A 54,643-nucleotide genomic window follows, 5' to 3' on the forward strand; every position below is an offset into this window, starting at 1 on the left:
CCCGGTTACATTCCGAACCCGGAAGCTAAGCCTCATAGCGCCGATGGTACTGCAGGGGGGACCCTGTGGGAGAGTAGGACGCCGCCGAACTAATTGTAGAGAAAACCCCCGCACCCTTCGGTGCGGGGGTTTTCTGCGTTCAGCGGGGATTTTCTGTCTTCACATGCGTTTACGCCGGGTTCACCAATTTCGTGTCGTACGCGAGAATCACCGCCTGCACCCTGTCCCTCGCCCCCGTCTTCGCGAGGATGCGGCCCACGTGGGTTTTCACCGTGGATTCCGCGAGGTGCAGGCGGGCCGCGATCTCCGCGTTCGTCCAGCCCTGGCCGATGACCGTCAGGATTTCCCGTTCCCGGTCCGTGAGGGAGGCGAGGCGCGGATGGTCCGCCGGGTCGGCGGGAGTGGAGCCGGCCGACGGGAGATGGTCCGCGTAGGCGTCGAGGAGACGGCGGGTCAGGCTCGGGGCCACCACCGCGTCGCCCGAGGCGACCGCGCGGATGCCGGAGAGGAGTTCCTCGGGGAGGGCGTCCTTGATGAGGAAGCCGGAGGCGCCGGCGCGCAGACCGTCGTACGCGTACTCGTCGAGGTCGAACGTCGTGAGGATGAGGACGCGGGTGCGGGCGCCCGACGCGACGATGCGGCGGGTGGCCTCGATGCCGTCCAGGCCCGGCATGCGGATGTCCATGAGGACCACGTCCGGGTGGAGCTCGGCGGTCATGCGGATGGCCTCGCTGCCGTTGCCGGCCTCGCCGGCCACTGCCATGTCGTCCTGGCTCTCCAGGAGCATGCGGAAGCCGAAGCGCTGCATGGGCTGGTCGTCGACGATGAGCACGGTCGTCACAGAGTTTTGTCGTCCTTCGGGAGGTGGAGGTGGACCCGCCAGCCACCCGGCGGATCGGGGAGCGGCCCTGCCTCAAGTGTGCCGTCGTACAGGGAAGTTCGCTCGCGCATTCCCGTCAGACCACGACCCTTGACGGAGGCAGGGGTGCCACCCGAGCCGGAGCCCGAGCCGGAGCCCGAGCCCGCACCCGCGCCCGTGTCTGTGATCTCCACCGTGACGCCCCGCTCGGAGTAGGAGACGTCGACGGTGGCGGTCGCGTGCGGACCGCCGTGCTTGAGGGTGTTGGTGAGGGCTTCCTGCACGACGCGGTAGACGGTGAGTTGGCGGCCCGCGGGGACCGACTCGGGGCGGCCGCGCACGGTGCTGCGTACGGGAAGGCCCGCGGCCCGTACGCCGTCGATGAGTTGGTCCAGGTCGGTCAGGGCGGGCTGCGGGGAGCGTTCGGCCGTGGCGGGGGCGTCGTCGCGCAGGACGTCCAGGAGGCGGCGGAGTTCGGAAAGGGCCTGCCGACTCGTCGTGCCGATGGCTTCGAGGGCCTGGGCGGCGCGCTCGGGGGACTTGGCGGCGGCGTACGAACCGCCGTCCGCGAGACCGGTGATGACGGAGAGGTTGTGGCCGATGATGTCGTGCATCTCGCGGGCGATGCGGGTGCGTTCGGCGGCCGTGGCGAGCTGGGCCTGCTGGTCGCGCTCGACCTCCAGTCGGCGGGCGCGGTCCACGAGGGCCTGGGTGTGGTCCTGGCGGGAGCGGACGGCTATGCCCGCGAGCGCGACGACCACGAAGGACCAGATCTGGGGGACGATCAGCTCGTCCCAGCTGTTCTCGGGGTAGGCGACGACGCAGACCGTCATGGGGGCGACGGTCATCGCGGCGGCCTTGCCCAGGGTTCTCAGGGGCAGCCGCAGCGCGATGTTGAAGACCACGATGAACTGGATCAGGGCGGCCTGGAGCCAGGCGCCCGTCCAGTTGCTGACCGCGGTCGTCGCCGTCATCACCGCGAGGACCGCCAGCGGGTGACGGCGGCGCCACAGCAACGGGGCGGAGAGGGCCACGCTCATCAGGAGGACCTGCCCCTGCGGCACCTCGGAGTTGGCCGCGGTGCCGCGCCAGCCGCCGCCGGTGCCGTCCGTGAGGGCGGCGATGACGAAGAACGCCGTCATGTGCACGTCCCAGACCAGCGGGTGGCGTCTGTCGAAGGCGCGCACCCGCTGGGCCGAGCGCTGGAGGTACTGGGTGAGGGGGTGCGGCTCGGTCACGGCCTCATCCTCGGTCACGGCGCTGCCGTGGGAACAGGGGCCCGATGCCCGTCATACGTCCCGCCGCTTGAGCAGCACGGACGCCGCGGCGATGATCGCGGCCGACCAGAGGGCGAGCGTGAGCAGGGCGGCGGCGGGGGCGATGGTGTTCTCCACCCGGGCCACCGAGCCGAGCGAGCTCGCCGCCTGGGCGGGGAAGTAGCGGATGGCGCTCTCCACGGCGCTGAAGGGCAGCATCGACAGGACCTCGGGCAGGATCAGCACGCAGCCGACGAACGCGCCGATGGCGCCGGGCACGGAGCGCAGCAGGGCGCCGAGGCCGAGCGCGATGAGGCTGAGCAGGGTGATGGCGGCGGCGCTGGTGGTGAGGGCGCCGAGGACGCCGGTCTCGGTGAGGGAGAGTTCCTTGTCGGTGCCGGAGAGCCAGACCTGGGCGGTGAGGAACGTGACGACGTTCGTCACGAGGCACACCGTGAAGGCGACGGCCGTGAAGATGGCGGCCTTGGACCACAGGACGGGCAGGCGGTGCGGTACGGCGGCGAGCGACGCCCGGATCATGCCCGTCGAGTACTCGCCCGCGGTGACGAGGATGCCGAGGACGGCGAGGCAGATCTGGGAGAGCTGGGTGCCGAAGAGGGTGAAGACGACCGTGTCGATTTCGGCGTCGTCCCCGTCGTAGGTGGAGCCCATCGTGATGCCGACGGCGATGACCAGGGCGGACGCCGTGAGGAGCGTGATCCATGTCGAGCGGAGCGTCCACAGCTTGTGCCACTCGGAGCGCAGGACGCCCTTGGTGCTCAGGCGGTACGTGGACGTGGCGGCGGGCCTGGCCGGGGTGAGAGTGCCGGTGCTCATGCCGTGGCTCCTTCCGGGTGAGGAGCGGTCGTCGAGGCGACGTACTCGACGGAGTCGCGGGTGAGGTCCATGAACGCCTGCTCCAACGACGCGGCGTGCGGGGTGAGTTCGTAGAGCGGGATGCCGTGGGCGGCGGCGGTGCGGCCGATGTGCTCGGCGTCGGTGCCGCGTACGTCGAGGACGCCGGGGGCGCTGCCGGTGATCTGGATGCCGGGTCCGGCGAGCCGTTCGGTCAGGTGGCCTGCCTCGGGGGTGACGACCTTGACGGCGCCGGTGCCCGACTCGCGTACGAAGCGTTCGACGGTGGTGTCGGCGAGAAGCTTGCCGCGGCCGATGATGATCAGGTGCTCGGCGGTCAGCGCCATCTCGCTCATGAGGTGCGAGGAGACGAGGACCGTACGGCCTTCGGCGGCGAGGGACTTGAGGAGGTTGCGGATCCACAGGACGCCCTCGGGGTCGAGGCCGTTGACCGGTTCGTCGAGGATGACCGTGGCGGGGTCGCCGAGCAGGGCGGCCGCGATGCCGAGGCGCTGGCCCATGCCGAGGGAGAAACCCTTGACGCGTCTGCGGGCGACCTCGTCGATGCCGGCGAGCCGGAGGACCGCTTCGACGCGGCTCTTCGGGATGGAGTGGGTGTGGGCGAGCGCCATCAGGTGGTGGAAGGCGGTGCGGCCCGGGTGGACGGAGCGGGCTTCGAGGAGCGCGCCCACTTCGTGCAGGGGCGCGGGGTGCTCCGCGTAGGTGCGGTCGCCGATGGTGGCGCGGCCGCGGGTGGGGGCGTCGAGGCCGAGGAGCATCCGCATGGTGGTGGATTTGCCCGCGCCGTTGGGGCCGAGGAAGCCGGTGACGGTGCCGGGGAGGACCTCGAAGCCGAGGTCGTCGACGACGGTCTTGTCTCCGTAGCGTTTGGTCAGTCCGTATGCCCTTATCGTCATGCCTTCGATGCTGGCGTGCGTGGGGGCGCGGATCGTCGGACCGGGGGCGGGACGTGGGGGCCGGGGGTAGTACCGGGGTACGACGGTGCCCCTGAGACCGGGGGCGCCCTTCCCGGGCCGGTGCCCTCTCTCGGGGTGCTCAGCGGTAGGCGTGGACCAAGGCCAAGGCCAAGGCCAAGGCCAAGGCGTGGGCTGAGGCGTCGGCTAAGGAGTGGGGTGGAGTGTGGGGTCGGTGCGGGCTATCAGGTAGCCGAGTTGGGCGCGGGAGCGGGAGCCCAAGGCGTCGGAGATCGCGGCCACATGACCCGCGACCGTACGCCGTGACACCCCGAGGCGCCGCGCGATCGCGTCGTCCGTGAGGCCCGAGACGAGCAGCTGCATCACCGCGCGGCGGACCTCGTCGACGATCTGGTGTGTCCGGGCCGCGCTGCCGTACATGCCGAGCGGAACGGGGTCGGTCACGCTCGTCTCGGGGTATCGCGCCGGGCCCGACCGATACGCACGCGCATCTCATGAGCCCCGAGGAGCACCGCGCCTACCGGGAGGAGGCCGCGGGGCGGCTACCGGTGGGGCGGCCCGGGACGGCGGAGGAGGTCGCGCACGCGGCGGCTTACCTGATGGAGAACTCGTTCACCACCGGGACGACGCTGGATGTGGATGGGGGTAAGCGTTGAGTGTGGGTGTGTGGGGCGGTTCTCGGCCGTACAGGTCGGTGAGGTCGGTGGGTGAGGTCGGTGGGTGAGATCGGTCGGTCAGAACGGTCGGTCAGACCGGTAGCTCGCTGTTCGGCCAGCGGGATCTGCCCTGTTCGCGTGAGCGGAGCAGGGCCAGGGTGGGCAGGCCAAGGTCGGTGCCCGTCGCGAGCAGGCCGGGGAGCTGGGGCAGGGGCGCCACCGCGGCGGCGTCGTCCAGGACGAGCGTCATTGGTGGGTCGAGCCGACCGGAGGATGACCGTTCGGCCATGCGCCGGCCGTGCTCGACCACGCTGGAGGCGAGCGCCGTCAGCAGAGGCATGGCACCCGGGCCTTGGCGGGACTTGGGATCCTCGATCGCCTCACCCACCACAAAAAGCGTGCCCCCTTCATGCACAAAGGAATCCAGGGTCAGCGCATCAGTTCGGTTTGGTGTGCAGGACTCACGGACGTGCACCGTGAAGAGCGCGGAGAGGGCGCGGGCCGTCAACTCCTGGGCCACGTCGCGTCGCTCCGCGTACGCGGTCAGGGCCGCCTCCAGCTCGCCGGCGGCGCCGGACGCGGCCTTGGGGTGCGTACGGAGGATGCGTACCGCCTCCTGGACCTGGGTGCCCTGGGACCAGCGGTGGACGTTCTTCATCGGCTTGTCGGCCACCGCGGCGGCGTGCAGGAAGCTGCGCATCAGGAGCTCCGCCGTGTCGGCCACGGCGGCGTCCAGCCGGGCGCTCGGCCGTATCGGGGCGAGGAGCGCGGCGGCGCGCTGGGCGGCCGTCGCCTTGTCCTGGCAGCCGGAGGTGGGGGACCAGTGCAGGCGGGCGGGGGTGTCGCAGAGGTGGAGGGGGTCGTAGAGGAGGACCGGGCCCAGCTTGGCGCGGGCGTCCTTCGTCTCTTCCCACAGGGTGGGGTCGGAGGTCAGGACCAGGGCGGCGCCCTCGGCGTCCTGGACGGCCTTCAGGGCGTGGGGTCTTCTGGTCTCCGGGGTGCCGAGGATCAGGGGGGTGCGTGGGGTGGGGAGGGGGTACGAGGGGTTCACCGTGGGTCCCTCGGGGGGCGGGGGCGGGGTGTCCGTGCCGCTCTGCGCGCGGGGCCCCTCGGGGCGCTTGAGCGGGGTACTCGTGCCGATCTCCGCGCCGTCGGCGCGAGGCCCCTCACAGGGCGGGACCGGCGTACTCGTGCCGATCTCCACGCCTCCAGCGCGGGTTTCCCAGCCGCCCGGCCGCACAGGCCCGTCTGCCCCTGGTGCGCCTCCAGCACGGGTTTCCCACCCGCCCGGCCGCACCGACCCGTCCATCCCCGGTGCGCCTTCGGCGCGCCCCGCCCTCCTCACCGCACGCCACCGCGTAACCGTCCCCAGCACGAACACCGTCAAGACGACCACCACCATCAGCTGGCCGATGAACAGGCCCCAGAACAGCCCGTACCCCGAAAGCTGCGCAGCCGGCGTGTCGGGCCAGGCGCCCGCCAGGTCCTTGGGGGCGCCGATCAAGTGACGTACCGCCAGTGGCGTATGGCCGAAGGCCACGTTCTCCGGCCAGGCCCCCTGCGCGAAACGCGCCGCGAGGCCCGTCGCCGACCAGACGAGGACCGTCGAGCCCAGCAGGAAACCGAGCACGCCCAGCAGCAGCCCGTCCGGTACGCCCCCGGCGCCCGTACGCCGTTCGGGGCCGCGCCCATAGGAAGAGCGGCCCCGCTCCCAGTCATCCCGCATGCTGCTCCATGTACGCCGCCCGCTGCTCCGCCTCCAGCTCGGCCGCCCGCATCGCCTCGTCGGCCGACATACCGGCGGCGGCGAGGTCGGACGACGACTCGGTCATGGCGCGGTCCGTGAAGACCAGCGGCCGCTCCGTCTCCGTGATGAGGTGCTTGACGACCTGGACGTTGCCGTTGACGTCCCAGACCGCGATGCCCGGCGTGAGGGTGGGGATGATCTCCACCGCCCACCTGGGCAGCCCGAGCACCCGCCCGGTGGCCCGCGCCTCGTCGGCCTTCTGGGCGTAGATCGTCCGCGTGGACGCCATTTTCAGGATCGCCGCCGCCTCCTTCGCCGCCGCGCCGTCCACCACGTCGCTCAGGTGGTGCACCACCGCCACGAACGACAGGCCGAGGCGTCGGCCGAACTTCAGGAGGCGCTGGAACAGCTGTGCCACGAACGGCGAGTTGATGATGTGCCACGCCTCCTCCACCAGGAAGATGCGTTTCTTGCGGTCGGGCCGGATCCACGTGTGTTCGAGCCAGACGCCCACGATCGCCATCAGGATCGGCATCGCGATGGAGTTCCGGTCGATGTGGGAGAGGTCGAAGACGGTCAGGGGCGCGTCGAGGTCGACGCCGACCGTCGTGGGGCCGTCGAACATGCCCCGCAGGTCACCGTCGACCAGGCGGTCCAGGACCAGCGCCACGTCCAGGCCCCACGCCCGTACGTCGTCTATGGCCACGTTCATGGCCTCGGCCGACTCCGGCTCGGGGTGGCGCAGCTGCTCCACGATGTCCATCAGGACCGGCTGCCGCTCCACGATCGTCTCGTTGACGTACGCGTGTGCGACTTTGAGCGCGAAGCCCGAGCGCTCGTCGAGGCCGTGCCCCATCGCGACCTCGATGATGGTCCTCAGGAGCGCCAGCTGACCCGTCGTCGTGATCGCCGGGTCCAGCGGGTTGAGGCGGATGCCCATGTCCAGGGCGGCCGTCGGGTCGAGCCGGATGGGAGTTATCCCCAGCTCCTGCGCGATGAGGTTCCACTCGCCGACGCCGTCCTCGCCCTGCGCGTCCAGGACCACGACCTGCCGGTCCTTGAAGCGCAGCTGCCGCAGTACGTACGTCTTCTCCAGCGCCGACTTGCCGTTGCCGGACTCGCCGAGCACCAGCCAGTGCGGCGCGGGCAGCTGCTGCCCGTACAGCTGGAAGGGGTCGTAGATGTAACCCTTGCCGGAGTACACCTCACGCCCGATGATCACGCCCGAGTCGCCGAGGCCCGGCGCGGCCGTCGGGAGGTAGACCGCCTGGGCCTGCCCCGTCGACGTACGCACCGGAAGCCTGGTCGTCTCGACCTTCCCGAAGAGGAAGGACGTGAAGGCGTCCGTGAGGACGGTCAGCGGATCCCGCATCGCAACAGCCTGCCTCTACGTCGATACCGTCTAGCGTCGGATGCCGGTCGCGAACGGCAGCGTGTTGACGAAGGCCCTGTGGTGCTCGCGGTCGCACCACTCCAGCTTGAGATACGACTTGCCGGCGGAGGCGCGGATGGTGCGCTTGTCGCGCGCGAGCGCCTCCGGGGAACGGGACGACACCGTGATGTAGCCGACGAGGTTGACACCCGCCGCGCCGCTCGCCAGGTCCTCGCCGCGCTGGTCGAGGCGGGAGTGCGAGGCGATGTCGCGGGGGTCGACCGTGCGGTTCATCTTGGCCTGGCGGCTGGCCTCCGCCTCGTCGTTCGTCTTCTCGGTCAGCATCCGCTCGATGGCGACCTCGGTGGGTTCGAGGTCCATCGTCACGGCCACCGTGCGGATCACGTCCGGGGTGTGGACCAGCAGCGGCGCGAGGAAGTTGACGCCGACGGGCGTCATCGGCCACTCCTTCACCCAGGCCGTGGCGTGGCACCAGGGGGCGCGGGTGGAGGACTCGCGGGTCTTGGCCTGGAGGTAGGTGGGCTCCATGGCGTCGAGCTCGGCGGGCCAGGCGTTGCGCTTCGTCATCGCCTGGAGGTGGTCGATGGGGTGGTCCGGGTCGTACATGGAGTGGACCAGGGACGCGAGTCGGCCCTGCCCGAGCGGCTGCCGTACGCGGATGTCGGCTTCCTGGAGCCGCGAGCAGATGTCGGTCAGCTCACGGGCCATGACGACGGCGAGCCCGGCGTCCTTGTCGAGCCTCCTGCCGCCCTGCGGACGGGCCGCGCGGGCCATCGCCTGCGCCTCTGCGGCCAGCTCGCGGGAGTAGTGCATGCAGGCGACGAGGTAGGCGCGGTGCTGTTCGCTGCTGGTCGACACCATCGACTGGAGCTGGTCGTACGACTCCTGGAGCCACGGCAGCGCGCGGTGGTCGCCGCGCGTGCTGACGTCCTTGGCGTGGGCGTCGGGGTCGGCGGGGAGGGTGCGGGCGAGCATCTGGAGACGGGTGACGAAGCCGTCGCCATTGGCGACGTGCTTCAGCAGCGTCCCGAAGCGGTCCACGAGGGCCTCCTGGTCCTCGCTGTCACGCAGACCGACGCCGGGGCCCTCGATCTCGATGGCGGCGGTGACGGTGCGCCGGTCCGCGTGGAGCAGTACGGCGATCTCGTCCGGGCCGAAGGGCGCGGCGAGCCAGTTGATGCGGCCGATGCCGGGTGGCGGCCCGACCTCGACCTCGCGGCCGTCGATCCTGACCCCGGCCTCCGGGGCGGTGGACCGGTAGGCGGTGCCGCGCTTCAGGGAACGCTTGTAACTGCGGTTGATCTCGAACCACTTGTAGAACGTCCGGCCCTTGTACGGGACGTACACCGCCGCGATGGCGAGCATCGGGAGGCCGGTGAGCAGCACGATGCGCAGGGAGAGGACGGGGACGAGGAGTCCGCACATCATGCCGAGGAACGCCCCCACGATGATCAGGGCGATCTCCCCGGTCTCGCGGTTCTTGCCGACGATCGCGTTCGGCCGGGCGCGGCCGATCAGATATGTGCGGCGGGGCGCGACCGGCTGGGACACGTGGGGCTGGGTCGTCAACGCCCTTCACCTCCCGTGCGGTTGGTACTGCTGGTGCGGGAGCCGCCGCGGTTGCCCGCGTGCGGCGTGTTCGTCGCGCTGCCGCGCGGCGGGGGTGCGGCGGAGGGGACAGATCCGCCGCCGTTCGATGAGCCGCCGCCGGAGGGGCGGCCGCTGTGGGCGGCGACGCCGCCGCTGGCGGGGTTGGCGGGCCGGGGCTGGCTGCTCCCGCCGCCACCGCCTGAGCCGTTGCCCCGGCTGCTGTGGGCCTTGATGCCCTGGGAGACGAGGGAGGCGGGGGAGCTGATCACGGCGGCGGCCTTGTTCTCGGCGCCGCGCATGATGCGGTTGTTGCGGGAGCCGGCGATCTCGTCACCGAAGCCCGGTACGAAGCGGTAGATCATGGCGCTCGCGAAGATGGCGAGCAGGATGATCGAGAGCCCGGAGACGACGGCGGAGAACGCGTCGGGCCCGTCGTCGGCGGAGAGCGCCCCGGCGAGACCGAGCACGATGACGATGATCGGTTTGACCAGGATGACGGCGATCATGATGCCCGCCCAGCGGCGGACGTGCGACCACAGGTTCTTGTCGACGAGGCCCGCGTACACGACGGTGCCGAGGAGCGCTCCTACGTACAGGAGCGCCGCCCTGATCACCAGCTCCAGCCAGAGCACGCCGGCGGCGAGGATCGACACGAGCGAGACGACGATCAGCATGATCGGGCCGCCGCCGATGTCCTCGCCCTTCTTCAGGGCGCCCGAGAACGTCCCGAAGAACTCGTCCGTCTGACCGCCCGTCGCCTTCGCGATGACGTCCGAGACGCCGTCGGTCGCCGAGACGACGGTGTAGAGGATCAGCGGCGTGAAGGCGGAGGCGAGCACGGTGAGCCACAGGAACCCGATGGCCTCGGAGACAGCGGTCGTCAGCGGCACGCCGCGCACGGCCCTCTTCGCCACGGCGAGCAGCCAGAGGAGGAGGGTGAGGATGGTGGACGCCGCGAAGACGACGGCGTACTGCTGGAGGAACTTGGGGTTCGTGAAGTCGACGTTGGCGGTCTCCTTGACGGCGTCGGAGAGCTTGCCGACGGTCCAGGAGGCGGCTTCGGCGCAGCCCTTTGCCAGGGAGCTGAGGGGGTCGAGGTTGGAGCTGATGGGGTCGTCGGTGGGGTACTTTCCCTCGCTGCTGCTGCCTCCGCCTTCTTCGCCTTTTTCGCAGTACTTTTTGGCGGGGCCGTGGATCAGATCGCAGGCATCGTCCTTGGGTTCCGGCGCGGCGAAGGCGCGCTTCGCGAACAGGAACGCCGCGGTCTGCACGGTCGCGACGGTGGCGCTGAGGCGGAGTACACGGCGGCTACCGGGCATACGTGAACCCTCCGTACCCTTCGACCGCCTTCGCGATCTCGTCGGAGCTGGACGCGCGGTCATCGCCCGGAACAGGGGCGGGACCGCTCTTCTGGGTGTGGGTGACGGTCTTCCAATCGCCGTCGATCCACGCCAGTTCCATGGTGATCGTGAACCAGCTGTTGGTGACCGGCTTGGTGGACTTCTCACCGGCCAGGCCGAGCAGACCACTGCACCAGACTTCGACGGTGGCCTTGCCGTCCGAGAAGTCGGTGACCTTGGTGCCGATCGGGGTCGTGCGCGAGATGAACTGATAACCGCTCGGCGTCGAACCGTCCTCGTTCAGGCCCACGTTCCTGAAGAACGGTGCGGTGTACGCCTTGTCGAGTTCATCCCGGAACTTGTTCACGCTCTGTGGTGCCATGACGGCCCTGAGGATGGGGTCGCGTTTGCCCTTGTCGAACATCTCGGCAGAGCCGAGCGGCACCGCGAAGTTCGCCGCCGCGCTCTGGGCGCCCTGCTCGGTCTTGGCGAAGCCGGTCGCGATGCCCGCGGTCTTGCCGCCGACCGGCTTCTTCCCCGAAGGGGCCGTCGACGTCGCGTCCGGCTTCGCGGCGTCGTCACCCCCCGCCGAACCACTCTCACCGCCCCGATTGGCGAAGGCGATCGCCGCGATCAGCAGGACCACGACGCCGACCACCGTCACCAGGCTGCGGGAGGACGTCCGCCCGGTCCGGGCGGATCTGCGCGCGCCGCCGTAGACGTCGTCGCCGCCCTCCCCCTCGGGAAGCCGCGTCCTGGTCTCTCCCGAGCCGCCGAAGAGGCCGTCGTTCCGCTCGTCGTCGGGACTCATGCCGCGACCGCCCCCTCAACCTCTCGCTGAACCGTCACGTAGGACACGTATGACGGTAGCCGTGCTGGTTCCCGCGCGGGCGCGGTGTGGTGACTCGACATCAGGGAGTTGCAACCTCAGCCGGTGGGCACGACGGACGGGTGGGGAGAGGGGACGTGGGGGAGAGGGGACAAGGGGGAGGGGGACGAGGGACGTGGGGGCTGGCTGGAGGGCTGGGGACTGGGGGGCTGGGGGCGGGTGGGAGGGGCGTCAGACCGCCATGCCGTACACGATGGTGAACAGCGTGCCGAGCGAACCGATGATGAAGACGCCGGTCAGCCCCGCGATGATCAGGCCCTTGCCCTGTTCCGCGCTGAAGGTGTCCCGCAGCGCCGTCGCGCCGATGCGTTGCTTCGCCGCGCCCCAGATGGCAATGCCGAGACAGAGGAGGATAGCGATCGCCATCACGACCTCGATCATCACGCGTGCCTCGTTGCCCAGGCTCCCGAAGGGACCCCAGTCGGGGGCGATCCCGCCGATGATGGTGGTGATGTCGCCCTTTTCGGCTGCCATAAGCATGTGTAACTCACCGCCCCTAGTGGGTTGTTCTGCCACCTCTGCCTACCTCGGTGCAGAGGACAGCTCATTCTCGCCGACAATCGGGCCCGCGGATGGCTCCTTGGCGCCATTCGTTGGCCGACTTCGTGCGTTTCCTCGTGGGTGAGGTCTGGTCACTCTGTGTATCACGCGGTAGGACGCCGGGCAATGACGGCCCGGCGTGCCTCTGACCAGGACTTCTGACCGGGACTCAGCCGAGTCCGAGACCGGCGGTCGCGCGGGTCACGAAGGAGCAGTCGGTGTAGCGGTAGGACGGGCTGAGCCTGGCGCCGTCGGCTCGATCGCGTACGGTGCCCCGCTTGTAGAGGAAGTGGTACTCGCCGGCGGGCAGTCCGAGGGTGGTCTTCGGGTACTTGGTGACGCCCGCCCGGCAGGCCTTGTCGCCCTCGGACTTGCCGGCGAAAATTCGGCAGGTCGCGCAGTCCTTGAGCTTGACGCGGCCGGTGGTGGGGCCGGTGTAGAGGAGTTCCAGCTCGCCGGGGCCGAGGTTGGCGAGGACGAATTCGACGTTGCCGCCGCCGGGGGAGCCGGACGGGGGCAGGCGGCGGCCCGCGCTCGGGCGTTCCTCGGCGATCTCCGCGGCGATGGCGACGTCCTTGGCGCGGTCGCGCTTCTTGCTGGAGGGGTACGTCTTGGCGAACCCGTTCAGGGACGCGGCGGCCTTCGCGAAGTGGGCGTCCTTGAACTCGTCCATGCCGCAGGCGTAGACGCCGCGCTCCAGGGCACGGTCGCTGTCACCGCGTACGGCCTCGGCGTCGACCTTGTCACCGGGCAGCGCGGCCGTGGTGGCGGCGATGGCGCGCAGTTCGTCGACGGCGGGGCAGGGGGCGGGGCCCTTGAGCGCGGCTGTCCGGGCGTCGATGGCGTCGCGGAGGGCCGGTTCGACCTTGTCGGCCTGGTCGGAGGCGGGGAAGGTGCGCAGGAGGTCCGTGAGCGGGGCGTCGGCGGCCGACGAGCGGCCGAGCCCTTCGACGCCGCACTCGTAGAGCGAGGTGGCGAGGCGGTCGTCGGGCCAGGTGGTGAGGGTGCCGAGATGGTCCTCGCCGAGGGTGCCGGGGACGGTGCGCAGGTGTTTGAGCGGGGTGACGGCCTCGCAGTACCGCTTCGCGGTGTAGGGGGCGGCGACGGTCTCGTAGTAGGTCGTGAGGCTCTTCGGCAGGCGGTCGGCGGCCTTCGAATCCGGGTGGTCGTCGGCGAGGCCGCGGTAGATGCCCATGGCCTTCTTGTACTTCGTCTCGGCGGCGCCCCCGAAGGGCTGCCCGTCGAGGCCCGCGACGATGCGGTCGGCCCTGTCGAGGCGGTCGAGGAGCATCTGCTCGACGGCCTCGTCCCGTGCGTTCTCGTAGGCGAAGGTGCCGCCGGAGGGTACGGCGAGCAGGACGACGCCGAGCGCGACGGCCAGCGGTGCGCGCAGCGGCCAGTGGCCCCGGTCGCGGACGGCCCGGAACGCGCCGTGGGCGGCGGCCAGGAGCAGGAGGGCGACATAGCCGATGAGGATGCCGCCGGGTACGCCGTCGACGTCGGCGGGCAGCGCGAGGAGGAGCAGCGCGGCGGTCGCGCCGCAGCAGAGCAGGGCGAAGAGCCAATGCCGGATGAGGAGGTAGCCGAGGCCGAGACCGGTGAGGTTGAGGAGGGCGACGGCCAGGGGGCGCAGGGGGCCTTGCCGGGCGGGGCCGGAGGTGTCGGGGCCGGGAGTGTCGGGTCCGTGGGCGTACGGGGCACTGGCAGGCGGCTGGGTGGGCGGCGGTGGTAGGTGCGGCAGGTGCGTGGACTGGGTGGGCGGCTGTGGGGGCGGGAACGGGAACTGGGGTGGCGGCTGCGGCGGTGGCTGCGATGGCGACGGCGGTGGCGGCTGGGGCGGGAACGAGGGTGGTGGTCCGAACCGGCCCGGGCTGTCGTTCTCGTCACCGGGCCCGGCGGCATGCTGATCTCTTGGTTCCATATTCTTCGGCTTCCCCCCGGCCGTGACGCCGCGTCATGCCGGACCCGACGGCCGACCGCATAACGCCCAATTGCCCAACCATCGGGGATGGTTGGGTGCACGTCAATCGGGCGGGGGAGGGCTTCCCCCACTTCCCCCGCTTCCCCCGTCTCAGCCCGCGGGAGAGTCGCTGACCTTGCCGACCGGGCCGATGGCCAGCTTCGGGCCGCTGCCCGAGGAGTCCTCGCCGCTCACCGGGAGAGAACCGGCGGGCCAGGCGATGGTGACGGTCTTCGTCTCGTTCGGCGGGGTCACCAGGATCTTGGCGACGCGGATGCCGGAGCCGCCGGTGTTGTTGACCGGGAACGTGATGTTGAACGCGGCGGACTCGCCGTCCTTGAGGACCCCGGGGTGGGGCTGGTCGCCGTTGCGGTCGACGGAGAGCGTGTCGCCCGTGGCCGTCTTCAGGTCGACGCCCGCGTAGCCGTTGACGGCGCAGTCGCGGCCGCCGCCGTTCCGGAAGCTGACGGTGACGACGCCTTCCGTCTTGCCGGTGGTGTTGTCGGCGGCGGTCACCTCCAGCTCGTCGCTGCGGCAGATGCCGATTTTGCCGTTGTCGTTGGAGCCGGTACCGGCGACGGTGCCTTCGCCGCTGCCGTTGCTGTTGTCGCCCCCGCTTTCACTGCCGCTGTTACCGTCCGTCCCGGACCCGGCGGACCCGGCGGACCCGGCGGACCCGGCGGACCCAACGGAGTCGCTGGACTCGGCGGACGCGGTCGGCTTTGCGCCGCTCGGCGATCCCCCGGCGTTCGAACCGTCGTCGTTGTTGTTGCAGGCGGTGAGCGCCAGCGCACCGGCCAGCGTGAGTCCGGCGAGCAGGGTCTTCGAGAGGTGCGTGAGCTTCATGGGGTCCCCCGTGAGGTGCGAACTGGTGTCGGTACGAGGCCGTACGAGGCTGTGGTGTCCGGCTCGATCAACAGCGAAGCCGTCCCTGGCCGACGGGGGCAAGGAGCGCCGGGGGATCAGGGACGCTGGAACGCTTCCAGGGGCTCTGACCTGCGGAGATGATGTACGTATGGAACGCCGGTCTGGGACGGACGGCCCTGTCAGACCCTGGGCGCCCCGTACCACCGCCACTGGGTCCGCCGCTCCCGGTCAGGGAGCTCGCCGCGGCCCGTGGCCCACAGGAGCGTGGCCCAGGGGTCCGTGTCCGTCGGGACGTCGGGGAAGAGGCGGTACAGGACGCGGGCGCAGAGGTCGGCGGGCGGGGTCCACGCGTCGCCGATGCCGAGTCCGTTCGCTATGTCGTACGTGTGGACGAGGGTCTCCACCACCCCCATCGCGGCGAAGCCCTCGGGGTCCGAGGCGCCGAAGCCGTGGTGGGAGCGGACGGTCGGCGGGGTGGTGGCGACCATGGCGGTCAGCAGGGCACCGCACGCCTCCACGACCATGAGCAGCCCCGCCGGTCCGGCCGCCGGGTCGGCGAGGGTGACGTTGGCGGGACCGCCGGGCGTCCGGCTCACCCAGTGGAAGGGGACGACACCATCCAGAGGAGGGTGTTCCGGGCCGAGTTGGGCGGCGTACGCGAAGAGGTCGTCGGCGAGGTGCTCGCCCGTCTCCCAGCAGTCCCACTCGAGGCCGCCCGCCTTGGCGCTCCAGTCGGCGTCGTCCGGCGCGCCGCGCAGGGTGGCGACGGCGAGGCGGACGGCGCGGGTGACGTCGTCGGCGGTCACGGGGGTGGTGGGGGTCAAGGGGGCTGCTGATTCTCCGGTGTCAGGCATGGCCGGACGGTAGCAACTGACGGGAAGCGCTCTTGTGGTGGTGCCGGGCTGCGGCGACACTCGATCTTTTCCGGGCGGGGGCTTGTCCCGGACAGTCGTGCGGTGGCCGGAAGGGGACAGTCGAGCATGGACAACCAGGGCGGTTCGGGACCCGAGCGGGCCCGTACCGCGGCCGAGTTCGTCGTGCTGCTGCGGCAGATGAAGGAGGCGTCCGGCCTCACGTACCGCCAATTGGAACTGCGTGCCGCCGAGCGTGGGGACCTGCTGCCCCGGAGCACGGTCGCGGGCGCGCTGTCCCGTGGGGTGTTGCCGAAGGGGGAGCTGGTCGCGGCGTTGGTCCGGGTGTGCGAGGGGGAGGAGCGGGTCGGGGCGTGGCTCGCGGCGCGCGACCGCATCGCCTCGGACGAGCCCTCGCCCTCCCTTCCTCCTCCCTCCGCCGCTGACCCTGCTCCGGTCGACGCCTCCGCCCCCGCTTCCGCCCCCTTACGTAAGCGGCCGCGGGCGTTCACCCTGGTTGCGGGCGTGGTCGCTGTCGTGGCCGTCGCGGCGGTCGGCGCGTCGGCGCTGAACGCCTCGGACGAGCCGCGCGATCCCTCGCCGTCCGCCTCCGCGAAGGCGGCGAACGTGCCGTCCGGCGTCGTACAGGTGCAGCCCTTACGGGCGTCCGGGCTCTGTCTCACCGACGGGCGGGACAGGAAAGGGCGGTACGGGAGCCATATCGCGGTGTTCCGGCCGTGCGGGGAGGCGGTGCCGCCGACGACCGAGCTCGAGCCGCTCGGCGGTGGCGTGTACCGCGTCCGCTGGGACCACCCCGAGCACGGCGAGGGCTGCCTCGCCGCCCCGTCGAAGGGCGGGGCGAAGGGGTTCCTGGAACCGTTCACCGACTGTGGGGCGGCGGCGCGGCTGTCGGTGGAGCAGCGGAGCGGGGCTTATGTGCTGCGGCTCGCGGACGGGCGGTGCGTAGCGGTGAACGGACGTGCTGTCGCGGGGGTGGAGGCGGTGCTCGGGCGGTGCGGTGGCGCGGACGCGCAGCGGTTCTTCGTCGTCCCGGCGAGGGTCCCCCCGAAGCACCCCTCGCCGGGCACGGCCTGAGGCTGGCAGTCCGCTGGGGCGCCGGGCAAGGGAAATTCCTGTCCGGGACGGGGGGTTCCGCTGTCCCGGACAGGGTTCAGGGGGTTCAGGGGCGTGTCGTCAGTCCTGGCCGACGCCTTCCACGAAGTGGTCGAACTCACCGGCTTGTACGCCGAGTACGAAGGCGTCCCATTTCTTCCGGGTGGTCGTGACGACGTTCTCCGGGTCGCTGGTCTCCCGGAGATAGACGGCGTCGTCCTCGCCGAAGGCGATCTCGATCCAGGGGCCGGGGCCCTGCTCGTCCTCCGGGGCGGCGCGGACCCAGTCGAGGCCGGCGGGAATTTCGGGGCGGGGGGTCTCGGTCACTTTCCGCTTCTCTGGGTGAGGGCTGACGTGGGCACGGGTTGCGTGAGTCTTCTCAGGTCGGTTCGGCGCCTGCGGCGCGCTTGGTGTCGCGGATCAGCGCGGCGAAGGCCGCGAAGGCCGCGGGGGTGGCGGTGAGTATTGCTTCGGTGGGGTCGCTGCTTTCGGTGAGCTTGACCTTGCCGGTCGGTGCGGCGGCGACGTGGAGGCAGGAGTCCCCCTGCCCGCAGTAGGACGACGTCTGCCAGTTCAGCTGGGGCATGTGGGCTCCCTCTACATGTCCTGGAAGGTCGGTTCGGCGCGCTTGGTGTTGTGGATCAGCGCCGCGAAGGCCACGGGAGCGGCGGTGAGTATTGCTCCGGTGGGGTCGCTGCTTTCGGTCAGATGGACGGAGCCGGATGTGTCTGAAGCGACGTACACGCAGGAATTGCCCTGGGCGCAGTAGGACGACTTCTGCCAGTTCGACTGGGGCATTTGGGCTCCCTCTACAGGTCCTGGATGACGTTGTGGATAAAGTCGCGAGACTTCGCGGGCGGGAGCGCTGTGGCTTCCATGCGGTCGAGCAGGATGCGGTACTTGTCGAGTTGGGCCTCGGCGTCGAGGAAGATGGGACCGTGCGACTGGTCGAGATTTACCGTGTCGAGCTGGGGCACCGGCCCTGCGGCGTAGTAGATCGATTGACCTGAGCCGGGGAACGTCCCGGCAGCGAACGGGATGACGTGGATGGCGATGTGCTCCCGCTCGCTCATGTCAATGAGGTGCTTGAGCTGGACCCGGGTCACGGTGGCACCGCCGAACTGCATCCGAAGCGCGGCCTCATGAACGATGGCCTGATGGGGCGTCGGTGACTTCCGGAAGAGCACGGCCTGGCGTTTGATGCGGTACGACACCCGATGCTCGATGTCTGGAGGTGACAGCTCCGGCACGTCTTGGCGGAAGATCTCACGGGCGTAGTCCGTGGTCTGGAAGAGGCCGGGAATGTGCACTGTCACGGCGGTGCGCAGCAATGTCGCGTGGTGTTCGACCTCCGCGAGGTCCAGCAGCACTGCGGGCAGGATCTCTCGGTACTCCTCCCACCAGCCGCGCACCCGATCACCGGTCATGGCGGACAGCGCATCGATCAGTTGCTTGTCCGGGCAGTCGTAGTGACAGGCGAGCGCACGCACCCTGGCGGAGCTCACGCCGAGCCGACCGGACTCCATGTTGCTGACTTGGTTCTGCTTGACGCCAAGCAGCTGCCCGGCCTCGGTCGACGTCAGGCCTGCACGTTCACGGAGCTTACGTAGCTCGCTGCCCAACCGGAGTTGACGCCCCGTCGGATTGCTTCTCACGGGCAGTCGCCTCTCCTCATGTTTCATCACTCACACGAGTGGTTGTGCAGAGCTTTGCAGGTTTTCGATTAACAGCTTAACTCGGCGCCGCTACCTTGTGAGTGGCACCACCGCCCAGAAGACCCCGCTCGACGGAGCGGCAACGTCACTGGGCCCTGCCCGGCAACTACCCACTCCTGACGGAGATTTCCGTGAACGCAACCGTATCGCCGCCTTGGACCTACACCCTCCAACTCCCTCGCGATCCCCGCGCCCCAGGAAGCGCCCGCGTCACCCTCCGCGCGGTACTGGAGTCGTACGGCCTCGGACAGCTCACCCCCACCGCGGAGCTCCTCGCGGGCGAGCTGCTGAGCAACGCCCACTGTCACACCGACGGGCCCTACGCCCTCCGTCTCCGTGCCGCCTCCCCGGAGGGGATCCGCGTGTCCGTGTGGGACTCCGACCCGCAGATCCGCCCGGCTTCGCAGAGGACCGCACGCCCGATCGCCGGCCGCCTGACATGGCGGAGAGCGGCCGGGGGCTGCACCTCGTGCGGGCCTGCGCGGACGCTTGGGGCGCCTACCCCGTGGGGACGGCCGACGCGGGGAAACTGTTGTGGGCCGAGGTCACACCGGGCTCTCCGTAGCGGACGGTTCGGTGAAGGAGACCGTCTGGAGGATCGCCGCCATGATGTTGCAGAACTCGGTCCAGTACTCCGTGGACGCGGTGTGGAGCGTGAAGACGGCGGTGAACGGGCCCGTGGGGAACGGCACATGGACCTGTATCTGTCCGGTGAGCAGATCCGTCGCCTCGCCGGTCGCGGTGATCTCCGGATTCAGCTTGTACTCGGTCAGGGTGACGCAGGAGACGGCGGGGCCGCACGGCAGGTCGAGCCAGCGGGCGTCGTTGTGCGGGGTGCTGGAGAGGATGGCCAGGATTCCCTGGGCGACGATGTCCGTGCCGTCCGGGACCTGGTCGGTCGGGGCCTGGTCGTCCGGGGCCTGGCCGGTCGGGACGGCCGCCACGGTGAACGCACACTGGGCGACGCCTTCGGAGCCTTCAGCCTGCTCCGCCTCCTCCGCTTCCTCCGCTTCCTTCGTTTCTTCCGCCGTGGAGAAGAGTCCCATCGCCGAGTACGAGACACCGGATTCCGCCATGAGCTCGGCCAGGGCCGCGTAATAGGGGGCGGCGGGTTCCCAGATGCGGGCGTCTCCGCGGGAGTAGAGGCCGCGTACGAACTCGTGGGCGCGCTCGGAGCGTTCCTCCGGCGTGGCGGCGAGGGGGAGGGCGTAGAAGCCGTCTGGGACGTTGAACCAGATGGGCGGGGGGTCGAGCGGGTCGGCCGAAGTGGTTGGAAGGCTGGTCGGGGATGTCATGGGGGGAGAGCGTCCTGGTCTGGTGCGGAGACAGGGTCAGAAGTCTTCGGGGTGATAGTCGGCGTAGTCCAACTCGGTGCCGTCGGCATTCATGTTCAGTTCGCGACTGCCGGCACCGAAGAATGCGTCGAGTTCGCTCGGCACGAGAGCCTCGACGCGGTAGTGCCCGCACGGCAGGCGGGTGACGATGGGTTCTGAGAGGTCCGGCGCGCGAGCGGTGGCGAGGAAGTTGTCGACGGCCTGCCGCTGTGCCTGCGTAAGGGATCTCAGAGGAATCAAGTCCGGGGTGGAAACCAGATACCGAACGAGATACTCGCGAAGTGGAGATTGGAGCCTGCACCAAGAGCCGTCGCTAAAAACCAGCTTGACGTCCCGTTCGTGGCGGAAGTTCCTCGGCTCCACTTGGCTGACGGTGGATCGGGGGGTCTCCCAGAGGACTTCGTCCTCAATGACTTTCCTGTCTCTGTTCTGGACGGGAAGACCGACGATGACCAATCGGCGATCGGTGACGATCGCGTGCGTGCGATAGTGCTCCTGGTCGGGAGAGCGGGCGGGATCCAGCTGCCAGGGCAGGGTGCGTGCGATGGTGCCGGGCGCGGCCCACATGACAGGAAAGTCATCGACCTCGTCGGCGCGGTCCTCGGACGTCGCCTCGCCGGATTTGGAGGGGGAGGGGCCACTGCCTCCGCCCCCGGTGAGAATGCCCATGATGACGGCGCCCAGGGCGAGGGCCCCGCCTTTGCCGATGTTCCGCGCAAGTGAGTTGCCCGTCGTACGGGCCGTGTACACGGGCCCTTCGGGCCAGCCCGGCAGTTCATCCTGGATGTCATTGCGTTCGGTGTCCCGGAACCAGCGCATACCGGAAACGGGCATGGCTTCGCCCGTCGCAAAGGTGACCGCAGTGCGGGCCAGGAGAATTTCGCCGGGGACAGGCTTCCAGATGCGCATATCCGTCTTCCTGTGCTTCGTTTCTCGGACCATTGCCAACGCACTCACTCTGACCCTCCGAGCTGGACGTTCAGCCGGCCGAGGCCGACTTCTCGAACTGGTCGCCAGGGAAGAGGGCGTCTCCCACATGCTGATGAATGCTTGTGATCTTGGGGAAGATCTTCAGTCCGGCGTCCATGGCGATACCGGCTCCCAAGGGGTTGATGTTCACCCCTGGAAGCAGATTGGCTCCCTTGGAGCCAATCCACTGACCCTCGTGATAGCCCTGGCTTGCGATGCCTCCCATGCGTGACATCGTGCCACTGGTCGCATGCGCGACTTCGTAGACGTTCTTGGCCGTGCCGCCGAGCACCACTTTGCCGGGGAGCAGCTTGAGCCCGCCCGTGGCGTCCTTCGCGGCATCACCGATGGACAGCAGCATGCGAGCGTCGCCGAGCTGGGTGGCCTTGAACCCCTTGCCGAGCGCGGCAGCCTTGGCCAACGCCGGGCCCTTGCCGACCACTTTGATTCCCTTACCGAACGCTCCGATCCCCGGCATAAGCCCCACCGCATCCAGCCCCACCTGCGCCCAACTCACATCCGCCCCGCCCACCTTGGCGAGCCCATGCGCCCCCAACGCCAGCCCGCTGGTGATGAGCGCCGCCGAGCCGAAGACCGCCGCCAGTGGCGGGAAGGGAAGGGTGACGATGGCGAGGAGGCCCAGGACGGCCGTCAGGTCGCTCAGCAGGTCGCCGATCAGTTTGATCAGGTCGGCGTGGTCCTGGAGCCACTTGCCCGCCGCGTCCCACGCGTCGGCGACGCCCTTCGTGAGTCTGTCCCAGAAGCCGGGCTCGTCCGGGGCGATGTCGCCCGCCTTGTCGAGCTCCTTGCTGATCGCCCCGGCCGCCTTGCCGTAGCGGTCCTCCAGGTCGTGGACGTCGCCGATGAGGTCGGTGACGGCTCCCGACGCCCTGCCCATCTCCTCGCTGTCGGGCTTGGCCTCCGACCGCGCGTCCAGCTTGTCACCGGCCTTCTTCTCCAGCCGGTCGGCCTCGTCCTGGAAGTCCGCCAGCTCCTTGGCCCACCGGTGCAGCGCACGCGAGGCCTTGTCGAAGGATTCGTGGCTCTTGCGGATGAGCGGGGTGACGTCCTCGCCGATGTACTCGGTGAACGCGAGCGCCGCCTTGCCCTTCCAGGCGCCGCATTCGATGCGCTCCAGGTCCCTGACGGCCGCTCCGAGCTCGCCCGCGAGTCCGCCGAGCTTCTTGGCCAGTTCCCGGGTGTCCTGGACGTCGCCGGGCGTGGGGTCCCAGCCTATGTTCGGGAACGCGGGACGCTTCGTACCCACGTTACTTCGCCTTCTTCCGGGCCGACTTCAGGGATTCGGCGAGGGCCTGGTCCAGCTTGCCGAACTCCTCGTCGATCTTGTCGATCATCTTGACGGCGCCCTGCGTGTGCTTGCCGAGCTGCTTGACGCCGTACCCCCACTCATCCGCGAACTCATGGACGTCCTCGATGAGCTTCCCGGCACCCACCACCGAGCCGTCGGTGTTCTTGAGGGTGCGACGGGCGGCGTCCATGCGGTCGCTGACCGAGGAGAACGTTCTCTTGAGGTCCTCGAAGACCGTCCCGTCGAGACGAAGGTCGCTCATGTCGTCGCTCAGCTCTCTGTGCGGTTGCGTGTGGGGGTGCTTGTCCAGCCGGCGTTCGCTGGAGTGAACCAAGCTATCCATGAGGGTGAGGGATGGTCGATTCCAGTGGCTGGTCACCCTGTCGCTGTCGCATGGGGCCTCTACACTGAGCGGCGGCGGACTCCCGGCGGGTGAGGGGTGGTTGACGGTGCGTAAGGCGTGGCTGGTCGCGGCCGTCGGGTTCGGTGGCGCCCTCAGCTTCATTGCGCTCCTCGTCGTCGGGACGTACATGGCCGCGGGAAGCATCGCCGGGGGCGCGAGCGGCGGTTCCGTCGGGCTCGCCAAGGGAGCCGTGCCCGCGACCTATCAGCCCCTCGTGCAGAAGTGGGGCAATCTCTGCAAGGCCATCAACCCCGCGCTGCTCGCCGCCCAGCTCTACCAGGAGAGCGGGTTCAACCCGCGCGCGAAGAGTCCGGCGAAGGCGCTGGGGATCGCGCAGTTCATCCCCGGGACCTGGGCCGCGCACGGCGTCGACGGCGACGGTGACGGCGACCGCGACATCTGGGACCCCGAGGACGCCATCCCCTCCGCGGCCTCGTACGACTGCCATCTCGCGGGCTATGTGAAGGACGCCCCGGGAGATCCCACGAAGAACATGCTCGCCGCGTACAACGCGGGCGCGTACGCCGTCATCAAGTACGGCGGCGTGCCGCCCTACCGCGAGACGCAGAACTACGTGAAGACCATCACCACCCTCCAGAAGAGCTTCGCCCGGCCCGTGGGGCGCGTGCAGCCGTCGCGGCAGGCGGCAGGGGCGATCTACTACGCGCAGAAGAAACTCGGCACCCCCTATCTGTGGGGCGGCAACGGCACGCCCGAGCAGAACGGCCGCTTCGACTGTTCCGGCCTGACCCTCGCCGCCTACCGCACCGTCGACATCACGCTGCCGCGCGTCGCCAACGACCAGTACAACGCAGGGCCGCACCCCAAGCGCGAGGAGCTGCTCCCCGGCGACCTGGTCTTCTTCTCGGACGACCTCACCAATTCGCGCGCCATCCGGCACGTCGGCATCTACGTCGGCGGCGGCTACATGATCAACGCCCCGCGCGCCGGTGCCGTGATCCGCTTCGACCCGATCGACACCCCGGACTATTTTGGCGCGACTCGTGTCACCGACGAGGGGGCGGAGGCGCTCCCGGCCGAGCTGGGGGCGTGAGCGGAGCGTGCGCGGGGGCGAACGGAGGCGCACGCGGCGTGTGACATGGCTTGAACTCTCCGTTAAAAGACTCTCCTGAGCTGCGGCGATGTATCTCTCTTCGGTAACGTCTGGGTGATCTTTCGGTGGAGAGTGGAACGTAGGGGTGGGGACCGCGCGTTCCCTTGACTGGACCGACCACGGGGGTTGATGGAAAGGGCGCACAGAACGTGCGCCCATGGGCTAGGAGACAAGGGGCCGCAGCGCCATGGCTGGACTCGATGAATCCGGGTCGAACCCCGATGTCGGCCTGCTCTACGACATCAACGGCCTGACGCAGGACACCCCGCACTGGCTCGACCGCGCCCTGGCGTTCGTCGGGGAGTACGGGCTGCTGATCGCCCTCGTGCTGCTCGTGATGTGGTGCTGGTGGGGCCAGCGGAAGCGGGGCGCCCTCGACGACGCCGCCTCGTCGGTCGCCGCCGTCGTCTGGGCGCCGCTGGCCGCCGGGATCGCGGTGCTCGTCAACATCCCCATCCGGGGCTTCGTGGAGCGGCCGCGCCCCTTCCGTGACCACAGCGGGGTAAATGTCCTGGTCGACGGCAAGGACGACTTCTCCTTCGTCAGCGACCACGCGACGCTCGCCATGGCCATCGGCGCCGGCCTCTTCGTCGCCCACCGGAAGTTCGGGTTCGTCGCCCTCGGACTCGCCGCCCTGGAAGGCTTCTGCCGCGTCTTCATGGGCGTGCACTACCCCACGGACGTCATCGGCGGCTTCGCGCTCGGCACGGCCGTCGCCCTGCTCCTCTCCCCGCTCGCCATGGCGCTGCTCACGCCGCTCGCCAAGGCGGTCGGGCGGTCCCGGCACGTCGGCCGACTGGTGTGGGACCGGAGGGCTAGGCCGGTGGCCGCGTCCCTGAGCGAGCCCGCGGCGCCCTCGCAGCAGGCCGCGGCGGACCCGGACGAGCGGGACCTCGCGGCCTAGCGCCGGCCCCTCGGAGAGCCCGGGAGGAGCAGAGAGCCCGGGAGAATCACAGAGCCTGCGGGAAGTCGAAGAAGCGGCCCGGGTCGTACTGCTTCTTCAGCTTCTTCAGACGCGGCGCCGCGTCCCCGTAGTACGCCTCGCGCCAGTTCGTCAGCTCCGGGTCCGTGTAGTTCTGGTACGCCGCACCCGACGCGTACCGCCCCATCGCCCCGTGAGCCTTTTTCAGCCACGCCCGCGCCGGTGAGCCCGACGTCCCCGCGCGCCACGACGCGATGTACTGCGCCAGCATCCGCGAGCGGCGGTGCACGAAGGCCGTCGCCGTCGGGTCGACGCGGTTGACGGCGCCGCCGAGCGCGGTCAGCGCGACGCTGCCCGCGCTCGCGCCCGTCACGTTCTCGACCTGCGACAGCAGCGCGCGGATGCCCGCCGCCGACAGCGAACGGTCGAAGAAGTCCGAACTCGCCGCGTATGTCTCACGCTTGAGAGCGCCCTGCGGGCTGCGGCCCGGCGTCGCGCCCGGCAGATGGCACTGGGCGTCGGTGGCGAAGGACGAGCAGCCCGCGTACACCTCCATCGCCTCCTCGTACGTACGCCGCTTCAGGGAGACGCTGCGCGCGGAGGCGCCGATCCGGTCGGCGAGGCGGTCGACGGCGTTCTGCAGCTCGCCGTACGTGCCCAGCGAGAAGCAGGAGACGGAGACGGTCGGAGTGCCGCCCGGGGTGTTCGCCAGATGGAGGGACGACCAGATCTCGTCCGGCTGGTCCGGGCCCCACTCCTGCCACGCCTTGACGACCGCCGCCGCCTTCGACCAGGGCCACGCCATGTACGCGGAGACGGCCTGCGGCGCGGTGTGCGTGCGGTAGGACAGCTCGGTGACGACGCCGAAGTTGCCGTTGCCCGCGCCGCGCAGCGCCCAGAAGAGGTCCCTGTTCTGCGACTTGGAGGCGGTGAGCTGCTTGCCGTCCGCCGTGATCAGCGTCGCGGAGGTGAGGCTGTCGCAGGTCAGGCCGTACGCACGGGAGACCACGCCATGGCCGCCGCCGAGGGTCAGCCCCGAGATGCCGACGGTCGGGCAGGAGCCCGCGGGGAGGGTGACGCCCTTCGCGGCGAGCGAGCGGTAGACGTCGATCAGCTTGGCGCCGCCGCCGATCGTGGCCGTGGTGCCGCTCGCCCGTATCCTGCTCAGCTTCGATACGTCGATGACCAGCCGACCGGTGCCGGAGGACCAACCGGCGTACGAGTGACCGCCGTTGCGGATCGCGACCGGGGTGCGGTGGGCGCGGGCGTACGCCAGGGCGGTGCGGATGTCGTCCGGGTGCGCGACATAGGCGACGGCGGTGGGCTTCAGATTGTCGAAGCGCGTGTTGTACAGCTGGCGGGCCGCCGCCCACTTCGCCTCACCGGGCCGGACGAGAGTGCCGTCCAGATCGCGGGCGAGGGCCTTGAGGGTGGCGGGGGAGGTGGCGGCGGCGCTGGACGTTCTGATGGGGGTACTCCCACCGCTCCCGGGGCTCCCGGTGCTGCTGGTGCGGGAGGCCGCGCCCGCGTCCGATCCTCCGCCCGTGCAGCCCGCGACCGTGGCCCCGGCGAGTGTGGCGGCCGTTGTACCGATGAACGTACGTCGTTCCATGACGCCTCCCGTTGCTTCCGGGGAACGAGACGGTGCGCGGGGCGGGCGGGTTCCCCTAGGGGGACTCCTCATGTTCGGCGGCGTCCGAGCGGGCCTTGCTGCGGGCCCTGCGGGCCGGGCCGCGCCAGCCGCAGGAGCAGTGGGCCGCGATGAAACGGCCCTTCTCGACCGTCGACGTGCGGTGCGGTGCGGTGACTTCTGAGACTTCCTGGTAGACCACGCCGTCACCGTACCGACCTTGCCGAGGGCGGCGCGGCGTGACGGGTCAACGTACCGGTCGTTATCCGGAACGACGGGGGGAACGACGGGGGATCGACGAGCGCGGACACGCTTGGGGGTAGACAAGCGATGGTGCAGCAGCACAGGCGCACAGGGCGAACGGTCGTCGCCGTCGCGGCGGCGGGGCTGATGGCCGTCGCCACCGGCTGTTCGGGCGGCGCCGCCGCCGACGGCAGCGGTGCCGGGGCCCCCGGCGACCCCGAGGACGTGGTGCGGCGGTCCGCCGACTCCCTCGTCCGGGCGGGCAGCGCGGAGGCGCGTACGTCCATGGAGATGGCCAGCGGCGGGACGCGCGTGACCATCCGGGGCGAGGGCGTGTACGACTTCCGGCGCCAGCTCGGGCGGTTCCGGGTGGTGCTCCCGCAGGACCCCGCCGGGGGCCGCCCGCGTCGGCCGATCACCGAGCTGATGTCCGCCGGCGCGCTCTACATGAAGAACCGCGGGGCCGGGGTGCCCGCCGACAAGTGGGTGCGGATCGAGACACGCTCGCTCTCCGACGGGAACCTCGTCACCGGCGGCGCGACGGATCCCCTCGCGGCGGCGGAACTGCTCCGCGGGGCGCGCGGAGTGACGTACGTGGGGGAGGAGCGGGTCGGGGGCGCGGAGGTGCGGCACTACCGCGGGGTCGCCGATCTGCGGGCCGCGGCGAAGGCGGCCTCCGCAGGTCAGCGGGGTGCGCTGGGGGTGGCGGCGGCGAAGGGGTTCAGCGAGGGGAGCGTCCCCTTCGACGTCTACCTCGACGAGCGGGGGCGGGTGCGGAAGCTGCGCCAGCAGTTCACCGTGGCCAACGCCGACGTGGCGTCGACCACGCTGCTCTACGGATTCGGGGTGACCGTGGGGGCGCGACTTCCGGCCGAGAAGGACATTTTCGCCGGGAAGATCGCCGGTCCCTAGTGATCCCCGGTGGTCCCTAGTCGCGTACGGCCGGAGGAAATGGTCCGTCCGTGCCATGCGCGGTGTGCAGGGCGCTCCCTACTCTAGGAAGTCGATACCGGTAAGGGTCAGGAAGAGGTGATGAACGTGGCTCCTATGCGTGGCGGTACGGCGGTTCAGGACCACGTCGCCCTCGCCGAGATCGAGCTGTGCGGCGAACTCATCATCGCGGCGAGTGCGGCGGCCGAGCGGTTGAGCTTTGACCGGATCGACGAGGTGCTGAGGGTCTCCGACGTGCGGGAGGCCGGGGCCCGGGGCGACGACCGCCCCTAGCTGCTGTAGCGGTGACCCGTCCGCCGCTTCGCGGCGATGTCTCCCACCCACCCGCGGGAGCGTCACGTGCGGAGCATCCGGGCGATCGCCTTCGTCGCCTCTTCGACCTTCGCGTCGATCTCCGTGCCGCCCTTGACCGCCGCGTCGGCCACGCAGTGCCGCAGGTGTTCCTCCAGGAGCTGGAGCGCGAAGGACTGCAGGGCCTTGGTGCTCGCCGAGACCTGCGTGAGTATGTCGATGCAGTAGACGTCCTCCTCGACCATGCGCTGCAGGCCGCGGATCTGGCCCTCGATGCGGCGCAGGCGCTTGAGGTGTTCGTCCTTCTGCTTGTGGTAGCCGTGCACCCCGTGGGCGTGGTCCCCGTGGGCGTCGTCGGAGGGCGCTTCGGGCGCCCCCGTGGTCGGCACGGCCGCGTCGGTGGTCGTCATCGCGTCCTCCTCTGGACTTCCTGCTGGATTGCCTCTGGGCTTCCCGCTGGTCGCCCCTACGGGGGGTTCCGGCCGGGCCCCCGCGAGGCGCGGGGCATTTCTGCAGTTCCGTATACCCCTAGCGGGTATATCTTAGCCGATTTCTCGGGGGGTGTGCTGATCACTGTGCCTGATGGGCGACACTGGGGAGCGGCCGGTTAGCCGTGGCCGGATGATGCGCCTAGCATCAGCCTGACCGCATCCAGAGCACCCCGAGGACCCCACGTGCGCTTTCGTCTGACCCCCAGGGAGACGAGCTTCTACGACATGTTCGCCGCATCCGCGGACAACATCGTCACGGGCTCGAAGCTCCTCATGGAACTGCTCGGAGCGGACTCTTCCGCGCGGGCCGAGATCGCAGAGCGTATGCGGGCCGCGGAACACGCGGGAGACGACGCCACGCATGCGATCTTCCACCAGCTGAACTCCTCGTTCATCACGCCGTTCGACCGCGAGGACATCTACAACCTCGCGTCGTCCCTGGACGACATCATGGACTTCATGGAGGAGGCCGTCGACCTGGTCGTCCTTTATCAGGTCGAGGAACTTCCCAAGGGCGTCGAGCAGCAGATCGAGGTCCTGTCCCGGGCCGCCGAGCTGACGGCCGAGGCCATGCCGAACCTGCGGACCATGGAGAACCTCACCGAGTACTGGATCGAGGTGAACCGGTTGGAGAACCAGGCCGACCAGATTCACCGCAAGCTCCTCGCCCAGCTCTTCAACGGCAAGTACGACGCCATGGAGGTGCTGAAGCTCAAGCAGATCGTGGATGTGCTGGAGGAGGCCGCCGACGCCTTCGAGCACGTGGCGAACACGGTGGAGACCATCGCGGTCAAGGAGTCCTGACCCCTCCATGGACACCTTTGCCTTGATCGTGACCATCGGCGTCGCGCTCGGATTCACGTACACGAATGGCTTCCACGACTCCGCGAACGCCATCGCCACCTCCGTCTCCACGCGTGCGCTGACGCCACGCGCGGCGCTCGCCATGGCCGCGGTGATGAACCTCGCCGGTGCCTTCATGGGCAGCGGGGTCGCCAAGACCGTGAGCGAGGGGATCATCGAGACCCCGCACGGCGACAAGGGCATGTGGATCCTCTTCGCGGCCCTCATCGGCGCGATCGTGTGGAACCTCATCACCTGGTACTTCGGGCTGCCCTCGTCCTCGTCGCACGCGCTGTTCGGCGGCATGGTCGGCGCCGCGCTCGCCGGGGGGATCGGAGTCATCTGGTCCGGGGTCCTCGACAAGATCGTCATCCCGATGTTCCTGTCGCCGGTCGTCGGTCTCGTCGCCGGTTATCTGGTGATGTGCGCGATCATGTGGATGTTCCGCAGGTCCAACCCGCACAAGGCCAAGCGGGGCTTCCGTATCGCCCAGACGGTGTCCGCGGCCGGCATGGCCCTCGGGCACGGTCTCCAGGACGCGCAGAAGACCATGGGCATCGTGGTGATGGCCCTGGTCATCTCCGACGTGCAGAGCGCGGACGCGCCGATCCCGATCTGGGTCAAGATCTCCTGTGCGCTGATGCTCTCGCTCGGTACGTACGCGGGCGGCTGGCGCATCATGCGGACCCTCGGTCGCAAGATCATCGAGCTGGACCCGCCGCAGGGCTTCGCGGCGGAGACGACCGGCGCGGGCATCATGTTCACCACGGCGTTCATGTTCCACGCGCCGATCTCGACGACGCACGTCATCACGTCCGCGATCATGGGCGTGGGCGCGACGAAGCGGGTGAACGCGGTGCGGTGGGGTGTCGCCAAGAACATCATCCTGGGGTGGTTCATCACGATGCCGGCGGCGGCGCTCGTTGCCGCGGTCACCTTCTGGATCGTGAACCTCGCGTTCCTGTAGCCCCACAGAACACGTACGAAACAGAGCACGTAGGAAAGGCCCGCCCCCGGGAGCCCAGGGGCGGGCCTTTCTTGTTGTCCCTGCGGTGGCACCGCCATGCAGCACCGCGGGGAGTCGGGGGGCGGTCGGCTCAGCCGAAGCGGCCCGAGATGTAGTCCTCGGTGGCCTGCACGGACGGGTTGGAGAAGATCCGCTCCGTGTCGTCGAGCTCGACGAGCTTGCCGGGCTGGCCGACCGCGGAGAGGTTGAAGAACGCCGTGCGGTCCGAGACGCGGGCCGCCTGCTGCATGTTGTGCGTCACGATGACGATCGTGAAGCGCTCCTTCAGCTCGCCGATCAGGTCCTCGATGGCGAGGGTCGAGATCGGGTCGAGCGCCGAGCACGGCTCGTCCATGAGGAGGACGTCGGGCTCGACCGCGATGGCCCGCGCGATGCACAGGCGCTGCTGCTGGCCGCCGGAGAGGCCCGAGCCGGGCTTGTTGAGGCGGTCCTTGACCTCGTTCCAGAGGTTCGCGCCCTTGAGGGACTTCTCGACGACGTCGTTCAGCTCGGACTTCTTGTACGAGCCGTTGAGCTTCAGGCCCGCCGCGACGTTGTCGTAGATCGACATCGTGGGGAAGGGGTTCGGGCGCTGGAAGACCATGCCGATCGTGCGACGCACGGCCACCGGGTCCACGCCGTTGCCGTAGAGGTCCTCGTCGTCCAGGAGCACCTTGCCCTCGACGCGGCCGCCGGGGGTGACCTCGTGCATGCGGTTCAGGGTGCGCAGGAACGTGGACTTGCCGCAGCCGGACGGGCCGATGAAGGCGGTCACCGAGCGGGGCTCCACGGTCATCGAGATGTCGTCGATCGCCTTGTGGGAGCCGTAGTAGGCGGTAAGGCCCGATACGTCGATTCGCTTGGCCATGGGGATCACTGCTTCTTTCGGGTCTTAATACCAGGGTCGCTGATGGGCCTTCCGTCGGCGGAGCCGACCGATGACGCTTAGCGGCCCGTCTTGGGGGCCTTCCAGCGGGCGATGCCGCGGGCCGCCAGGTTGAGGATCATGATGAAGCCGATGAGGGCGAGCGCCGCCGCCCAGGCGCGGTCGTACGACGCGTCGGTGCCTGCCGCGTACTGCTGGTAGACGTACAGCGGCAGCGAGGCCTGCGAGCCCTCGAAGGGGTTCGTGTTGATCAGGGGGTTAACCCAGACCAGGAGCAGGACCGGCGCGGTCTCACCGGCGATGCGGGCCACCGACAGCATGACGCCCGTGGTGATGCCGCCGATCGCGGTGGGCAGGACGACCTTGAGGATGGTCCGCCACTTCGGCACGCCGAGGGCGAGCGAGGCCTCGCGCAGCTCGTTGGGGACGAGCTTGAGCATCTCCTCGGTGGAGCGGACGATCACCGGCATCATCAGGATGGCGAGCGCCATGGCGCCGGCCCAGCCGGAGTAGCCGAAGCCGAGGATCAGGATCCAGAAGCTGAGGACGAACAGGCCCGCGACGATCGAGGGGATGCCGGTCATGACGTCCACGAAGAACGTGATGACCTTGGAGAGCTTCCCCCGCCCGTACTCGACCAGGTACACCGCGGTGAGCAGGCCGATCGGCACGGCGATCACCGAGGCCAGGAGCACCTGCTGGAGCGTGCCGACGAGGGCGTGGTAGATGCCGCCGCCGGTCTCGTCGTCGGCGATGACGCCCATGGAGTGGGTCAGGAAGTAGCCGTCGAAGACCTTGAGGCCGCGCTGCAGCGTCTCGTAGATCAGCGAGGCCAGCGGGACGACGGCCAGCAGGAACATCACCCACACCAGCGACGTGGCGAGGCGGTCCCTGGCCTGGCGGGTGCCCTCGACGGCGACCGCGAGGACGTACGACCCGACGATGAACAGGAAAGCGGCGATCAGGCCCCACTGGATGCGGCTGTGCAGTCCGGCCCCGGCGCCGATGCCCACGGCGACCGCGAGCGAGCCGGCGGCGACGGCCAGGGGCGACCAGCGGGGCAGGCTCGCGGCCTTCAGCGTCGACGGGCGCTTGTCGAGCGGGCCGGTCGGGGTGGTCGGGGTGGGTGTCGTGGTGCTCATGCGTTGGCCCCCGAGTACTCCTTGCGGCGCGCGATGATCAGGCGGGCCGCGCCGTTGACCAGCAGGGTGATGACGAAGAGGACCAGGCCGGAGGCGATGAGCGCGTCCTGGCCGTACTCACTGGCCTCGTTGAACTTGCTGGCGATGTTCTGTGCGAAGGTGCCGCCGCCGGGGTCGAGCACGGACGCGCTGATGAGGAAGGTCGGGGAGAGCACGGTGGCGACGGCGATCGTCTCGCCGAGCGCGCGGCCGAGGCCCAGCATCGAGGCGGAGATGATGCCGGAGCGGCCGAAGGGCAGCACCGAGATGCGGATGACCTCCCAGCGCGTCGCGCCGAGGGCCAGCGCGGCCTCCTCGTGCATCTTCGGGACCTGGAGGAAGACCTCGCGGCTCACGTTGGTGATGATCGGCAGGATCATGATCGCGAGCAGGATGCCGACGGTCATCAGGGAGCGCGGGGCGCCGCCCTGGTACTCGAAGATCCCGGTCCAGCCGAGGTAGTCGTCGAGCCAGCTGTAGAAGCCGGTGAGGTTGGGCGCGACCACGAGGGCGCCCCACAGGCCGTACACGATCGAGGGCACGGCGGCCAGCAGGTCGATCACGTACGCGATGGGGGTGGCCAGCCTGCGCGGCGCGTAGTGCGAGATGAAGAGCGCGATGCCGATGGCGACGGGGACCGCGATCACCAGGGCGATCAGCGAGCTGACCACGGTGCCGAAGACCAGGACGGCGATGCCGAAGAACGGCTTGCCGCCGGTGGACGCGCCGGCCGGGTCCCACTCGAAGGTGGTGAGGAAGTTGCCCGTGTTGTCGGAGAGCGCGAGGGCCGTGCGGTACGTGAGGAACGCCGCGATGGCGGCCATGACCGCGAGGAGCGCGATGCCGGAGCCCCGGGAGAACCCGAGGAAGATCCGGTCGCCCGGGCGGGTGGCGCCGCGGGCGGCGGCCTTGCTCACGGGGGCGAGGCGCGGCACGTCGTCGACGGGTGGAGGAGCGGTGGTGTTGCTGGATATTTCCATGGGGTTCTCCGGTCTGCGGAGGTGCCGCGCGGATGGCGCGGCAGCTCCGTGGCGGCGGTGCACCGGACGGTGCGGCCGGCCCGGACCTGCGGGGCCGGCCGCACTCGGTTGAGCTAGCTCAGGCCCGCGACGGTGGAGCGGACCTTGGTGATGATCTCGGCCGGGATCGGCGCGTAGTCGTTCTCCTTGAGGACGTTCTGGCCGTCCTCGCTGGCGATGTAGGTCAGGAAGGACTTGGTGGCGGCGAGCGTGTCGGCCTTGTTGCCCTTCTCGCAGACGACCTCGTACGTCACCAGGGTGATCGGGTAGGCGCCTTCGGCGGTGGGCTTGTAGTTCAGCTCGAGGGCGAGGTCCTTGCCCTTGCCGACGATCTTCGCCTCGGAGATCGCCTTGGAGGCGTTGTCGACGGTGGCCTTCACCGGCTCCTTGGCCTCCGTCTTCAGGTCGACGGTCTTGATGCCGTCGCCCGCGTAGGAGAGCTCGAAGTACGAGATGGCGCCCGCGGTCTGCTTGACCTGGCCCGCGACACCGGCGGAGCCGTTCGCGGACTGGCCGCCCTTGGGCTCCCACGACTTGCCCGGCTCGTAGGGCCAGGCGTCGGGGGCGGCGCCCTTCAGGTACTTGGTGAAGTTGTCCGTGGTGCCGGACTCGTCGGAGCGGTGGAAGGCCTGGATCTTGGTCTTGGGCAGCTTGGCGTCGGGGTTGAGCTCGGCGATCGCCTTGTCGTCCCAGTTCTTGATCTTGTCGTTGAAGATGTCGGCCAGGGTCTTGGCGTCCAGGTTCAGCTTGTCGACGCCGGGGACGTTGTAACCGATGGCGATCGGGCCGCCGACCATCGGCAGGTCGATGGCCTGGCTGTTGCTGCAGATCTTCTTCGACTTGGCGATCTCGTCGGGCTTCAGCGCCGAGTCGGAGCCGGCGAACGCGGTCTGGCCCTGGAGGAACGCGGTGATGCCGGCGCCCGAACCCGTCGGGTTGTAGTTCAGCTGCACGTCCTTGCAGTTGGTCGTGTAGACCTTCCGCCAGGCGTCGACGGCGTTCTTCTGCGCGGAGGAGCCGGAGGCCGCGAGCTGGCCCTTGGCGTCGTCGCACTTGATGTTGGCGTTGGCGTTGGTCTCCTTGCCGCCGTCGCCCGAACCGCTGGTGTCGTCGGAGCCGCACGCCGTGAGGGCCAGGGCGCCGGAGACGGCGAGGGCGCCGAGGGAGAGGGCGCGGAGCCGGTTCTTGCGCTGAAGCTTCACTTTCGGATGTTCCTTCCGGGAGCCGCCGGCCCTTTGCTGGCGGCGTGCGATGTCTGTCTGTAAGGCTGAAATTAGGCAGGACAGGTGAAGCGGCTGAAGGGCATGAGTGAACGGCGGGTGAACCTCGGCGGTCGGCCTGGTGAGGCATCCTGCTACGGAAAGTATCTGGTCCGCTACGGCGCGTTATAAACGCTGGGCGCCGTCTCGTGCTGCCATGCCTGCTGGAAGCTGAACCGCGCCGCCTCGACCTCGTGCCGCTGGTCGGCGTGGAGCACGCCAAGGGCGTACGCCGTCGCCGGGGCGATACGGGGTGTACGGGCGGCCTGAGCGGCCGCGGACGCGGCGGCGGCGGCCTCGCGGTGGACGTTCAGGGCGTGACTCGCGTCGGCCACGCGGGGCTGCGGCGTCGTGTGGCCGAGCAGGACCTCCTGGGCGTACCTGTGCAGGCGCAGCAGGGAGCGGACCTTCAGCCAGGGGGCGTCCTGGGCGTCCGGCGCGGAATCGGCCGCGAGACCGTGGACCAGGGCCCCGGCGTTGTACGGGTGGCCGGCCTGGCCGAGGGGGAGCGCGGCGACGGCTTCGGCGAGGTCCGACTCGGCCCGAGCGGCCAGCGGTTTCAGGTCGTCGGCTGTTCCGCTGAGGGGGACTTCGCTGGCCAGTACGGCGACGTTGTCGGCGACGGCGTGGAAGCGGGAGGAGCCGAAGGCTTGCAGGGCGGTGGAGTGGGCCCGGGTCCGGGCGAGGGTGAGCTGCCGCTCCAGGAGGGCGGCCGCTTTGGCCGCGCCCACCGTCAGGCCTTTTGGTGTGTCGCCCCTCTGGTCGGCACTCGGCATCAGCGGCTGCGCCCACCCGTTCCGCCGTGCGATGGGGGCGCCTCCCTGCTCCTTGAGAGCTCGGGGGAGCCTGCCCACAGCGGTAGCGGCCTGGCTGTCCGCGGTGTGGCAGTGCCCCGTAGCCGGTGTCGTGGGACCCGGGAGCGGTAGTGGGCCCGAGAGGCGGTGCAGGGCGGTCAGGAGGCGGGTCAGGCGGGTCGCGTACGCGTGTTCCTGGGCCAGGGTGGTCGTGAGCCAGGCCAGTTCGGGGCGCAGGGACGACGCCCACTCCGGGTCCAGGAGGGGGCGGAACGTGTGCAGCGTGGCGCCGATGCGGCGGGCCGCGCGGCGCAGGGAGCGGGCCGCCTCCAGGGACTCCTCGGCGCCCTGCGCGTCCGTCGTGGACTCGCGGTGCAGCCGCAGCGAGCGGAGGAACTCCGTGGCCTGGCCCCGCAGATGGGCCGCGAGGACCTCGTCCGCCGTACCGGTCGTCGCCGCCGTACCGGTCGTTCCCGCTGTACCGGTCATACCCGTCGTCTCATGGTGTTGCTGTGCCACGCCGGCGCCTCCGGGCGTCTATGAGCATCTCCTGGACGTTCCGCAGGGGCTGGCCGTCCGGATCCGCCGAGTGGCGGGTCCAGTTGCCGTCCGCGCCCAGGTGCCAGGAGGCGGTGGTGTCCGACATGCCGGTCTCCAGGAGCCGGCTGAGTGCCGCTCGGTGCGCCGGGTCCTGGACCCTGACCAGCGCCTCGATGCGGCGGTCGAGATTGCGGTGCATCATGTCGGCGCTGCCGATCCACACCTCCGGTTCGCCGCCGTTGCCGAAGGCGAAGACGCGGGAGTGCTCCAGGAAGCGGCCGAGGACGGAGCGTACGCGGATGTTCTCCGAGAGTCCCGCCACGCCCGGCCGCACCGCGCAGATGCCGCGCACCCACACGTCCACCTCGACGCCCGCCTGCGAGGCGCGGTACAGCGCGTCGATGATCGCCTCGTCGACCATCGAGTTGACCTTGATGCGGACGTAGGCGGGGCGGCCCACGCGGTGGTGCTGGGTCTCTTTGATGATGCGTGAGACGAGGCCGTCGCGCAGGGACTTGGGGGCCACGAGGAGGCGGCGGTAGGTCTCGCGCCGCGAGTAGCCGGAGAGGCGGTTGAAGAGGTCGGAGAGGTCCGCGCCGACCTCCGCGTTGGAGGTGAGCAGGCCGAGGTCCTCGTAGAGGCGGGCGGTCTTGGGGTGGTAGTTGCCGGTGCCCACGTGCGAGTAGCGGACCAGGGAATCACCCTCTTGGCGTACGACGAGGGAGAGCTTGCAGTGGGTCTTCAGGCCGACCAGGCCGTAGACGACGTGGCAGCCCGCCTCCTCCAGCTTGCGCGCCCACTTGATGTTGGCCTGCTCGTCGAAGCGGGCCTTGATCTCGACGAGGACGAGGACCTGCTTCCCGGACTCGGCGGCGTCGATCAGGGCGTCGACTATGGGGGAGTCGCCCGAGGTGCGGTACAGCGTCTGCTTGATGGCGAGGACTTCGGGGTCGGCCGCCGCCTGCTCCAGGAACGCCTGTACGGACGTGGAGAAGGAGTCGTACGGGTGGTGCAGAAGTACGTCGCGTTCGCGAAGGGCGGCGAAGATGTCGGGCGCGGACGCCGACTCCACCTCGGCGAGGTCGCGGTGGGTGCCCGCCACGAACTTGGGGAACTTCAGATCGGGCCGGTCCAGCTTGGCGATGCTGAAGAGGCCGGTGAGGTCGAGCGGGCCCGGCAGCGGGTAGACCTCGGCCTCGCTGATCTTCAGCTCGCGCACCAGGAGGCTGAGCACGTTCGGGGCGATGGACTCCTCGACCTCCAGGCGCACCGGCGGCCCGAAGCGGCGCCGCATCAGCTCCTTCTCCAGGGCCTGGAGCAGGTTCTCGGCGTCGTCCTCCTCGACCTCCAGGTCCTCGTTCCTGGTGAGCCGGAACATGTGGTGCTCCTGGATCTCCATGCCGGGGAACAGCTCCTGGAGGTGCGCGGGAGCGGCGATGACGTCCTCTATGGGGACGTACCGCTGGGGGGAGGCCTCCAGGAAGCGGGAGAGCAGCGGCGGGACCTTCACACGTGCGAAGTGCTGATGGCCGGAGATCGGGTTGCGCACGACCACGGCGAGGTTGAGCGAGAGCCCCGAGATGTACGGGAAGGGGTGCGCGGGGTCCACGGCCAGCGGGGTAAGGACGGGGAAGATCTGCTGCCGGAAGAGCGTGAAGAGCCGGGACTGCTCCTTCTCGGTCAGCTCGTGCCAGCGCACCAGCTGGATGCCCTCGTCGGCGAGGCCGGGCGCGACGTCGTCGTGGTAGCAGGCGGCGTGCCGGGCCATGAGCTCGCGGGAGCGGTTCCAGATGAGTTCGAGGACCTCGCGGGGCTGGAGGCCGGAGGCCGAACGGGTGGCGACGCCGGTCGCGATGCGGCGCTTGAGGCCGGCCACGCGGACCATGAAGAACTCGTCCAGGTTGGAGGCGAAGATCGCGAGGAAATTCGCCCGTTCGAGGAGGGGGGTCTGGGGGTCCTCGGCGAGTTCGAGCACTCGTTCGTTGAACGCGAGCCAACTGCGCTCCCGGTCCAGGAAGCGGCCCTGCGGCAGCTCGACGCCGTCGTGCCCGACCTGGGCGTCCTCGTCGTACGCGTCGAGGTCGGCGTCGATGTCCGGGGCGAGGTCGGAGATGGTGGCGGCGATGGTGTGCGGCCTGTGCGCGGCGATGGAACCGACGGAAGGCTGGGCGTGCTGGACCTGTCCCTGCGGGTTCGGCTGGCTCATGAGGCCATTCTTCCGCCTGGGCACGCCGATGGGCGCGTCGGAGAGCGCGGGAGTGAGGCGGAGCCTCCCGTTCTCCGGGGGCGGGTCGGGCACGGCGGGCTTCATTGAGCGAGCGTCGCAAGCTTGTCTGAATCAGCGGTTACGGCGACATGACGTGCGGGACATCGACCGAAGACCCCCCGGGGATGCGGCACCTCGGCAGTCCATGCCCCAGCCGCGCGGGTTGAGTTCGGCGGGTTTCGGCGTGGGGGCGTCGATCTTGTAAGGTCTGCCGCTCAGCATTGACGTGAACACGTACGGAATACGGGGGTCTCACCTTGTCCATGCCTCAGCAGGGCCGGTCGCGCCGGCGTCCACACCTCCCGCAGGGCGGCGGCAGCGGCGCGTTCGGCGGGCTTCCGCCTCTGATGAAGGTGGCGGTGCTGCTCATCGCGGCGGTCGTCGCGGGCGTGTGGATGTACACGAGCCGGGGCAACAGCACCGGCTCCGACAGCGAGAGCGCGAAGCAGCCCGCGGCGGCCGAGGTCGGTGACTGCGTACAGAACAAGGGGTCCGAGGGCAGCCCCGACATGGAGGTCATCGACTGCGGCGACGCCAAGGCCGAGTACGAGGTCGCGAGCATGGACGGGACCGAGTGCGAGCCGGGGCAGTCCCGTTACGAGCAGACCCGGCGGGGCCGGGTGCAGTTCTCGATGTGCTTGACGGAGGTCGCGGCGAAGTAGCCGGACGTACGCAGGACGTACGGAGGGCGTGGTGGTCCCCTGGGAACACCACGCCCTCCGCGCTTACGTGGGCCTCCGCGCGCTCACGTCTCCGTGCGGTACATCAGATCCGTCTCGTACGTCACGAAGCCGAGCCGTTCGTAGACGCTCACGGCCGCCTTGTTGTCCGCGTCCACGTACAGCATCGCGGTCGGCAGGCCGGACCGCGCGAGGTGGCGAAGGCCCGTCGTGGTGAGGGCCTTGCCGAGGCCGCCGCCCTGGGCGCCGGGGCGGACGCCGACGACGTACACCTCGCCGAGGTTCTCCTGCGCGTGCACCTTCGTCCAGTGGAAGCCGACCAGCTCCCCGCCCTTCTCGGCGAGGAAGAAGCCCGCCGGGTCGAACCACGGCTCCGCCTTGCGGTCGTCCAGGTCGCGCTGGGTGAGGGAGCCCTGCTCGGGGTGGTGCGCGAAGGCCTCGGCGTTCACCGCGAGCCAGGCCGCGTCGTCCTGTCCGGGCACGAAGGTGCGTACGGAGACACCCGCCGGGAGGACCGGCTCGGGCAGGTCGAGGTCGGCCAAGGGGCGCCGCATCTGGCGCAGTTCGCGGAAGAGGGTGAGGCCGAGCACCTGCGCCAGGTGCCGGGCGGCGGAGTGCCCGCCGTGCGCCCACACGCGCAGGCGCCGCCCGGAGTCGCCGAGCAGCGCGGCGCCGAGCGCCCGGCCGTGGCCCCGCCCGCGGTGCGCGGGGTGCACGACGAGCTCGGCGGCGGGGGCCTCCACGGGGTCGGTGTCCTCCAGCTGCGCATACCCCACGAGCTGGTCGCGCTGGTCGCCGACGCCGAGCAGCAGATGCCGCACCCCCTCCCGCGCCCCGCCGCGGAGCTGCAGCCGCCCCTGCTCGGACACGGCCTGCTGCCCGTCGGTGCGGGCGGCCTCCGCGAGGAGCCCGAGCACGGCGTCGGCCTGCGCGGGGGTGAGGGCGGCGAGAGTATCGATCTTCCGGAGGGGCGCGGGAGCCTCGGCGGGGCGGTCGTCAGTCATGGGTCGAGGGTACGGCGACGGGCGGGGACCCTCCGCTCGACCGGGGCGACAGCTCCCGACATGAGCCGAAGTGACCGGAACGCCCCCGATGGCAACCAGCTCGTAACCCGTAACCCCCTGTTGCGCTACGCGCGTTGACTCTAGGCTGCGCACGGCGGTACCGCCGTCCCAGTCTTCTCACACCATCCCCAGGGGGACACGTGTCAGCCACACCCCGGCCACGTCGCCGGCCCGGACGCCGCGCCACGCGCGTACTCACCGCGGCCGCCTCGCTCGCCACCCTCGGCGCGCTGGCCGCCGCTCTTCCCGCGAGCGCGGGGCAGGACCACGCGGGCGGGGGCGAGGGCGGCAAGAAGCGCACCGTCGACGTGCAGCTGCTGTCGTTCAACGACTTCCACGGGAACCTCCAGCCGCCCGCCGGCTCCTCCGGCCAGGTGACGGAGAAGCAGCACGACGGGACCGAGAAGAAGATCGACGCCGGTGGTGTCGAGTACCTCGCCACGTCCCTGCGCACCGCCCGCAAGGGCAACCCCTACAGCGTCACCGCGGCCGCCGGCGACCTGATCGGCGCCAGCCCGCTGCTCTCCGGCCTCTTCCACGACGAGCCCACGATCCAGGCGATGAACAAGCTGGACCTGGACGTCACCAGCGTCGGCAACCACGAGTTCGACGAGGGAGCCAAGGAACTGGCCCGCATGCAGAACGGCGGCTGCCACCCCAAGGACGGCTGCTTCGAGAAGGACGGGAAGGGCAAGCCCAAGGAGTTCGAGGGCGCCGACTATCCCTACCTCGCCGCGAACGTCACGGACGAGAAGACCGGCAAGCCCATCCTCAAGCCCTACTGGGTGTGGAAGCACAAGGGCGTGAAGGTCGGCTTCATCGGCGTCACCCTCGAAGGCACCCCGGACATCGTCTCCGCCGACGGCATCAAGGGCCTCAAGTTCCACGACGAGATCGAGACCGTCAACAAGTACGCCGAGATCCTCGACAAGCAGGGCGTGAAGTCCATCGTCACGCTCATCCACGAGGGCGGCGCCCCCGCGAGCCAGACGTACAACTACGACTGCGACTCCCCGGGCGCGGGCGACGGCATCTCCGGGCCCATCACCGACATAGCCAAGGGCATCACGCCCAAGGTGGACGCGCTCGTCACCGGGCACACGCACGCCGCGTACGTCTGTACGATCCCCGACCCGTCGGGCAAGCCCCGCATGGTGACCTCGGCGTCGTCCTACGGCAAGCTCTACACGGACACCACGCTCACGTACGACCGCAGGACCAAGGACATCGTCCGTACGAGCGTCTCCTCGGCCAGGTCCGCGAACCACGTCGTCAGCCGCGAGCAGCCCAAGGCCCCGGACATGACCTCGCTGATCAACCGCTGGGACAAGCTGGCCGCGCCCGTCGCCGGCAAGCCCGTCGGCTACATCTCCGCGGACATCCCCGGCCGCGGCGCCGGAGCCCCGGAGTCCCCGCTCGGCGACCTCATCGCCGACGCGCAGCTCGCGCACGGCAAGTCGCTGGACCCGGAGACCGACCTCGCGCTGATGAACCCGGGCGGCATCCGCTCCGACCTCGTCCACAAGGCGAGCGGCAGCGAGGGCGACGGTGTCGTCACATACGGCGAGGCGTTCACCGTGCAGCCCTTCAGCAACACCGTCAATCTCGTCGACCTGACCGGCGCGCAGCTCGTCACCGCACTGAAGCAGCAGGTCAGCGGGGGGAACCAGGCTTCCCCGAAGATTCTTCAGGTGTCGGAAGGACTGACGTACACGCTGGACATGACCAGGACCGGCGCGGACCGTGTCGTGGCCGACTCCATCAAGCTGAACGGCAAGGCGATCGACCCGGCGGCCACCTACCGCGTCGCGCTGAACTCCTTCCTCGCGGGCGGCGGCGACGGCCTCCCCGAGCTGGGCAAGGGCACGAAGCCGCTGGTCGGCGCCGACGACCTGAAGGCGTTCAACGACTACCTGACCGCCAACTCCTCGGCGGTCAAGCCGATCGCGCCGCCGAAGGCGGACCGGATCACGATCGTGAAGTAGCGCTCACTTCGGCGCCTACTGGAGGTAAGGCTTGGGGTGGGGTGTGAACGTATGGTGAGATCATCTGATGCGTTCCCCCCACCGCATAACCACGCAACCACCCCCGCCGGACAAGCCCTACAGCAACCCGTACGACGAGCTGGCCGCCCTCGCTCCCAACCCGCTGGAGGAGTTCCTCCACGAGGAGAAGCCCGAGGAGGACGCCGCCGAAGCTCCCTGGGAACCGCCCAACCACCGTCGCGGCAGCCGCCGCCGGGGCCGCCGCAGCCGTGGCCGTAGCCGCTTCGCCGGTCTGCCGCTCGCCGCGAAGGCCCTGGTCACCGTCCTCGTCGCCGCCGCCTTCCTCGCCCTCGGCGACCGCTGGGCCCTGCTCTACGCCGAGCACGAGGCCGCGGACAAGCTGAAGGAGCAGATGCACCTGAGCGCGGCGCCCGAGGTGGACATCGAAGGGTTCCCGTTCCTCACGCAGGTCCTCGACAGGCGCCTGGACAGGGTGAAGGTGACCGTCCCGGACGTCGCGGCCGACCGCGTCTCGCTCGCCAAGGTCTCCGCGACCGCCACGGACGTCACGATCGACGGCGACGGGCCCACCTCGGTCAACGGCGCCCGCATCGGCGCGATGGAGGGCGAGGTGCTGCTCTCCTTCGAGGACCTCAACCGCGAACTCGGCGCCTCCCAGGTCACGTTCACCGGCCGCGGCCGCGACCAGGTCCTCGCGCGCGGCACGCTGCCCGTCGCGGGGCACGACCTGAAGGTGCGCGCAGACGCCCGCATCCAGCGCAACGGCGAGCGCGGCATCTCTACCGACATCGGCGGCATGAGCCTGCAACTCGGCGACCTGGCGACGTACCGTCCGGGCACGCGCGAGAAGGAGGGCCTGCACCTGTCGCGCGGCTCCGCCGACCGCGTGGCCAAGGAGACGGCCAAGGCGAAGGCGCTGCTGTCCGTGCCCGCGATCGTCGAGCGGCTCGGCGTACCCGAGTCGGTGGTGCGCGAGGCCCTCAAGAGCGACGCCAAGCTGGGCGAACTCACCGGCTCGCCGCACTTCGTGAGCGACGTGATGGGCCTCAACCTCATCGACGTGGCGATGGGCCACCCCTGGCTGCTCAAGAAGCTCGGCCTCGACCCCGCCCTCCTCAAGGGCCTCTCCCAGCTCACCCGCCCCGTCCTGGCCGACCGCCTCACCCTCGCCTTCCAGCTGCCGAAGCTGCCGGGCGCGGGGACGGTGGCGCTGCGGGACGTGACGGTGGAGAAGGAGGGCATCCGCGTACGTCTCACGGGGACGGGTCTTGGCTTCGGCCACTGAGCCGCTCGGCTTCGCTCACTGACCCGCTTCGAGGGCGGCGCGCCACGCCGGGCTGTCCACGTAGTGGTTGTCGTACTGCTCGGAGGAGTCCTTGATCTCCTGCGGGCTCGCCTCGCCCCGCATCACGCGGCCCAGCAGCCGCAGGTAGTCGAAGCGGGGCATGCCCGGCGTGAAGACGAACAGGACGTCGGCCTCGGAGCCCGGGGCCGCGGCGAAGGCGTGCGGGGTGTGCGGCGGCACGAGCAGGAAGTCGCCCTGCTCCAGGACCTTGACCTCGTCGTCGACGAGCACTTGGAGGGAGCCTCCGATGACGAAGAAGAGCTCCGAGGCCTTGGTGTGGAAGTGGGCGGGCGCTCCCACGGCGCCCTTGGCGAAGGTCGAGCGGTAGCTGGTGACCGAGCTGCCGTCGGTGCCGGAGTCGGCGAGCAGGGTCATGACGCTGCTCGGGTCACTGGTGGTCTCGGCGGTGGTGGCGCGGGTCAGAACCGGCTTGAGGATGCTGGCGTTCATGGTCGTTCTCCCTGCTCCGGGCGGTGGCCCCGGGCTTTCGCCGTGGCCTTGTGAGTAAGACTCTATGCGTGGGATTGGCCCCGGACAGGGTGCAGTTGGGGACCAGGAAAACCGGTCAATTCCGCGGCCGCCTCAACGGTCGCCTCAACGGTCGCCGAGGTGGCCGTCGAGGTGGCCGTCGCTCAGGGAGAGGTGCCTGCCCCGGAAGCGCGACCGCAGCCGCCGGTCGTGGCTGACGATCACGAGGGTGCCCCGGTAGTGGGCGAGTGCCGCCTCCAGGTCCTCGATCAGGGCGGGGGACATGTGGTTCGTCGGCTCGTCGAGGAGGAGCAGGTCCAGGGGCCGGGAGACCAGCTCGGCCAGTTCCAGGCGGCGGCGCTGGCCCACGGAGAGGTCCCGTACGGCCCGTACGAGATCCGCCTCACGGAACAGCCCGAGGCTCAACAACTCATCGCGCCGCTCCTCACCGAAGACGGAGAGCACGGAACGCCCCTCCGCCCAGAGGGCGTTGCCCTGGCGCAGAAAGCCGACCCGCGCGGGCCGGCGGACCTCCCCGCTGTCGGGCGCCAGCTCCCCGGCGAGCAGCCGCAGCAGCGTCGACTTGCCCGCGCCGTTGGGCCCGGTGACGAGCAGCCGCTCACCGGCGCCGATCCGCAGCGTCCCCTCGACGGTCAGCCGCCCCGCCACGCGTACGTCGGTCAGCTCGGCGGTGTCCACGGCCTCCCCGGCGACGCGCGCGGTGAGACGCAGGGGCCGCGGGGGAGCCGGGACAGGATTCTCGGTGAGGCGCTGCAACCGCTCGCGGGCGTTGCGGATGCGGCCCATCGCGCCGTGCGCCCGCGATCTCGCGCGGAACGCGCCCGCGCCGCTGAAGGCGCTGGGCGCCTTGCGCGGGATGGCAGAGAGCAGCCCGATGTTCGACTCGGCGAGTGCCGACTGCCGGGCGACCTCGGCGCGCCACGTCTCGTACTCCCGTACGTGACGGGCGCGTTCGGCGGCCTTGGCGGTCAGGTACCCGGCGTATCCGTTGCCGTAGCGCCGCACGGTCCGCTCGTCGCCGTCCACCTCCAGGATGGTCGTGGTGACCCGGTCGAGGAAGGCGCGGTCGTGCGTGACGGCGACGACCGTGCCTCGGTGGGCGCGCAGCCGCTCCTCCAGCCAGCGCACGGCCTCGTCGTCGAGGTCGTTCGTGGGCTCGTCGAGGAGCAGCAGTTCGGGGGAGGACGCGAGGGTCCCGGCGAGCGCGAGGCGGGAGCGCTGCCCGCCGGAGAGCGTGGCCAGCGGCCGCGCCCGCTCCAGAGGCGCGCGCTCACCGAGGTGGCGCAGCGTGACCGCGACGCGCCGGTCGGCGTCGTGCCCACCGCGCGCCTCGAAGGCGGCGACCAGGGCGGCGTAGCAGTCGTACGCCGCCGGTTCCGCGCCCTCCAGCTCCGTCCCGGCGATCCGTATCCGCCGCTCCAGGGAGCGCAGCTCGGCGAGGGCGACGTCGATGGCGTCACCGACGGTGGAGGTGCCGGGAAGGTCGAGGGTCTGGGCGAGGTGCCCGGTGCCGCCGGGGGCGCTGACGGTGATCGCACCGTTGTCCGGCGACTCCAGCCCGGCGATGAGGCGCAGCAGGGTGGACTTCCCTGAGCCGTTGTCCCCGATGACGCCGGCTCTCTCGCCGGGGCGGATGGAGAGGGAGACGCGGTCGAGGACGAGGTGGTCGGTGTAGCGCTTGGTGAGGTGGGTGAGGGTGAGTTGGGAGGTGGTGGGGGAGTTGGCGGGAGAGGTGATGGGGGTGGTGCTGGAGGTGGTGGGTGCGTCGGCAGATGGGTACAAGTAGATCCTCTTGGGGCTGGGCGGCGGGGTGCTGGTTCCGCATGCGAGTTCCGCATACGGGTCCGCATACGGGTTCCGCATACGGGTCCGCATACGAGTTCCGCATACGGGTCCGCATACGAGTTCCGCATGCACGAGACGTACCGTCTCGCGTGTGCCGACTGTAGCGCGATGCACCCCGCATGACAAGACGCTCCGTCTCGCGGCGGTCGGGGCAGACCCCTCCCGAGCGGATCAGCTCTGGACGCGATCGCCTCTGCTGTGGGCGATGCGCAACGCCTCGCGGAGGGACTCGGTCGTGCGGGTCAGGGCGAAGCGGATGGCTCGTTCGCCCGCCATGGCGTCGGCCAGTACCGCCTCGGAGCCCATCAGTACCTCACAGCCGGACGACAGTTGGGCCTCCTCCACCTCGTCGGCCAGGAGGGAGAGCAGGCTCCGGGGGTCGTCCGTGTCGAGGTAGCACGGCCTGCCCTCGGGTGAGGCCCATGGGAGCAGCCTCATCCGTTCCCGCTCCTGCGCTTCGTCCGCGTCGGTCATGTTGGTTCTCTCTGCCCTGACGCGAGCCGATTACCCTTCGTGCCCCGACGCTCACGCGTCCGGCGTACGCTCCGACAGGGCGGGGTCGCCGGGAGGTGGCGTCGCCGCGCCCGGCAGTCGTACGGAGGCCACCGTCCCGCCGCCGGGGGCCGCGCCCAGGGTCACCTCGCCGCCGGACTGGCGTACCGTACGGGCCACGATCGAGAGGCCGAGTCCCGAGCCCGGCAGGCTCCGCGCGGTGGGCGAGCGCCAGAAGCGGTCGAAGACGTGGGGGAGCTCCTCGGCGGGGATACCGGGGCCGCGGTCGCGGACCGTCAGTTCGCCGCCCTTCAGGGCGACCTCGATGACGGAGCCGGGCGGGCCGAACTTCACCGCGTTGTCCAGGATGTTGACCACGGCGCGCTCCAGGGCCGCGGGCTCCGCGCGGACGTACCAGGGGGCCAGGTCGGCCGTGAAGGTCAGTTCGGGGCCGCGCAGCCTGGCCCGTTCCAGGGCCGTCTCCACCAGTTCGTGCAGGGCGATCACTTGGACCTTGGCACCGCCGTGACCCGCGTCCGGGCGGGAAAGCTCCTGCAAGTCGCCGATCAACGAGGCCAGTTCCGTCATCTGTGCCTTGACGGAGGCGAGCAGTGCCCTGCGGTCGTCGGGCGGGATGGCCCGGCCCGTGTCCTCGCTGCGGGCCAGCAGCTCGATGTTCGTACGCAAGGAGGTGAGCGGCGTGCGGAGTTCGTGACCGGCGTCGGCGATCAGCTGCTGCTGGAGGTCGCGGGAGGAGGCCAGTGAGGCGGTCATCGAGTTGAAGGACTCCGACAGACGGGCGATCTCGTCGTCGCCGTCCACGGGAATGCGGAGGTCAAGGTCTTCTGTGCGGGCCACGTGCTCCACGGCCTCGGTGAGCCGGTTCACCGGGCGGAGCCCGGTACGGGCCACCCAGAGGCCGGCTGCGCCGGCGCCGAGGATGCCGATTCCGCCTACGGCGGTGAGCAGCAGGGCGAGACTGTTCAGCGGCTCGTCGACCTCCGAGAGCGGACGGGCCAGGGACACCGTGTACCGGCTGTCCGCGTCCACCTGGGTCAGAACGCGCACCGAGACCCCGCTGTCCGTCTTGCCGTCGTGCAGAGTCTGCTCCCGCAGGTGCTGGGCCACCTGTACGTCGGAGTCCTGCACCACCACGGGTGTGGAGTCGCGGCCCACGCAGCGCGAGCCGTCCGGCCGGATGATCTGGACGAAGACGGTGGTGGTTCCGGGCGGGGTCTCGGCGTTGGGGCTGATGCTGCCGTCATTGCAGGCGGCGGCCGTCAGGTCCAGGTAACCGCGGCCCACATTGAGGCTGCGCAGCGATTGGTCCATCTGGTCCCGCAACTGCGCGCGGGTGAGCACCCAGCAGGACACCGCGACCGCCGCCACCGCGAGGGCCACCGCCACGGTGACCAGCAACGCCAGCCGCGACCGCAGCGGAAGCCGGCGGAAGCGGCGTACGAGGCCGCTCACTCGCCGCCCCGCAGTACGTACCCCACGCCCCGCACCGTGTGCACGAGGCGGGGTTCGCCGCCCGCTTCCGTCTTGCGGCGCAGATACATGACGTACACGTCGAGGGAGTTGGAGGTGGGTTCGAAGTCGAAGCCCCAGACGGCTTTGAGGATCTGTTCGCGCGTCAGGACCTGGCGGGGGTGCGCGAGGAACATCTCCAGCAAGGTGAATTCCGTACGGGTCAGTTCGACCGTGCGACCACCCCGCGTGACCTCGCGCGTCGCCAGGTCCATCCGCAGGTCGGCGAAGGCGAGGGTGTCGCCCTCCTCGGCCTGCCCCGCCCCGGCGGCGTACGAAATGCGGCGCAGGAGCGCGCGGATACGGGCGAACAGCTCGTCCAGTTCGAACGGCTTGACCAGGTAGTCGTCGGCGCCCGCGTCGAGTCCCGTGACGCGGTCGCCGACCGTGTCGCGCGCGGTCAGCATCAGGATCGGCGTGGTCGAACCGGTGGCGCGGAGCCTGCGCGCGGCGGTGAGGCCGTCCATGCGGGGCATCTGGATGTCGAGTACGACGAGGTCGGGGCGGTAGGCCGCGGCCTTCTCCAGGGCGTCGGCGCCGTCGACGGCGACCTCTGTGCCGTATCCCTCGAACGCGAGGCTGCGTTGCAGTGCCTCCCGCACGGCGGGTTCGTCGTCCACGATCAGGATGCGCAGCTGCTCGCGGTCACCGGTGCGGTCGCCTTCGGCGGGGCTCATGGGCTTCGGACTTCCTCGGGTAAGGGGCGGAACGGGCCGGTATCAGCCTCGCACGCGGGGCGCTCGTTTCGGCCGGGGTCAGGTCTTCGAGCCGGAGCGGAGCTTGCCGAGGTCGTCCTTGACGGTGTTGATGGGGATGGCGAAGCCGAGGCCGACGCTGCCGGAGGCGGAGTCGCCGCCGCCCTGCGCCGACGAACTGGGCGCGTACATGGCCGAGTTGATGCCGATGATGTTGCCGTTCATGTCGATGAGGGCGCCACCGGAGTTGCCGGGGTTGAGCGAGGCGTCGGTCTGGAGCGCCTTGTACGTGGTCTTCGACGACCCGGTGTCGCCGTTGAACTCCTCCCCGCCGAACTCGAACGGCCAGCCGCCCTGCGGGCTCTGCGGCTGCTGCTGCCCCTCGCCGGTGGAGACGGTGACGTCCCGGTCGAGCGCGGAGACGATGCCGCTGGTGACGGTGCCGGTCAGGCCCTCGGGGGAGCCGATGGCGACGACCTCGTCGCCGACCTTGACGTTCTCGGAGTTGCCGAGGGTCGCCGGCTTCAGGCCGGAGGCGTTCTTCAGCTGGATGAGCGCGAGGTCCTTCTTGCTGTCCGTGCCGACGACCTCGGCGTCGTACGTCTTGCCGTCGTTGGTCCGCACCTTGATCGACGTGGCGCCGGAGATGACGTGGTTGTTGGTGATGACCTCACCGTCGCTCTTGGTGATCACACCGGAGCCGGTCGACTTGCCCTGTGCCGTCGTGGCGCTGATCTCCACGATGCTGGGGCTGACGGCCTCTGCGACACCGGAGACGGTGCCCTTCTTGCTCGTCGGCACGACATCCGTGCTGGTGGCGGAGGTGCCGGCGCCCTGGTCGGTGAGCGTCTGCACGGCGTACGCCGTTCCGCCGCCGATGGCCGCGGCCGCTATGGCGACGGCGGCGAGCAGGGCCACGGGGCCCTTGGCGCGGCGGCGCCGGGGGGCGGCGGGGTCGTGGGGTGCGTTCTCGGGTGCCTCCGGCGCGTGGGCGGGCGGGGGCGGGTAGGCGCCGCCCCGCGTACCGCCGTGGTGCACAGGCGCGGACGGCTGCTGCGTGGGGTACTCGCCGCTGTGGCGGAAGGTCTCGGTCATGTCTCTGAGAGTGACCGGCGTACATGAGAGCGGGCTTAGTACGTCCTGAGAAGCCCGGCAGAAGTACGTATGCCCCTTATAAAGCCGGGGGTACCCGGGACCGCCCCCTGCCCCTCGAGGCCGGACCCGGCTACTTACAGCCGCAGGACTGCCGCACCACCAACCGAGAGGGAAACAGCTTCAGCCGCTCCCGCCGCGACCCGGCGACGCGCAGCCCGTCGTCCAGGACGAGATCCACCGCGGCCCGAGCCATCGCGGGGCGGTCCGAGGCGACCGTCGTCAGTGGCGGATCCGTCAGCCCCGCCTCCTTGACGTCGTCGAAGCCGGCGACGGCCAGCCCCCCGGGCACGTCGATGCGCAGCTCCCGCGCGGCCCGCAGCACCCCGATCGCCTGGTCGTCCGTGGAGCAGAAGATGGCGGTGGGCCGGTGGGGCCCGGTGAGCAGCTCCAGGCCGACCTTGTACGCGTCGTAGCGGTTGTAGGGGGCTTCGAAGAGCCGCCCCTCCACCGACCGCCCGGCCTCCCGCATGGCGCGCCGCCAGCCCTCGACGTGGTCGGAGACGGGGTCGCCGACGGTCGGGGTCCCGGCCATGCCGCCGAGGCAGGCGACGTACTCGTGGCCGTGTTCGAGGAGGTGCCGCGTGGCGAGCTGCGCGCCGCCGACGTCGTCCGTGACGACCGCGACGTCGTCGATGGCCTCGGGCCGCTCGTGGAGCAGCACCACGCGCGCGTCCCACGCGTCTATCTCGGCGGCGGCCTGGTCGGTCAGGCCGTGGCTGACGAGGATGAGGCCGGAGACCCGCATGCCGAGGAAGGCGCGCAGGTAATGGGTCTCGCGCTCCTCCACGTAGTCGGAGTTGCCGACGAGCACCATCTTTCCGCGCTCGGACGCCGCCTGTTCGACGGCGTGCGTCATCTCCGCGAAGAAGGGCTGACGCGCGTCCGGCACGATCATGCCTATGAGGTCCGTACGGCGGGACGCCATGGCCTGGGCGACCCGGTCGGGCCGGTACCCCAGTTCCTTGATCGCGGCGAGTACACGCTCGCGCGTGGCCGGGGCGACCGGCCGGGGTCCGTTATTGATGACATAACTGACAACAGCGGTCGAAGTACCCGCCAGTCGCGCCACATCGTCCCGCGTCACCTTGGCCACGCGCGCAGTCTACGCGGATGGACCTACCGTCCCGTAGGCCGTACGACGGCTTCCCCGGCCTCGGGCGCCGCGGTCCCCTCGGACGCGGGCTTCGCCGCCTTCGCCTTCTCCTCCTCGGCGGCCCGCTCCACCTTCTCCGGGACCACGAACCGGTAACCGACATTCCGGACGGTCCCGATGAGCGACTCGTGCTCGACCCCGAGCTTCGCCCGCAGCCGCCGCACATGGACGTCGACCGTCCGCGTGCCGCCGAAGTAGTCGTAGCCCCAGACCTCCTGGAGCAGCTGGGCGCGCGTGAAGACCCGCCCCGGGTGCTGCGCCAGGTACTTGATCAGCTCGAACTCCTTGAAGGTCAGGTCAAGGACCCGGCCCTTCAGCTTCGCGCTGTACGTCGCCTCGTCCACGGAGAGATCGCCGTTGCGGATCTCCATGGGGGAGTCGTCGGAGGTGATCTGCTGGCGGCCCATCGCGAGCCGCAGCCGCGCCTCGACCTCGGCCGGTCCTGCCGTGTCGAGGAGTACGTCGTCGATGCCCCAGTCCGCGGTGACGGCCGCGAGGCCGCCCTCCGTGACCACGAGGACCAGCGGACAGCCGGGGCCCGTGGAGCGCAGCAGCTGGCAGAGGCTGCGCACCTGCGGAAGGTCGCGGCGCCCGTCGACGAGGATGACGTCGGCACCGGGGGTGTCGACGAGAGCGGGCCCCTCCGCCGGGGCGACGCGCACGTTGTGAAGGAGCAGGCCGAGGGCGGGGAGCACCTCCGTCGACGGCTGGAGGGCATTGGTCAGGAGCAGCAGAGAACTCATCGCCCCTCACCTGCTCGGGTCGTCCTGCGGTCGTGCACGTTTCGCTCGCCCATAACGTCGGTTCCTCCTCGGTCCCTGCGAGGACGTTTACGGCACTGCTTCGTACGTCTTGCTGCGTTGGCGTCGTTGGCGCCGTTTTCACTGCTGTGTTCCCGGGGCCCGCGCCCGCGGCCCCGCGCGCCGTCGTCTCACGGCGTGCCTGAAAGCACAAAAGGACCCGGGGGCGTCGCTGCCCGGATCCTCTGCCCAGCACAATAGCTCACATGAGTTCCGGTCCGGCAGGTCAAGCGGCGCGATCTTCTGTGCAGCCGATCACTCGCGAGCAGCCTCACGTTCGGCGTCGCGCAACGCTCCGTACACAGGACGGGGTCGCCATCGACGCGGCGTACGACTCCGGTCCCGGGCCGGGTGGCGGCGTCGCGGTCGTGGTCGCGCACGGCTTCAGCGGCGACCTGGCGCGGCCCCACGTGCGCCGCGTCGCGGGCGTCTTCGCCCAGCGTGCGGCCGTGATCACCTTCTCCTTCCGGGGGCACGGGGCCTCCGGCGGGCACTCCACGGTGGGCGACCGCGAGGTGCTCGACCTAGCGGCGGCCGTTCAGTGGGCGCGCTCGCTCGGCCACGCGCGCGTGGTGACCGTCGGCTTCTCGATGGGCGGCTCGGTGGTCCTGCGGCACGCCGCGTCGCACCGGGGGCGCACGGAAGCGCGGACCGACGCGGTGGCCGCGGTCAGCGCCCCGGCGCGTTGGTACTACCGGGGGACAGCGCCGATGCGGCGGCTGCACTGGGTCATCACGCGGCCCGCCGGGCGCGTCGTGGGCCGCTTCGGGCTCCGCACGCGAATCCACCCGCACGAGTGGGACCCCGTGCCCCTCTCCCCGGTGGAGTCCGTCCCCCTCATCGGCGGGACGCCGCTGCTCCTCGTGCACGGCACCCGGGACCCGTACTTCCCCGTCGACCACCCGAGGACACTGGCCGCCGCCGCGCCGCACGGCGCCGAACTGTGGCTGGAGGAGGGCATGGGGCACGCGGAGCACGCGGCCTCGGACGAGCTGATCGGGCGGATCGCGGCGTGGGCCACGGCATCATGGACGTCGGCAACCGCCGACTGAGAGGAGAGGTCGCATGGTGAACGGCACCATTCGTTACTGGGCCGCTGCCAAGGCGGCCGCGGGCGTCGCCGAGGAGCCGTACGCGGCGGTGACGCTCGCCGAGGCGCTGGACGCCGCCCGCGAGCGGCACCCCGGGGAACTGGTCCGGGTGCTGCGGCGATGCTCCTTCCTGATCGACGGCGACCCCGTCGGGACCCGAGGGCATGAGACCGTACGGCTGGCCGAGGGCGGCACGGTCGAGGTGCTCCCGCCGTTCGCAGGAGGATGAGCGCCATGTCCAATCAGCCGTACGAGGGGTACGAGGGGTACGACCCGTACTCCGACTCCGGGCAGCAGCACCCCGGCGCCCAGTACCCCGAGGCCCCGTACCCGGACCACCAGCAGCAGTACGCCCAGCAGCAGCCGTATCCGGACCAGCAGCAGTACGCCGCCCAGCAGCCGTACGCGGACCCGCAGCAGCAGTACGCCCAGCCCTACCCGGACCCCCAGCAGTACGCCCAGCAGCAGTACGCCCAGGGCCAGTACGGCCAGGACCAGTACGCGCAGAATCAGTACGCCCAGCAGCAGTACGCCCAGAATCAGTACGCCCAGCAGTGGGAGGGGCAGACCTGGGAGGCGCAGGCGCAGCCGCCCGCCGTGGCGGTGGACGTGACGGAGACCGCGTATCTGCCCTCGCAGGGTGAGCAGCAGGCTCCACCGGCGGCCGGTGCGGGAGACGCCGAGGACTCCACCTACGGCCCCGCCACCACCACCGGCAACGCCCGCCTCACCGACGCCCAGCGCGCCCGCGCCGAGGGCCGGTCGCCCGTCATGGAGCCGGGGATGCAGCCCGCGGCCCTGACCGCGCTCCTCGGGCTGCTGCTCGCCGCGGGCGCCGCCGCCGGGCAGTACGCGCTGCTCGTCCCGCTGGTGATCCTCCAGGCCGTGACCGCCGCCGGATGGTTCCGGCTCAACGGGATGTGGCCGGCGCGGCAGGGCATCGCGCTCGCCTTCCTCGGCGGTGTCGCCGCCGACGCCGCGCTCCTCGCCGTGGGCAGGCAGAACGCGCCCGCCGCGATCCTCGGCACTCTCGGCGTGTGGGTGCTGCTGGTGCTCGTCCTGCAGCTGCGCAGCCGTGCCGGGGCCGACGAGCGGATGTACGGGCTCATGGCCACCGTCGCCTCCGCCGCGCTCGCGATCATCGCCGCCGGGCACCTCGCGGCCGCGTCCGACGCCGTCACCGTGGGCGGCATCGCCGTCGCCGTCGCGGTCCTCGCCCGCGCGCTGCCGCTGCCGACGCCCGCCTCCGTCGTCGTCGCGCTGCTCGCGGCGGCCGGGGCCGGGGTCGCCGTCGGCGGCATGACGGACCTGGGGAACAAGGGCGCGCTGCTGGCCCTCGGCGCCGGTGTCTGCGCGCTGATCGGACACCGCGTGGCGAGCTACGACTACCCGTCCCGCTTCGTGCACATGACGGCGGGCGTCGCGCTGCCGCTGGCCGCCGCCGCGCCGGCCGTCTACCTCCTGGGGCGCGCCATCGGCTGACCACCGCCCTCGTACGCGATCGTCACAGCTGATCGACAGGTCCCCGGCCGGGCTCAATGGCCGGGGACCTGTCCTTTAGGCTCGCGGCAAGGACAGTAGAGGCGGGGGATCAGGGTGGGGGAACACCGGACATGAGCAAGCGCGCCGTACGAATACTTCTGATCGTCGTCGTGATCCTGGGGGGTCTGTTCGTGGCGGCCGACCGGCTCGCCGTGAACTTCGCCGAGGGCGAGGCGGCGGAGAAGCTGCGCACCAACGAGGGGCTGAGCGAGGCTCCCGACGTCTCCATCAAGGGGTTCCCCTTCCTGACCCAGGTCGCGGGCGGCGAGCTCGACGACGTGGAGGTCGGCATCAAGGACTACGACGCGAAGTCCGGCTCGGACTCGGTCCGCATCGCCGATCTGACGGCCCACATGAAGGGCGTGAAGTTCTCCGGCGACTACAGCTCGGCGACCGCCGCGACCGCCACGGGCACCGCCCACATCACGTACGACGAGCTCCTGAAGGCCGGCAAGTCCGAGCCCGTCGAGCTGCCGCTCGGCGCCACCGGCAAGGTCGTCGGCCTCTCCGACGGCGGCAACGGCAAGATCAAGGTCGAGGTCGAGGTCAGCAAGGGCGGCGCGAAGCTGCCCAAGCCCGTCCACGTACTCAGCTCGGTCCGGGTCGAGGGCGACACCATCGTGGTCCACGCCGACGAGATCCCGAAGAAGCTGGACGTGCTCGGCGTCTCCATCCCGCTGCCCGAGGGCATGGTCCGCGACGTCACCGACTTCGAGCAGAAGATCGACGACCTGCCGGC

General features: G+C 70.3%; 55 protein-coding genes and 1 rRNA gene (1 of these 56 cut by a window edge). 16 read left to right on the forward strand and 40 right to left on the reverse strand.

Annotated elements, in window-relative coordinates; genetic code table 11:
• Positions 1-90 (forward strand): 5S ribosomal RNA (gene rrf / locus ACWDVB_RS21555); the annotation flags it as partial.
• Between the two features lie 79 nt (positions 91-169).
• On the opposite strand, the gene ACWDVB_RS21560 is transcribed toward rrf, so the two are convergent.
• The 5 genes from ACWDVB_RS21560 to ACWDVB_RS21580 form a co-directional block, all read right to left on the reverse strand.
• The gene (locus ACWDVB_RS21560; protein WP_451516385.1) at positions 170-841 is read right to left on the reverse strand and encodes a response regulator; all 672 of its coding nucleotides are present in this window, start codon (positions 839-841) and stop codon (positions 170-172) included.
• Positions 838-2,115, reverse strand: coding sequence for a sensor histidine kinase (locus ACWDVB_RS21565; protein ID WP_451611986.1), 1,278 nt, complete (start codon positions 2,113-2,115; stop codon positions 838-840). Before ACWDVB_RS21565 ends, ACWDVB_RS21560 begins: the two co-directional genes overlap by 4 nt.
• A 33-nt stretch (positions 2,116-2,148) precedes the next feature.
• Positions 2,149-2,952 (reverse strand): ABC transporter permease, encoded by an 804-nt coding sequence (locus ACWDVB_RS21570; RefSeq protein ID WP_451516387.1) that lies wholly within the window; start codon positions 2,950-2,952, stop codon positions 2,149-2,151.
• A complete protein-coding gene (locus tag ACWDVB_RS21575; protein WP_451516388.1) occupies positions 2,949-3,887 on the reverse strand; it encodes an ATP-binding cassette domain-containing protein in 939 nt (312 codons plus the stop codon). Before ACWDVB_RS21575 ends, ACWDVB_RS21570 begins: the two co-directional genes overlap by 4 nt.
• A gap of 204 nt (positions 3,888-4,091) precedes the next feature.
• Positions 4,092-4,349: a LuxR C-terminal-related transcriptional regulator gene (locus tag ACWDVB_RS21580; protein WP_451516389.1), complete on the reverse strand. Its 258-nt coding sequence runs from the start codon at positions 4,347-4,349 to the stop codon at positions 4,092-4,094.
• Between ACWDVB_RS21580 and ACWDVB_RS21585 the strand changes: the two genes are divergently transcribed.
• On the forward strand, positions 4,301-4,561 hold the full coding sequence (locus ACWDVB_RS21585; protein WP_451516390.1) for an SDR family oxidoreductase: 261 nt from the start codon (positions 4,301-4,303) through the stop codon (positions 4,559-4,561). The two genes, ACWDVB_RS21580 and ACWDVB_RS21585, sit on opposite strands and share 49 nt — an antisense overlap.
• A gap of 91 nt (positions 4,562-4,652) precedes the next feature.
• Here the strand turns inward: ACWDVB_RS21585 and ACWDVB_RS21590 are convergent, their stop codons facing one another.
• The 9 genes from ACWDVB_RS21590 to ACWDVB_RS21630 all read right to left on the reverse strand — a co-directional run bounded on the left by ACWDVB_RS21590 (position 4,653) and on the right by ACWDVB_RS21630 (position 15,741).
• The gene (locus tag ACWDVB_RS21590; RefSeq protein WP_451516391.1) at positions 4,653-6,287 is read right to left on the reverse strand and encodes a type VI secretion protein; all 1,635 of its coding nucleotides are present in this window, start codon (positions 6,285-6,287) and stop codon (positions 4,653-4,655) included.
• On the reverse strand, positions 6,277-7,680 hold the full coding sequence (locus tag ACWDVB_RS21595) for an ATP-binding protein (protein WP_451516392.1): 1,404 nt from the start codon (positions 7,678-7,680) through the stop codon (positions 6,277-6,279). The genes ACWDVB_RS21590 and ACWDVB_RS21595 overlap by 11 nt, the downstream gene beginning before the upstream one ends.
• Before the next feature lie 30 nt (positions 7,681-7,710).
• Positions 7,711-9,270, reverse strand: a complete 1,560-nt coding sequence (locus ACWDVB_RS21600; protein ID WP_451516393.1) for an SCO6880 family protein — start codon at positions 9,268-9,270, stop codon at positions 7,711-7,713.
• Positions 9,267-10,610, reverse strand: coding sequence for a hypothetical protein (locus tag ACWDVB_RS21605; protein ID WP_451516394.1), 1,344 nt, complete (start codon positions 10,608-10,610; stop codon positions 9,267-9,269). The genes ACWDVB_RS21600 and ACWDVB_RS21605 overlap by 4 nt, the downstream gene beginning before the upstream one ends.
• The gene (locus tag ACWDVB_RS21610; protein WP_451516395.1) at positions 10,600-11,442 is read right to left on the reverse strand and encodes a hypothetical protein; all 843 of its coding nucleotides are present in this window, start codon (positions 11,440-11,442) and stop codon (positions 10,600-10,602) included. The genes ACWDVB_RS21605 and ACWDVB_RS21610 overlap by 11 nt, the downstream gene beginning before the upstream one ends.
• A 249-nt stretch (positions 11,443-11,691) precedes the next feature.
• On the reverse strand, positions 11,692-12,000 hold the full coding sequence (locus ACWDVB_RS21615; RefSeq protein WP_055570172.1) for a hypothetical protein: 309 nt from the start codon (positions 11,998-12,000) through the stop codon (positions 11,692-11,694).
• 229 nt (positions 12,001-12,229) lie between these two features.
• Positions 12,230-13,981 (reverse strand): hypothetical protein, encoded by a 1,752-nt coding sequence (locus ACWDVB_RS21620; RefSeq protein WP_451516396.1) that lies wholly within the window; start codon positions 13,979-13,981, stop codon positions 12,230-12,232.
• A 150-nt stretch (positions 13,982-14,131) separates the two neighbouring features.
• A complete protein-coding gene (locus tag ACWDVB_RS21625; RefSeq protein ID WP_451516397.1) occupies positions 14,132-14,866 on the reverse strand; it encodes a DUF4232 domain-containing protein in 735 nt (244 codons plus the stop codon).
• A 200-nt stretch (positions 14,867-15,066) separates the two neighbouring features.
• Positions 15,067-15,741: a hypothetical protein gene (locus tag ACWDVB_RS21630; RefSeq protein WP_451516398.1), complete on the reverse strand. Its 675-nt coding sequence runs from the start codon at positions 15,739-15,741 to the stop codon at positions 15,067-15,069.
• A 126-nt stretch (positions 15,742-15,867) separates the two neighbouring features.
• Between ACWDVB_RS21630 and ACWDVB_RS21635 the strand changes: the two genes are divergently transcribed.
• Entirely contained in the window at positions 15,868-16,833 is a 966-nt protein-coding gene (locus tag ACWDVB_RS21635) for a hypothetical protein (protein WP_451516399.1), read from the forward strand.
• A gap of 99 nt (positions 16,834-16,932) precedes the next feature.
• On the opposite strand, the gene ACWDVB_RS21640 is transcribed toward ACWDVB_RS21635, so the two are convergent.
• The 8 genes from ACWDVB_RS21640 to ACWDVB_RS21675 form a co-directional block, all read right to left on the reverse strand.
• Positions 16,933-17,178 (reverse strand): DUF397 domain-containing protein, encoded by a 246-nt coding sequence (locus ACWDVB_RS21640; protein ID WP_451516400.1) that lies wholly within the window; start codon positions 17,176-17,178, stop codon positions 16,933-16,935.
• A 52-nt stretch (positions 17,179-17,230) separates the two neighbouring features.
• The gene (locus ACWDVB_RS21645; protein ID WP_451516401.1) at positions 17,231-17,437 is read right to left on the reverse strand and encodes a DUF397 domain-containing protein; all 207 of its coding nucleotides are present in this window, start codon (positions 17,435-17,437) and stop codon (positions 17,231-17,233) included.
• Between the two features lie 11 nt (positions 17,438-17,448).
• The gene (locus tag ACWDVB_RS21650) at positions 17,449-17,649 is read right to left on the reverse strand and encodes a DUF397 domain-containing protein (RefSeq protein WP_451516402.1); all 201 of its coding nucleotides are present in this window, start codon (positions 17,647-17,649) and stop codon (positions 17,449-17,451) included.
• Between the two features lie 11 nt (positions 17,650-17,660).
• Positions 17,661-18,506 carry a helix-turn-helix domain-containing protein gene (locus tag ACWDVB_RS21655; protein ID WP_451516403.1) on the reverse strand — a complete coding sequence of 282 codons (846 nt, stop codon included), beginning with the start codon at positions 18,504-18,506 and terminating at the stop codon, positions 17,661-17,663.
• 605 nt (positions 18,507-19,111) lie between these two features.
• Positions 19,112-19,861, reverse strand: a complete 750-nt coding sequence (locus tag ACWDVB_RS21660) for a hypothetical protein (RefSeq protein WP_451516404.1) — start codon at positions 19,859-19,861, stop codon at positions 19,112-19,114.
• Positions 19,862-19,897: 36 nt separating this feature from the next.
• Positions 19,898-20,809, reverse strand: a complete 912-nt coding sequence (locus ACWDVB_RS21665) for a hypothetical protein (RefSeq protein ID WP_451516405.1) — start codon at positions 20,807-20,809, stop codon at positions 19,898-19,900.
• Between the two features lie 70 nt (positions 20,810-20,879).
• Positions 20,880-22,136 (reverse strand): enoyl-CoA hydratase/isomerase family protein, encoded by a 1,257-nt coding sequence (locus ACWDVB_RS21670; RefSeq protein ID WP_451516406.1) that lies wholly within the window; start codon positions 22,134-22,136, stop codon positions 20,880-20,882.
• Position 22,137: 1 nt separating this feature from the next.
• Positions 22,138-22,440 carry a hypothetical protein gene (locus ACWDVB_RS21675; RefSeq protein ID WP_451516407.1) on the reverse strand — a complete coding sequence of 101 codons (303 nt, stop codon included), beginning with the start codon at positions 22,438-22,440 and terminating at the stop codon, positions 22,138-22,140.
• 187 nt (positions 22,441-22,627) lie between these two features.
• Between ACWDVB_RS21675 and ACWDVB_RS21680 the strand changes: the two genes are divergently transcribed.
• A complete protein-coding gene (locus ACWDVB_RS21680; RefSeq protein ID WP_451516408.1) occupies positions 22,628-23,635 on the forward strand; it encodes a C40 family peptidase in 1,008 nt (335 codons plus the stop codon).
• Positions 23,636-23,882: 247 nt separating this feature from the next.
• A complete protein-coding gene (locus tag ACWDVB_RS21685) occupies positions 23,883-24,599 on the forward strand; it encodes a phosphatase PAP2 family protein (RefSeq protein WP_451516409.1) in 717 nt (238 codons plus the stop codon).
• A gap of 46 nt (positions 24,600-24,645) precedes the next feature.
• Here ACWDVB_RS21685 and ACWDVB_RS21690 read toward each other — a convergent pair whose 3' ends face one another.
• Together ACWDVB_RS21690 and ACWDVB_RS21695 are read right to left on the reverse strand one after the other, a co-directional pair.
• Complete coding sequence (locus ACWDVB_RS21690) at positions 24,646-26,229, reverse strand: FAD-binding oxidoreductase (RefSeq protein ID WP_451516410.1); 1,584 nt, start codon at positions 26,227-26,229, stop codon at positions 24,646-24,648.
• Between the two features lie 55 nt (positions 26,230-26,284).
• Positions 26,285-26,449, reverse strand: coding sequence for a hypothetical protein (locus ACWDVB_RS21695; RefSeq protein WP_451516411.1), 165 nt, complete (start codon positions 26,447-26,449; stop codon positions 26,285-26,287).
• Positions 26,450-26,577: 128 nt separating this feature from the next.
• Here ACWDVB_RS21695 and ACWDVB_RS21700 point away from each other — a divergent pair, with 128 nt between their 5' ends.
• Positions 26,578-27,402 carry a hypothetical protein gene (locus ACWDVB_RS21700; RefSeq protein ID WP_451516412.1) on the forward strand — a complete coding sequence of 275 codons (825 nt, stop codon included), beginning with the start codon at positions 26,578-26,580 and terminating at the stop codon, positions 27,400-27,402.
• Between the two features lie 120 nt (positions 27,403-27,522).
• On the forward strand, positions 27,523-27,714 hold the full coding sequence (locus tag ACWDVB_RS21705; protein ID WP_451516413.1) for a hypothetical protein: 192 nt from the start codon (positions 27,523-27,525) through the stop codon (positions 27,712-27,714).
• 62 nt (positions 27,715-27,776) lie between these two features.
• Here ACWDVB_RS21705 and ACWDVB_RS21710 read toward each other — a convergent pair whose 3' ends face one another.
• Entirely contained in the window at positions 27,777-28,142 is a 366-nt protein-coding gene (locus ACWDVB_RS21710; protein ID WP_451516414.1) for a metal-sensitive transcriptional regulator, read from the reverse strand.
• Positions 28,143-28,406: 264 nt separating this feature from the next.
• Between ACWDVB_RS21710 and ACWDVB_RS21715 the strand changes: the two genes are divergently transcribed.
• Both ACWDVB_RS21715 and ACWDVB_RS21720 read left to right on the forward strand, forming a co-directional pair.
• Positions 28,407-29,027 (forward strand): DUF47 domain-containing protein, encoded by a 621-nt coding sequence (locus tag ACWDVB_RS21715; protein ID WP_125513699.1) that lies wholly within the window; start codon positions 28,407-28,409, stop codon positions 29,025-29,027.
• 7 nt (positions 29,028-29,034) lie between these two features.
• Positions 29,035-30,033 carry an anion permease gene (locus tag ACWDVB_RS21720; protein ID WP_451516415.1) on the forward strand — a complete coding sequence of 333 codons (999 nt, stop codon included), beginning with the start codon at positions 29,035-29,037 and terminating at the stop codon, positions 30,031-30,033.
• A gap of 130 nt (positions 30,034-30,163) precedes the next feature.
• On the opposite strand, the gene pstB is transcribed toward ACWDVB_RS21720, so the two are convergent.
• The 6 genes from pstB to ACWDVB_RS21750 all read right to left on the reverse strand — a co-directional run bounded on the left by pstB (position 30,164) and on the right by ACWDVB_RS21750 (position 38,062).
• Positions 30,164-30,940: a phosphate ABC transporter ATP-binding protein PstB gene (gene pstB, locus ACWDVB_RS21725; RefSeq protein WP_451516416.1), complete on the reverse strand. Its 777-nt coding sequence runs from the start codon at positions 30,938-30,940 to the stop codon at positions 30,164-30,166.
• A 77-nt stretch (positions 30,941-31,017) separates the two neighbouring features.
• Complete coding sequence (pstA, locus tag ACWDVB_RS21730) at positions 31,018-32,100, reverse strand: phosphate ABC transporter permease PstA (protein ID WP_451516417.1); 1,083 nt, start codon at positions 32,098-32,100, stop codon at positions 31,018-31,020.
• Positions 32,097-33,119, reverse strand: a complete 1,023-nt coding sequence (gene pstC, locus ACWDVB_RS21735; RefSeq protein ID WP_451516418.1) for a phosphate ABC transporter permease subunit PstC — start codon at positions 33,117-33,119, stop codon at positions 32,097-32,099. The genes pstA and pstC overlap by 4 nt, the downstream gene beginning before the upstream one ends.
• A 113-nt stretch (positions 33,120-33,232) precedes the next feature.
• A complete protein-coding gene (gene pstS, locus ACWDVB_RS21740) occupies positions 33,233-34,360 on the reverse strand; it encodes a phosphate ABC transporter substrate-binding protein PstS (protein WP_451516419.1) in 1,128 nt (375 codons plus the stop codon).
• A gap of 173 nt (positions 34,361-34,533) precedes the next feature.
• Positions 34,534-35,730 carry a CHAD domain-containing protein gene (locus ACWDVB_RS21745; RefSeq protein ID WP_451516420.1) on the reverse strand — a complete coding sequence of 399 codons (1,197 nt, stop codon included), beginning with the start codon at positions 35,728-35,730 and terminating at the stop codon, positions 34,534-34,536.
• Positions 35,711-38,062: an RNA degradosome polyphosphate kinase gene (locus ACWDVB_RS21750; protein ID WP_451516421.1), complete on the reverse strand. Its 2,352-nt coding sequence runs from the start codon at positions 38,060-38,062 to the stop codon at positions 35,711-35,713. Before ACWDVB_RS21750 ends, ACWDVB_RS21745 begins: the two co-directional genes overlap by 20 nt.
• 218 nt (positions 38,063-38,280) lie before the next feature.
• On the opposite strand from ACWDVB_RS21750, the gene ACWDVB_RS21755 reads away from it, so the two are divergent.
• The gene (locus tag ACWDVB_RS21755; protein ID WP_451516422.1) at positions 38,281-38,679 is read left to right on the forward strand and encodes an LppU/SCO3897 family protein; all 399 of its coding nucleotides are present in this window, start codon (positions 38,281-38,283) and stop codon (positions 38,677-38,679) included.
• An 83-nt stretch (positions 38,680-38,762) separates the two neighbouring features.
• On the opposite strand, the gene mshD is transcribed toward ACWDVB_RS21755, so the two are convergent.
• Positions 38,763-39,701, reverse strand: a complete 939-nt coding sequence (mshD, locus tag ACWDVB_RS21760; RefSeq protein ID WP_451516423.1) for a mycothiol synthase — start codon at positions 39,699-39,701, stop codon at positions 38,763-38,765.
• Positions 39,702-39,901: 200 nt separating this feature from the next.
• Here mshD and ACWDVB_RS21765 point away from each other — a divergent pair, with 200 nt between their 5' ends.
• Positions 39,902-41,746, forward strand: a complete 1,845-nt coding sequence (locus ACWDVB_RS21765; protein WP_451516424.1) for a bifunctional metallophosphatase/5'-nucleotidase — start codon at positions 39,902-39,904, stop codon at positions 41,744-41,746.
• A 67-nt stretch (positions 41,747-41,813) separates the two neighbouring features.
• Positions 41,814-43,052, forward strand: coding sequence for an LmeA family phospholipid-binding protein (locus ACWDVB_RS21770; protein WP_451516425.1), 1,239 nt, complete (start codon positions 41,814-41,816; stop codon positions 43,050-43,052).
• A 15-nt stretch (positions 43,053-43,067) separates the two neighbouring features.
• On the opposite strand, the gene ACWDVB_RS21775 is transcribed toward ACWDVB_RS21770, so the two are convergent.
• The 8 genes from ACWDVB_RS21775 to ACWDVB_RS21810 all read right to left on the reverse strand — a co-directional run bounded on the left by ACWDVB_RS21775 (position 43,068) and on the right by ACWDVB_RS21810 (position 51,214).
• Complete coding sequence (locus tag ACWDVB_RS21775) at positions 43,068-43,562, reverse strand: cupin domain-containing protein (protein WP_451516426.1); 495 nt, start codon at positions 43,560-43,562, stop codon at positions 43,068-43,070.
• Positions 43,563-43,706: 144 nt separating this feature from the next.
• Complete coding sequence (gene abc-f / locus ACWDVB_RS21780) at positions 43,707-45,338, reverse strand: ribosomal protection-like ABC-F family protein (protein WP_451516506.1); 1,632 nt, start codon at positions 45,336-45,338, stop codon at positions 43,707-43,709.
• Positions 45,339-45,617: 279 nt separating this feature from the next.
• Positions 45,618-45,920: a hypothetical protein gene (locus ACWDVB_RS21785; RefSeq protein ID WP_451516427.1), complete on the reverse strand. Its 303-nt coding sequence runs from the start codon at positions 45,918-45,920 to the stop codon at positions 45,618-45,620.
• 51 nt (positions 45,921-45,971) lie between these two features.
• Positions 45,972-47,411 (reverse strand): sensor histidine kinase, encoded by a 1,440-nt coding sequence (locus tag ACWDVB_RS21790; protein ID WP_451516428.1) that lies wholly within the window; start codon positions 47,409-47,411, stop codon positions 45,972-45,974.
• A complete protein-coding gene (locus ACWDVB_RS21795) occupies positions 47,408-48,145 on the reverse strand; it encodes a response regulator transcription factor (protein ID WP_451516429.1) in 738 nt (245 codons plus the stop codon). The genes ACWDVB_RS21790 and ACWDVB_RS21795 overlap by 4 nt, the downstream gene beginning before the upstream one ends.
• A gap of 78 nt (positions 48,146-48,223) precedes the next feature.
• Positions 48,224-49,258: a S1C family serine protease gene (locus ACWDVB_RS21800; protein WP_451516430.1), complete on the reverse strand. Its 1,035-nt coding sequence runs from the start codon at positions 49,256-49,258 to the stop codon at positions 48,224-48,226.
• A 130-nt stretch (positions 49,259-49,388) separates the two neighbouring features.
• Positions 49,389-50,411: a LacI family DNA-binding transcriptional regulator gene (locus ACWDVB_RS21805; RefSeq protein WP_451516431.1), complete on the reverse strand. Its 1,023-nt coding sequence runs from the start codon at positions 50,409-50,411 to the stop codon at positions 49,389-49,391.
• A gap of 23 nt (positions 50,412-50,434) precedes the next feature.
• On the reverse strand, positions 50,435-51,214 hold the full coding sequence (locus ACWDVB_RS21810) for a response regulator transcription factor (RefSeq protein ID WP_451516432.1): 780 nt from the start codon (positions 51,212-51,214) through the stop codon (positions 50,435-50,437).
• Positions 51,215-51,477: 263 nt separating this feature from the next.
• Between ACWDVB_RS21810 and ACWDVB_RS21815 the strand changes: the two genes are divergently transcribed.
• The 4 genes from ACWDVB_RS21815 to ACWDVB_RS21830 all read left to right on the forward strand — a co-directional run.
• The gene (locus tag ACWDVB_RS21815) at positions 51,478-52,323 is read left to right on the forward strand and encodes an alpha/beta hydrolase (RefSeq protein ID WP_451516433.1); all 846 of its coding nucleotides are present in this window, start codon (positions 51,478-51,480) and stop codon (positions 52,321-52,323) included.
• Between the two features lie 13 nt (positions 52,324-52,336).
• On the forward strand, positions 52,337-52,591 hold the full coding sequence (locus tag ACWDVB_RS21820; protein WP_451516434.1) for a MoaD/ThiS family protein: 255 nt from the start codon (positions 52,337-52,339) through the stop codon (positions 52,589-52,591).
• 5 nt (positions 52,592-52,596) lie between these two features.
• Positions 52,597-53,844, forward strand: coding sequence for a hypothetical protein (locus ACWDVB_RS21825; RefSeq protein WP_451516435.1), 1,248 nt, complete (start codon positions 52,597-52,599; stop codon positions 53,842-53,844).
• A gap of 131 nt (positions 53,845-53,975) precedes the next feature.
• Positions 53,976-54,643: the 5' portion of an LmeA family phospholipid-binding protein gene (locus ACWDVB_RS21830; RefSeq protein ID WP_451516436.1), read on the forward strand. It continues 85 nt past the right edge of the window; only the first 668 of its 753 coding nucleotides appear in the window; it begins with the start codon at positions 53,976-53,978; its stop codon lies off the right edge, out of view.

Source organism: Streptomyces sp. NPDC003379, assembly GCF_053589195.1.

Bases quoted from the DNA above. Each gene is read 5' to 3' on its own strand.
- pstC (WP_451516418.1), bottom strand. From the start codon at position 33,119: ATGGAAATATCCAGCAACACCACCGCTCCTCCACCCGTCGACGACGTG.
- ACWDVB_RS21630 (WP_451516398.1), bottom strand. From the start codon at position 15,741: ATGCCTGACACCGGAGAATCAGCAGCCCCCTTGACCCCCACCACCCCC.
- pstB (WP_451516416.1), bottom strand. From the start codon at position 30,940: ATGGCCAAGCGAATCGACGTATCGGGCCTTACCGCCTACTACGGCTCC.
- ACWDVB_RS21595 (WP_451516392.1), bottom strand. From the start codon at position 7,680: ATGCGGGATCCGCTGACCGTCCTCACGGACGCCTTCACGTCCTTCCTC.
- ACWDVB_RS21750 (WP_451516421.1), bottom strand. From the start codon at position 38,062: ATGAAGCCCGCCGTGCCCGACCCGCCCCCGGAGAACGGGAGGCTCCGC.
- ACWDVB_RS21800 (WP_451516430.1), bottom strand. From the start codon at position 49,258: ATGACCGAGACCTTCCGCCACAGCGGCGAGTACCCCACGCAGCAGCCG.
- ACWDVB_RS21710 (WP_451516414.1), bottom strand. From the start codon at position 28,142: ATGACGACCACCGACGCGGCCGTGCCGACCACGGGGGCGCCCGAAGCG.
- ACWDVB_RS21690 (WP_451516410.1), bottom strand. From the start codon at position 26,229: ATGGAACGACGTACGTTCATCGGTACAACGGCCGCCACACTCGCCGGG.
- ACWDVB_RS21825 (WP_451516435.1), top strand. From the start codon at position 52,597: ATGTCCAATCAGCCGTACGAGGGGTACGAGGGGTACGACCCGTACTCC.
- ACWDVB_RS21700 (WP_451516412.1), top strand. From the start codon at position 26,578: ATGGTGCAGCAGCACAGGCGCACAGGGCGAACGGTCGTCGCCGTCGCG.
- ACWDVB_RS21775 (WP_451516426.1), bottom strand. From the start codon at position 43,562: ATGAACGCCAGCATCCTCAAGCCGGTTCTGACCCGCGCCACCACCGCC.
- ACWDVB_RS21795 (WP_451516429.1), bottom strand. From the start codon at position 48,145: ATGAGCCCCGCCGAAGGCGACCGCACCGGTGACCGCGAGCAGCTGCGC.
- mshD (WP_451516423.1), bottom strand. From the start codon at position 39,701: ATGACTGACGACCGCCCCGCCGAGGCTCCCGCGCCCCTCCGGAAGATC.
- ACWDVB_RS21645 (WP_451516401.1), bottom strand. From the start codon at position 17,437: ATGCCCCAGCTGAACTGGCAGACGTCGTCCTACTGCGGGCAGGGGGAC.
- ACWDVB_RS21675 (WP_451516407.1), bottom strand. From the start codon at position 22,440: ATGAGCGACCTTCGTCTCGACGGGACGGTCTTCGAGGACCTCAAGAGA.
- pstA (WP_451516417.1), bottom strand. From the start codon at position 32,100: ATGAGCACCACGACACCCACCCCGACCACCCCGACCGGCCCGCTCGAC.
- ACWDVB_RS21605 (WP_451516394.1), bottom strand. From the start codon at position 10,610: ATGCCCGGTAGCCGCCGTGTACTCCGCCTCAGCGCCACCGTCGCGACC.
- ACWDVB_RS21665 (WP_451516405.1), bottom strand. From the start codon at position 20,809: ATGCGCATCTGGAAGCCTGTCCCCGGCGAAATTCTCCTGGCCCGCACT.
- ACWDVB_RS21575 (WP_451516388.1), bottom strand. From the start codon at position 3,887: ATGACGATAAGGGCATACGGACTGACCAAACGCTACGGAGACAAGACC.
- ACWDVB_RS21570 (WP_451516387.1), bottom strand. From the start codon at position 2,952: ATGAGCACCGGCACTCTCACCCCGGCCAGGCCCGCCGCCACGTCCACG.
- ACWDVB_RS21815 (WP_451516433.1), top strand. From the start codon at position 51,478: ATGAGTTCCGGTCCGGCAGGTCAAGCGGCGCGATCTTCTGTGCAGCCG.
- ACWDVB_RS21610 (WP_451516395.1), bottom strand. From the start codon at position 11,442: ATGAGTCCCGACGACGAGCGGAACGACGGCCTCTTCGGCGGCTCGGGA.
- ACWDVB_RS21810 (WP_451516432.1), bottom strand. From the start codon at position 51,214: ATGAGTTCTCTGCTGCTCCTGACCAATGCCCTCCAGCCGTCGACGGAG.
- ACWDVB_RS21660 (WP_451516404.1), bottom strand. From the start codon at position 19,861: ATGACATCCCCGACCAGCCTTCCAACCACTTCGGCCGACCCGCTCGAC.
- ACWDVB_RS21720 (WP_451516415.1), top strand. From the start codon at position 29,035: ATGGACACCTTTGCCTTGATCGTGACCATCGGCGTCGCGCTCGGATTC.
- ACWDVB_RS21625 (WP_451516397.1), bottom strand. From the start codon at position 14,866: ATGAAGCTCACGCACCTCTCGAAGACCCTGCTCGCCGGACTCACGCTG.
- ACWDVB_RS21785 (WP_451516427.1), bottom strand. From the start codon at position 45,920: ATGACCGACGCGGACGAAGCGCAGGAGCGGGAACGGATGAGGCTGCTC.
- ACWDVB_RS21685 (WP_451516409.1), top strand. From the start codon at position 23,883: ATGGCTGGACTCGATGAATCCGGGTCGAACCCCGATGTCGGCCTGCTC.
- ACWDVB_RS21650 (WP_451516402.1), bottom strand. From the start codon at position 17,649: ATGCCCCAGTCGAACTGGCAGAAGTCGTCCTACTGCGCCCAGGGCAAT.
- ACWDVB_RS21615 (WP_055570172.1), bottom strand. From the start codon at position 12,000: ATGCTTATGGCAGCCGAAAAGGGCGACATCACCACCATCATCGGCGGG.
- ACWDVB_RS21770 (WP_451516425.1), top strand. From the start codon at position 41,814: ATGCGTTCCCCCCACCGCATAACCACGCAACCACCCCCGCCGGACAAG.
- ACWDVB_RS21590 (WP_451516391.1), bottom strand. From the start codon at position 6,287: ATGCGGGATGACTGGGAGCGGGGCCGCTCTTCCTATGGGCGCGGCCCC.
- ACWDVB_RS21620 (WP_451516396.1), bottom strand. From the start codon at position 13,981: ATGGAACCAAGAGATCAGCATGCCGCCGGGCCCGGTGACGAGAACGAC.
- ACWDVB_RS21755 (WP_451516422.1), top strand. From the start codon at position 38,281: ATGCCTCAGCAGGGCCGGTCGCGCCGGCGTCCACACCTCCCGCAGGGC.
- ACWDVB_RS21635 (WP_451516399.1), top strand. From the start codon at position 15,868: ATGGACAACCAGGGCGGTTCGGGACCCGAGCGGGCCCGTACCGCGGCC.
- ACWDVB_RS21705 (WP_451516413.1), top strand. From the start codon at position 27,523: ATGAACGTGGCTCCTATGCGTGGCGGTACGGCGGTTCAGGACCACGTC.
- ACWDVB_RS21820 (WP_451516434.1), top strand. From the start codon at position 52,337: ATGGTGAACGGCACCATTCGTTACTGGGCCGCTGCCAAGGCGGCCGCG.